The sequence below is a fragment of the Anabaena sp. UHCC 0187 genome (assembly GCF_009712035.1).
In the GTDB taxonomy this organism is placed as follows: Bacteria; Cyanobacteriota; Cyanobacteriia; order Cyanobacteriales; family Nostocaceae; genus Dolichospermum.
The window spans coordinates 1-54,067 of record NZ_VILB01000020.1 but is presented as its reverse complement, the minus strand read 5'-3'; the positions used below and the strand labels follow the sequence as shown (position 1 = coordinate 54,067).

Annotated in this window: 72 protein-coding genes and 1 CRISPR repeat array (1 of these 73 cut by a window edge); of the genes, 41 read left to right on the top strand and 31 right to left on the bottom strand. The window is 37.3% G+C overall.

From position 1 onward, the window contains the following. From FJR11_RS19650 to FJR11_RS19630, 5 genes are all read left to right on the top strand, one after another. Nucleotides 1-469: the 3' portion of a hypothetical protein gene (locus FJR11_RS19650; RefSeq protein WP_168506760.1), read on the top strand. Its footprint begins 38 nt before the window's first position; only the last 469 of its 507 coding nucleotides appear in the window; the start codon falls outside the window, past its left edge; it ends in the stop codon at nt 467-469. 97 nt (nt 470-566) lie between these two features. Then, nucleotides 567-776, top strand: a complete 210-nt coding sequence (locus FJR11_RS19645) for a hypothetical protein (protein ID WP_168506758.1) — start codon at nt 567-569, stop codon at nt 774-776. Beyond that, nucleotides 776-1,225 carry a hypothetical protein gene (locus FJR11_RS19640; RefSeq protein WP_168506756.1) on the top strand — a complete coding sequence of 150 codons (450 nt, stop codon included), beginning with the start codon at nt 776-778 and terminating at the stop codon, nt 1,223-1,225. Before FJR11_RS19645 ends, FJR11_RS19640 begins: the two co-directional genes overlap by 1 nt. 51 nt (nt 1,226-1,276) lie before the next feature. Then, complete coding sequence (locus FJR11_RS19635) at nt 1,277-1,648, top strand: hypothetical protein (protein ID WP_168506754.1); 372 nt, start codon at nt 1,277-1,279, stop codon at nt 1,646-1,648. A gap of 59 nt (nt 1,649-1,707) precedes the next feature. After that, on the top strand, nt 1,708-2,052 hold the full coding sequence (locus FJR11_RS19630; protein ID WP_168506752.1) for a hypothetical protein: 345 nt from the start codon (nt 1,708-1,710) through the stop codon (nt 2,050-2,052). A gap of 66 nt (nt 2,053-2,118) precedes the next feature. On the opposite strand, the gene FJR11_RS19625 is transcribed toward FJR11_RS19630, so the two are convergent. Next, nucleotides 2,119-2,280, bottom strand: a complete 162-nt coding sequence (locus FJR11_RS19625; protein WP_168506750.1) for a hypothetical protein — start codon at nt 2,278-2,280, stop codon at nt 2,119-2,121. 42 nt (nt 2,281-2,322) lie between these two features. Here FJR11_RS19625 and FJR11_RS19620 point away from each other — a divergent pair, with 42 nt between their 5' ends. The 11 genes from FJR11_RS19620 to FJR11_RS19570 all read left to right on the top strand — a co-directional run bounded on the left by FJR11_RS19620 (nt 2,323) and on the right by FJR11_RS19570 (nt 8,204). After that, nucleotides 2,323-2,700: a hypothetical protein gene (locus tag FJR11_RS19620; RefSeq protein WP_254444798.1), complete on the top strand. Its 378-nt coding sequence runs from the start codon at nt 2,323-2,325 to the stop codon at nt 2,698-2,700. A gap of 354 nt (nt 2,701-3,054) precedes the next feature. Continuing rightward, complete coding sequence (locus FJR11_RS19615; protein WP_168506748.1) at nt 3,055-3,429, top strand: hypothetical protein; 375 nt, start codon at nt 3,055-3,057, stop codon at nt 3,427-3,429. A 126-nt stretch (nt 3,430-3,555) separates the two neighbouring features. Continuing rightward, nucleotides 3,556-3,834: a hypothetical protein gene (locus tag FJR11_RS19610; protein WP_174763139.1), complete on the top strand. Its 279-nt coding sequence runs from the start codon at nt 3,556-3,558 to the stop codon at nt 3,832-3,834. A gap of 71 nt (nt 3,835-3,905) precedes the next feature. Further along, nucleotides 3,906-4,271 carry a hypothetical protein gene (locus FJR11_RS19605; RefSeq protein ID WP_254444797.1) on the top strand — a complete coding sequence of 122 codons (366 nt, stop codon included), beginning with the start codon at nt 3,906-3,908 and terminating at the stop codon, nt 4,269-4,271. 75 nt (nt 4,272-4,346) lie between these two features. Beyond that, nucleotides 4,347-4,796 (top strand): hypothetical protein, encoded by a 450-nt coding sequence (locus FJR11_RS19600; protein WP_168506745.1) that lies wholly within the window; start codon nt 4,347-4,349, stop codon nt 4,794-4,796. A gap of 72 nt (nt 4,797-4,868) precedes the next feature. Then, complete coding sequence (locus tag FJR11_RS19595; RefSeq protein ID WP_168506743.1) at nt 4,869-5,174, top strand: hypothetical protein; 306 nt, start codon at nt 4,869-4,871, stop codon at nt 5,172-5,174. A 57-nt stretch (nt 5,175-5,231) separates the two neighbouring features. Continuing rightward, the gene (locus FJR11_RS19590; RefSeq protein WP_254444796.1) at nt 5,232-5,444 is read left to right on the top strand and encodes a hypothetical protein; all 213 of its coding nucleotides are present in this window, start codon (nt 5,232-5,234) and stop codon (nt 5,442-5,444) included. 95 nt (nt 5,445-5,539) lie between these two features. Beyond that, entirely contained in the window at nt 5,540-5,815 is a 276-nt protein-coding gene (locus FJR11_RS19585; protein WP_168506739.1) for a hypothetical protein, read from the top strand. 85 nt (nt 5,816-5,900) lie between these two features. Continuing rightward, the gene (locus FJR11_RS19580; RefSeq protein WP_168506737.1) at nt 5,901-6,110 is read left to right on the top strand and encodes a hypothetical protein; all 210 of its coding nucleotides are present in this window, start codon (nt 5,901-5,903) and stop codon (nt 6,108-6,110) included. A 2-nt stretch (nt 6,111-6,112) separates the two neighbouring features. Then, nucleotides 6,113-7,156, top strand: coding sequence for a DUF5131 family protein (locus FJR11_RS19575; RefSeq protein ID WP_168506736.1), 1,044 nt, complete (start codon nt 6,113-6,115; stop codon nt 7,154-7,156). Between the two features lie 85 nt (nt 7,157-7,241). Continuing rightward, the gene (locus tag FJR11_RS19570; protein WP_168506734.1) at nt 7,242-8,204 is read left to right on the top strand and encodes a hypothetical protein; all 963 of its coding nucleotides are present in this window, start codon (nt 7,242-7,244) and stop codon (nt 8,202-8,204) included. A gap of 11 nt (nt 8,205-8,215) precedes the next feature. Here FJR11_RS19570 and FJR11_RS19565 read toward each other — a convergent pair whose 3' ends face one another. Then, complete coding sequence (locus tag FJR11_RS19565; protein ID WP_168506732.1) at nt 8,216-8,656, bottom strand: thermonuclease family protein; 441 nt, start codon at nt 8,654-8,656, stop codon at nt 8,216-8,218. A 20-nt stretch (nt 8,657-8,676) separates the two neighbouring features. Between FJR11_RS19565 and FJR11_RS19560 the strand changes: the two genes are divergently transcribed. Continuing rightward, the gene (locus tag FJR11_RS19560; RefSeq protein WP_254444795.1) at nt 8,677-9,180 is read left to right on the top strand and encodes a thermonuclease family protein; all 504 of its coding nucleotides are present in this window, start codon (nt 8,677-8,679) and stop codon (nt 9,178-9,180) included. Between the two features lies 1 nt (nt 9,181). Here FJR11_RS19560 and FJR11_RS19555 read toward each other — a convergent pair whose 3' ends face one another. The 3 genes from FJR11_RS19555 to ade all read right to left on the bottom strand — a co-directional run bounded on the left by FJR11_RS19555 (nt 9,182) and on the right by ade (nt 11,982). Continuing rightward, on the bottom strand, nt 9,182-9,922 hold the full coding sequence (locus tag FJR11_RS19555; RefSeq protein WP_254444794.1) for a hypothetical protein: 741 nt from the start codon (nt 9,920-9,922) through the stop codon (nt 9,182-9,184). Nucleotides 9,923-10,013: 91 nt separating this feature from the next. Then, complete coding sequence (locus FJR11_RS19550; protein WP_168506730.1) at nt 10,014-10,250, bottom strand: hypothetical protein; 237 nt, start codon at nt 10,248-10,250, stop codon at nt 10,014-10,016. 100 nt (nt 10,251-10,350) lie between these two features. After that, entirely contained in the window at nt 10,351-11,982 is a 1,632-nt protein-coding gene (ade, locus tag FJR11_RS19545; protein WP_168506728.1) for an adenine deaminase, read from the bottom strand. A 150-nt stretch (nt 11,983-12,132) separates the two neighbouring features. On the opposite strand from ade, the gene FJR11_RS19540 reads away from it, so the two are divergent. The 6 genes from FJR11_RS19540 to FJR11_RS19515 all read left to right on the top strand — a co-directional run bounded on the left by FJR11_RS19540 (nt 12,133) and on the right by FJR11_RS19515 (nt 16,119). Further along, nucleotides 12,133-12,882: a ParA family protein gene (locus FJR11_RS19540; RefSeq protein WP_168506725.1), complete on the top strand. Its 750-nt coding sequence runs from the start codon at nt 12,133-12,135 to the stop codon at nt 12,880-12,882. Beyond that, nucleotides 12,882-13,784: a ParB/RepB/Spo0J family partition protein gene (locus FJR11_RS19535; protein WP_168506723.1), complete on the top strand. Its 903-nt coding sequence runs from the start codon at nt 12,882-12,884 to the stop codon at nt 13,782-13,784. The genes FJR11_RS19540 and FJR11_RS19535 overlap by 1 nt, the downstream gene beginning before the upstream one ends. Before the next feature lie 35 nt (nt 13,785-13,819). Next, nucleotides 13,820-14,530, top strand: coding sequence for a DUF928 domain-containing protein (locus FJR11_RS19530; RefSeq protein WP_168506721.1), 711 nt, complete (start codon nt 13,820-13,822; stop codon nt 14,528-14,530). Nucleotides 14,531-14,757: 227 nt separating this feature from the next. Continuing rightward, nucleotides 14,758-15,519: a class I SAM-dependent methyltransferase gene (locus FJR11_RS19525; protein WP_168506719.1), complete on the top strand. Its 762-nt coding sequence runs from the start codon at nt 14,758-14,760 to the stop codon at nt 15,517-15,519. A gap of 37 nt (nt 15,520-15,556) precedes the next feature. Then, a complete protein-coding gene (locus FJR11_RS19520) occupies nt 15,557-15,694 on the top strand; it encodes a hypothetical protein (RefSeq protein WP_168506717.1) in 138 nt (45 codons plus the stop codon). Between the two features lie 164 nt (nt 15,695-15,858). Next, nucleotides 15,859-16,119: a hypothetical protein gene (locus tag FJR11_RS19515; RefSeq protein WP_168506715.1), complete on the top strand. Its 261-nt coding sequence runs from the start codon at nt 15,859-15,861 to the stop codon at nt 16,117-16,119. On the opposite strand, the gene FJR11_RS19510 is transcribed toward FJR11_RS19515, so the two are convergent. The 14 genes from FJR11_RS19510 to FJR11_RS19445 all read right to left on the bottom strand — a co-directional run bounded on the left by FJR11_RS19510 (nt 16,120) and on the right by FJR11_RS19445 (nt 22,916). After that, a complete protein-coding gene (locus tag FJR11_RS19510; RefSeq protein ID WP_168506713.1) occupies nt 16,120-16,605 on the bottom strand; it encodes a hypothetical protein in 486 nt (161 codons plus the stop codon). A gap of 65 nt (nt 16,606-16,670) precedes the next feature. Then, on the bottom strand, nt 16,671-17,165 hold the full coding sequence (locus tag FJR11_RS19505) for a hypothetical protein (RefSeq protein ID WP_168506711.1): 495 nt from the start codon (nt 17,163-17,165) through the stop codon (nt 16,671-16,673). Beyond that, complete coding sequence (locus FJR11_RS19500) at nt 17,158-17,478, bottom strand: hypothetical protein (RefSeq protein WP_168506709.1); 321 nt, start codon at nt 17,476-17,478, stop codon at nt 17,158-17,160. The genes FJR11_RS19505 and FJR11_RS19500 overlap by 8 nt, the downstream gene beginning before the upstream one ends. A gap of 24 nt (nt 17,479-17,502) precedes the next feature. After that, nucleotides 17,503-17,718, bottom strand: a complete 216-nt coding sequence (locus FJR11_RS19495; RefSeq protein WP_168506707.1) for a hypothetical protein — start codon at nt 17,716-17,718, stop codon at nt 17,503-17,505. 1 nt (nt 17,719) lies between these two features. Further along, entirely contained in the window at nt 17,720-17,980 is a 261-nt protein-coding gene (locus FJR11_RS19490) for a hypothetical protein (RefSeq protein WP_168506705.1), read from the bottom strand. Between the two features lie 70 nt (nt 17,981-18,050). Continuing rightward, nucleotides 18,051-18,530, bottom strand: a complete 480-nt coding sequence (locus FJR11_RS19485) for a hypothetical protein (RefSeq protein ID WP_217358248.1) — start codon at nt 18,528-18,530, stop codon at nt 18,051-18,053. Then, the gene (locus FJR11_RS19480; protein ID WP_217358247.1) at nt 18,518-18,997 is read right to left on the bottom strand and encodes an HD domain-containing protein; all 480 of its coding nucleotides are present in this window, start codon (nt 18,995-18,997) and stop codon (nt 18,518-18,520) included. The genes FJR11_RS19485 and FJR11_RS19480 overlap by 13 nt, the downstream gene beginning before the upstream one ends. Then, nucleotides 18,997-19,359 carry a hypothetical protein gene (locus tag FJR11_RS19475; RefSeq protein WP_168506701.1) on the bottom strand — a complete coding sequence of 121 codons (363 nt, stop codon included), beginning with the start codon at nt 19,357-19,359 and terminating at the stop codon, nt 18,997-18,999. The genes FJR11_RS19480 and FJR11_RS19475 overlap by 1 nt, the downstream gene beginning before the upstream one ends. A 73-nt stretch (nt 19,360-19,432) precedes the next feature. Continuing rightward, nucleotides 19,433-19,915: a DUF262 domain-containing protein gene (locus tag FJR11_RS19470; RefSeq protein ID WP_174763138.1), complete on the bottom strand. Its 483-nt coding sequence runs from the start codon at nt 19,913-19,915 to the stop codon at nt 19,433-19,435. Between the two features lie 124 nt (nt 19,916-20,039). Further along, nucleotides 20,040-20,345, bottom strand: coding sequence for a hypothetical protein (locus FJR11_RS19465; RefSeq protein WP_168506699.1), 306 nt, complete (start codon nt 20,343-20,345; stop codon nt 20,040-20,042). Nucleotides 20,346-20,356: 11 nt separating this feature from the next. Then, nucleotides 20,357-20,842, bottom strand: a complete 486-nt coding sequence (locus FJR11_RS19460; protein WP_168506697.1) for a DUF262 domain-containing protein — start codon at nt 20,840-20,842, stop codon at nt 20,357-20,359. Continuing rightward, nucleotides 20,832-21,065, bottom strand: coding sequence for a hypothetical protein (locus FJR11_RS19455; protein ID WP_217358246.1), 234 nt, complete (start codon nt 21,063-21,065; stop codon nt 20,832-20,834). The genes FJR11_RS19460 and FJR11_RS19455 overlap by 11 nt, the downstream gene beginning before the upstream one ends. 49 nt (nt 21,066-21,114) lie before the next feature. Then, nucleotides 21,115-21,972 carry a hypothetical protein gene (locus FJR11_RS19450; protein WP_174763137.1) on the bottom strand — a complete coding sequence of 286 codons (858 nt, stop codon included), beginning with the start codon at nt 21,970-21,972 and terminating at the stop codon, nt 21,115-21,117. After that, nucleotides 21,969-22,916, bottom strand: coding sequence for an HNH endonuclease (locus FJR11_RS19445; RefSeq protein ID WP_168506693.1), 948 nt, complete (start codon nt 22,914-22,916; stop codon nt 21,969-21,971). The genes FJR11_RS19450 and FJR11_RS19445 overlap by 4 nt, the downstream gene beginning before the upstream one ends. Here FJR11_RS19445 and FJR11_RS19440 point away from each other — a divergent pair. Genes FJR11_RS19440 through FJR11_RS19430 form a run of 3 tightly spaced genes read left to right on the top strand, consistent with a single transcriptional unit; the run spans nt 22,915 to nt 24,759 of the window. Then, entirely contained in the window at nt 22,915-23,172 is a 258-nt protein-coding gene (locus FJR11_RS19440) for a hypothetical protein (RefSeq protein WP_168506691.1), read from the top strand. The two genes, FJR11_RS19445 and FJR11_RS19440, sit on opposite strands and share 2 nt — an antisense overlap. After that, nucleotides 23,150-23,608 (top strand): hypothetical protein, encoded by a 459-nt coding sequence (locus FJR11_RS19435; RefSeq protein WP_168506689.1) that lies wholly within the window; start codon nt 23,150-23,152, stop codon nt 23,606-23,608. Before FJR11_RS19440 ends, FJR11_RS19435 begins: the two co-directional genes overlap by 23 nt. A 2-nt stretch (nt 23,609-23,610) precedes the next feature. After that, nucleotides 23,611-24,759 (top strand): HNH endonuclease domain-containing protein, encoded by a 1,149-nt coding sequence (locus tag FJR11_RS19430; protein WP_168506687.1) that lies wholly within the window; start codon nt 23,611-23,613, stop codon nt 24,757-24,759. Here FJR11_RS19430 and FJR11_RS19425 read toward each other — a convergent pair. Continuing rightward, the gene (locus tag FJR11_RS19425) at nt 24,745-25,182 is read right to left on the bottom strand and encodes a hypothetical protein (protein WP_168506685.1); all 438 of its coding nucleotides are present in this window, start codon (nt 25,180-25,182) and stop codon (nt 24,745-24,747) included. The genes FJR11_RS19430 and FJR11_RS19425 overlap by 15 nt on opposite strands. A gap of 130 nt (nt 25,183-25,312) precedes the next feature. After that, nucleotides 25,313-25,750 carry a hypothetical protein gene (locus tag FJR11_RS19420; protein WP_168506683.1) on the bottom strand — a complete coding sequence of 146 codons (438 nt, stop codon included), beginning with the start codon at nt 25,748-25,750 and terminating at the stop codon, nt 25,313-25,315. Nucleotides 25,751-25,774: 24 nt separating this feature from the next. Here FJR11_RS19420 and FJR11_RS19415 point away from each other — a divergent pair, with 24 nt between their 5' ends. Both FJR11_RS19415 and FJR11_RS19410 read left to right on the top strand, forming a co-directional pair. Further along, complete coding sequence (locus tag FJR11_RS19415) at nt 25,775-26,071, top strand: hypothetical protein (protein WP_168506681.1); 297 nt, start codon at nt 25,775-25,777, stop codon at nt 26,069-26,071. A gap of 4 nt (nt 26,072-26,075) precedes the next feature. Then, nucleotides 26,076-26,450 carry a hypothetical protein gene (locus FJR11_RS19410; RefSeq protein ID WP_168506679.1) on the top strand — a complete coding sequence of 125 codons (375 nt, stop codon included), beginning with the start codon at nt 26,076-26,078 and terminating at the stop codon, nt 26,448-26,450. Here the strand turns inward: FJR11_RS19410 and FJR11_RS19405 are convergent. Continuing rightward, a complete protein-coding gene (locus tag FJR11_RS19405) occupies nt 26,401-26,697 on the bottom strand; it encodes a hypothetical protein (protein WP_168506677.1) in 297 nt (98 codons plus the stop codon). The genes FJR11_RS19410 and FJR11_RS19405 overlap by 50 nt on opposite strands. Before the next feature lie 42 nt (nt 26,698-26,739). On the opposite strand from FJR11_RS19405, the gene FJR11_RS19400 reads away from it, so the two are divergent. Then, a complete protein-coding gene (locus FJR11_RS19400) occupies nt 26,740-27,021 on the top strand; it encodes an HNH endonuclease signature motif containing protein (protein ID WP_168506675.1) in 282 nt (93 codons plus the stop codon). A 180-nt stretch (nt 27,022-27,201) separates the two neighbouring features. On the opposite strand, the gene FJR11_RS19395 is transcribed toward FJR11_RS19400, so the two are convergent. Then, nucleotides 27,202-27,864, bottom strand: coding sequence for an ester cyclase (locus FJR11_RS19395; RefSeq protein ID WP_168506673.1), 663 nt, complete (start codon nt 27,862-27,864; stop codon nt 27,202-27,204). 319 nt (nt 27,865-28,183) lie between these two features. Here FJR11_RS19395 and FJR11_RS19390 point away from each other — a divergent pair, with 319 nt between their 5' ends. After that, complete coding sequence (locus FJR11_RS19390; protein ID WP_168506671.1) at nt 28,184-29,146, top strand: tyrosine-type recombinase/integrase; 963 nt, start codon at nt 28,184-28,186, stop codon at nt 29,144-29,146. A gap of 2 nt (nt 29,147-29,148) precedes the next feature. On the opposite strand, the gene FJR11_RS19385 is transcribed toward FJR11_RS19390, so the two are convergent. Then, nucleotides 29,149-29,709, bottom strand: coding sequence for a hypothetical protein (locus FJR11_RS19385; protein ID WP_168506669.1), 561 nt, complete (start codon nt 29,707-29,709; stop codon nt 29,149-29,151). A gap of 182 nt (nt 29,710-29,891) precedes the next feature. Here FJR11_RS19385 and FJR11_RS19380 point away from each other — a divergent pair, with 182 nt between their 5' ends. Further along, the gene (locus FJR11_RS19380) at nt 29,892-30,707 is read left to right on the top strand and encodes a DNA/RNA non-specific endonuclease (protein WP_168506667.1); all 816 of its coding nucleotides are present in this window, start codon (nt 29,892-29,894) and stop codon (nt 30,705-30,707) included. Here the strand turns inward: FJR11_RS19380 and FJR11_RS19375 are convergent. The 4 genes from FJR11_RS19375 to FJR11_RS19360 form a co-directional block, all read right to left on the bottom strand. Beyond that, nucleotides 30,704-31,090: a nuclease A inhibitor family protein gene (locus tag FJR11_RS19375; protein WP_168506665.1), complete on the bottom strand. Its 387-nt coding sequence runs from the start codon at nt 31,088-31,090 to the stop codon at nt 30,704-30,706. The two genes, FJR11_RS19380 and FJR11_RS19375, sit on opposite strands and share 4 nt — an antisense overlap. A 111-nt stretch (nt 31,091-31,201) precedes the next feature. Beyond that, on the bottom strand, nt 31,202-32,155 hold the full coding sequence (locus FJR11_RS19370; RefSeq protein WP_168506663.1) for a DUF4351 domain-containing protein: 954 nt from the start codon (nt 32,153-32,155) through the stop codon (nt 31,202-31,204). Between the two features lie 168 nt (nt 32,156-32,323). Next, nucleotides 32,324-32,665, bottom strand: coding sequence for a hypothetical protein (locus FJR11_RS19365; protein ID WP_168506661.1), 342 nt, complete (start codon nt 32,663-32,665; stop codon nt 32,324-32,326). A 14-nt stretch (nt 32,666-32,679) separates the two neighbouring features. Continuing rightward, on the bottom strand, nt 32,680-33,300 hold the full coding sequence (locus FJR11_RS19360; protein WP_168506659.1) for a GNAT family N-acetyltransferase: 621 nt from the start codon (nt 33,298-33,300) through the stop codon (nt 32,680-32,682). 174 nt (nt 33,301-33,474) lie between these two features. Here FJR11_RS19360 and FJR11_RS19355 point away from each other — a divergent pair, with 174 nt between their 5' ends. Continuing rightward, nucleotides 33,475-33,660 (top strand): hypothetical protein, encoded by a 186-nt coding sequence (locus FJR11_RS19355; RefSeq protein ID WP_168506882.1) that lies wholly within the window; start codon nt 33,475-33,477, stop codon nt 33,658-33,660. A gap of 35 nt (nt 33,661-33,695) precedes the next feature. Here the strand turns inward: FJR11_RS19355 and FJR11_RS19350 are convergent, their stop codons facing one another. From FJR11_RS19350 to FJR11_RS19340, 3 genes are all read right to left on the bottom strand, one after another. Beyond that, on the bottom strand, nt 33,696-34,364 hold the full coding sequence (locus tag FJR11_RS19350) for a dienelactone hydrolase family protein (RefSeq protein WP_168506657.1): 669 nt from the start codon (nt 34,362-34,364) through the stop codon (nt 33,696-33,698). Between the two features lie 199 nt (nt 34,365-34,563). Continuing rightward, nucleotides 34,564-35,043: a hypothetical protein gene (locus FJR11_RS19345; protein WP_168506656.1), complete on the bottom strand. Its 480-nt coding sequence runs from the start codon at nt 35,041-35,043 to the stop codon at nt 34,564-34,566. A gap of 82 nt (nt 35,044-35,125) precedes the next feature. After that, nucleotides 35,126-36,313 carry a YafY family protein gene (locus FJR11_RS19340; RefSeq protein ID WP_168506654.1) on the bottom strand — a complete coding sequence of 396 codons (1,188 nt, stop codon included), beginning with the start codon at nt 36,311-36,313 and terminating at the stop codon, nt 35,126-35,128. 215 nt (nt 36,314-36,528) lie between these two features. Here FJR11_RS19340 and csx18 point away from each other — a divergent pair, with 215 nt between their 5' ends. From csx18 to FJR11_RS19295, 9 genes are all read left to right on the top strand, one after another. Beyond that, on the top strand, nt 36,529-36,804 hold the full coding sequence (gene csx18, locus FJR11_RS19335; RefSeq protein WP_168506652.1) for a CRISPR-associated protein Csx18: 276 nt from the start codon (nt 36,529-36,531) through the stop codon (nt 36,802-36,804). A 14-nt stretch (nt 36,805-36,818) separates the two neighbouring features. After that, on the top strand, nt 36,819-37,811 hold the full coding sequence (gene cas1 / locus FJR11_RS19330) for a CRISPR-associated endonuclease Cas1 (protein WP_168506650.1): 993 nt from the start codon (nt 36,819-36,821) through the stop codon (nt 37,809-37,811). Nucleotides 37,812-37,820: 9 nt separating this feature from the next. Beyond that, a complete protein-coding gene (gene cas2, locus FJR11_RS19325; protein ID WP_039203883.1) occupies nt 37,821-38,102 on the top strand; it encodes a CRISPR-associated endonuclease Cas2 in 282 nt (93 codons plus the stop codon). Nucleotides 38,103-38,286: 184 nt separating this feature from the next. Next, nucleotides 38,287-44,886: a CRISPR direct-repeat array (repeat unit 36 nt; unit sequence ATTCCCACTCGCTGGGGATATTAATTGAATGGAAAC). A gap of 280 nt (nt 44,887-45,166) precedes the next feature. After that, nucleotides 45,167-48,112: a type III-B CRISPR-associated protein Cas10/Cmr2 gene (gene cas10 / locus FJR11_RS19320; RefSeq protein ID WP_168506648.1), complete on the top strand. Its 2,946-nt coding sequence runs from the start codon at nt 45,167-45,169 to the stop codon at nt 48,110-48,112. Next, nucleotides 48,112-49,233, top strand: a complete 1,122-nt coding sequence (locus FJR11_RS19315; protein ID WP_168506646.1) for a type III-B CRISPR module-associated Cmr3 family protein — start codon at nt 48,112-48,114, stop codon at nt 49,231-49,233. Before cas10 ends, FJR11_RS19315 begins: the two co-directional genes overlap by 1 nt. Before the next feature lie 11 nt (nt 49,234-49,244). Then, nucleotides 49,245-50,018, top strand: a complete 774-nt coding sequence (cmr4, locus tag FJR11_RS19310) for a type III-B CRISPR module RAMP protein Cmr4 (RefSeq protein ID WP_168506644.1) — start codon at nt 49,245-49,247, stop codon at nt 50,016-50,018. Between the two features lie 27 nt (nt 50,019-50,045). After that, nucleotides 50,046-50,441, top strand: coding sequence for a hypothetical protein (locus FJR11_RS19305; protein ID WP_168506642.1), 396 nt, complete (start codon nt 50,046-50,048; stop codon nt 50,439-50,441). Between the two features lie 4 nt (nt 50,442-50,445). After that, nucleotides 50,446-52,362, top strand: a complete 1,917-nt coding sequence (gene cmr6, locus FJR11_RS19300; protein ID WP_168506640.1) for a type III-B CRISPR module RAMP protein Cmr6 — start codon at nt 50,446-50,448, stop codon at nt 52,360-52,362. Continuing rightward, a complete protein-coding gene (locus FJR11_RS19295; RefSeq protein ID WP_168506638.1) occupies nt 52,359-53,894 on the top strand; it encodes a hypothetical protein in 1,536 nt (511 codons plus the stop codon). Before cmr6 ends, FJR11_RS19295 begins: the two co-directional genes overlap by 4 nt. The last annotated feature ends 173 nt before the right edge of the window (nt 53,895-54,067 follow it).

Below are 54,067 nucleotides of genomic sequence, written 5' to 3'. Positions count from 1 at the left end.
TGATATGATTTCTGAGGAACAAGCAGCATCCAATGAATACTTTGTGACCAGCGCACAAGATAATTTACGACTTAAAAGATTGCTGGAAATTATAGATAATCTGCAAGGTAATTACAGCAAAGAAGTGGCAGAGAAAATAGGGGAAATTTTATCTACTTGTCAAAGAGTGAGGAACTTGCAGAAAATTATGTTTATGAATCAGGAAAGATTTCAAAGGAAGAAAGAAACTGATTTGAGCAGAGACACAGGTTATTACCGTGTGCAATTAATAGATGGAGATGTAAAAGTTTTGTATTTCACTCAAGAAGCAAGAGAAGAGGATTTTTATTGTCTGAAGGAGAAAATAGCAACGCTTTATTATCATTGGAGTTGCCCAAACCCCTATTTTCAAGGTACTAGTCATACAGTTCATGGATGCGATGAAAGCATCAAAAGAGTGTTGAGTTTTGTGAAAAAACAAGAAATTTAAGTAACAGAGAATACTTGGCCAGGCAAATAACAGTTTGCTGATGCCAGTATTTTTTTATTGCTATCGCTTCAGGGTTTTGGTGTTTTTAAAGGTAATTATGAACCCGGATATCCTGAACGAATTGGAAACCAAAATCAATGCTGGTATTGCTTCTTTTGACGAATTAGATAATGTTTGTTCTGAGTTAATTAATATCATTCATCAACAAAATGAGTTGGCAGTTAAAGCTAATGAATTGTTTGAAAAGTTAAGACCCGATTGGTCAAGTGTTGCTTTTCAGGCTTGGATGATTGGGGAGATTTTGTAATGTTGAAATCTAAGAAAACAGTGAAAGAGAGAGATGAGCAATTCTTTCAATATTTGAGTGGGATTTTGGAAAATCATGGATATGAACTTATCAAAATTATTTCCGAAGATGATAATGAGCTTGGAAAAGTTTATGAACTTCTTTACAAAACTAAGACATTAGTTATTGAGGAATTTCAAGATGAGAAAGGTGAGAACAAAACTAGGGAGGTGCTTCGAGAAGTTACCGACACAGATATTATTGTTCAGCATTTTTCAAGTTCAGGGATTCATTGGGTATGGCTTTCTCAATTCGAGGATTATAAAGCTGAACGTCGTGCAATCAGTTTGATAATTCAGGAGTTAATGAAACTACCCAAGGAAGAAAAGATTAAACAGTCGGCATCTTTTGCAGAAAGACTTGCTGAATTTAATCCTAGTTTAGTTAGTCAAATGCTTAACGCTTATTAAGTTTACCACGAGTCAGGAGTAATTCTGGCTCTTTTTTTTTGGAGAACTAACATGACCAATAAATCTTTGACTGAAATGTATTTTATGTTTCATGAGTCTCTTGATTCAATTAAACATAAATCTATTGACCAATTCCCTATTGAGTATCAAGGTTATGCAGCTATACACCAGAAGTTTATGTTAGTCCTAGAAGCTGAGGCACAAGCTCTTGGTATTAGCTGGGAGGTTGCTAAGGAGGCTTATGTAATACAGATTTTGAAACATAATTTTGGGGAAATCAATCAATCTGAATATGATGAGTTAATGAATCTCATTGCCAATAAATACCGAGAAGATAATCAAGTATCAACTTCTGCTACTAATGATGATTTTATCAGGGTTCTTAATGAGTTGATGATTAGATACGGAAAATTAGTGAACTAACAAACAATGCTGAGTTTGGGAAACCCCGACTCGGCTTTTTTTATGAACCGGAGGACACCATGACATATCAAGTTGAATTAAACACGGAAGCATTATCTCAAAGATTGGCAGACATTGGTACAACCTTATATCAAATATCCAAAATAATTGCCGAAATCAAAGGTTCTGGGAAACCGATGAATTACCATACTACAACATCTAAAGCAATTGAAGAACCCTTGAAAAGTAAGTTGTCTACGATTCTGGACATTATTGAAGCAATGGGTGGCAAAGCATACATTGAATGGGATGATGTGGAATCTTTGAATCAGGAGGAATACTTTGTTGACCAACGCATAGATAGGTTAGAGAAATCTATGGAGGAAATGAAGTCTCTGCTTCAACAATTGGTTAATAAACAGTAATTAATTAGTCGGGGTTTATTATAGCGATCGCTTCTTTTTGAGGTGATCGCTACATTTTTTTAGTTTTTACTTTTTCTTAGTTGTTAATTTTTTCTCCAATTCTTTGCCGAGTTCTTGATAATTTATTTTTACATTGGCAAAATCAGGGAATAATTCATTAACTAATGTAAGGTTGGGTTCAGGTGGTTTAATTCTTCTTGGTTCTGTTGGAGATAAGATAACTTCCATAATTTCGTTTAACTTTAGACTATGTTTTTATTATAAACGAAAATGAGTTTTTTGTGCCATCGCTTCTATACTTTAGTGTTTTACCAGGATTGTAATGCAATAGATATCTCCAAAAAAGAATTAGATGACGTTACCCCAATGTTATCTGTGGGTGCGCTGTCGCTGAAAGGTGGTGCTGTTAATATCACAAACATCATGAATAACGAACTCATGGAATTAGAAGCTAGAATCAACAATGGTATCAGTACACTTATTGAATTAGAAGATATCTGTCTTAAACTAATTAAGTTTTGCGAGGATCATAAAGGAGAAGAAGAATTAGTAAGACAAGCTGATGATTTGATGGAAATATTACGACCTCAATGGAGTAGTGAGGATTTTCATGATTGGCTTAATCGTGAAATTGATGTTGAATATTGATTTTTAATAGCTGGGAGAAATCCCGGCTTTTTTAATACTCTGACAATGTTGGAAACCAAGTTAACAAAGATAACGTTACTGAAAGGTTATCGGTGGGGGCGCTATCCAGGGGAAACGCATCTTATCAATAAGGGCGATTCAATCTCAATAATGACCAAAATATTCGCATTAACGACCACTTATTGACAATACTTTAGTCCATCACTATGATCCTAAAAAAATCAATCAAACGATCAATAGGGATTTTTTGGTTCATACATTAAAACGGTATTTTGTCAATAAGATTTAGATGCGTTTCCCCTGGGGCGCTATCGCTAAGAGGTGTTGGTTTTTTGGAATTTATTGGAGACAATCATGTTTACTGCATCCGAATATCAGACTTATCTTTCTAGACTCAACAGAAGACAAACTTGTCATGCTATTAACATTGAACACGATATGTTATTAGCTGTCGAAGTTTACGCTGTTCAGTTTGGTTCATTCAATCGTGCTGAACCCTGGAATGGTGAAGAACTAACTTTCCAATTTTATCTCTATCAACATGATTCTAAAAGATATTTAGGACTCAAAGTTGATGATTCACATTTTGGTATTGTTGGTGAAGCTTTCAGACATCCCCGTATACCTTGTCAACCTTGGCAGGGTAAAGTATATTCTTCCAGTTTTAAAGATGACATTACCACCGGGGTATTCATCGTTAATTCTGATGTTGCTCACTTGTTTATCTAATCTTTTATCACCCTATAGCTTACGTCATGTTTAGCTATCGGGGTGATTTTTTATAGAGTTACACCCCGGTTATCAGTGGGGTTGCTATCGCATAGAGGTTGTGGTTATTTATTAATTAGGACACCCATGAATAACATGATAGTTCATTACGAAGGATTCCAAATCAAAATTTATGAAAATCATCCTACATGGATTGACCAACGATATGCTTCCGAAGTTAGTCTTTCCTCGCATCCTGATTTCTATATATTTGATGGTAACGCTTGTACTCCAGATTTTAGCAGTTGTTTGATTCAATCTCTCAGAAACTGTGATGACCTTGTTAGAGATTATGGAGCAAATGTTATTTTTGAACCAACTTTGGTATTGAATCCTCCTGGTTGGAATGACCCAGATAATTTATAACAATTAGTTGGCAATACATAAGGGTATTGCTGACTTTTTTAAAGCTATCGCTTATTGGGGCTGTTGACTATATGGAGAAATTAGAAATGTACGCAGAACTGTTTGATATTAATCAAATGGAAAAAAGAACCTGGATTTCACAGGATAAAAAGTTTATAGACTTTTTAGAAAGTTCCATGTTTATATGTAAAGACTCTCGCTATGATGATGGATTATATGGACATTATGAAATTCAAGTTACCAGATGGGCTAAGAACACTAAGGTAGCATTGGTTCATATCTTGTTTGACCCCGGACTGATGGGAGATGGTGATAAACCAGATTTAGATGAAACGTTTATACAAGTTCGTAAAGCTCCAAATGATGATATGGAAACTTTATGTAAATTTGTAGATGAATTAATTGAACTTGCTAATAAGAAAACATCTTTTATCTAGTTATTTGACTCAGGTTTATTTCTGGGTCTTTTTTAATGCTATCGCTTGATGATTGTGTTGATTTTGGAATCCCCAATGACTGAATTTAGCTGTTTAGACTGCAAACATCATACACATTATTATCAATCTGTTGGTATGGGAGAAACAGAACCAGAATTAGACTTTTATTGCAATCATGAATTAGTTGCAGAATTCGAAATAAAACATGATTTGGAACTTGTTAATATCGCCGAAAAATGTGATTATTTTCAGTATAACATAACAGTTGAACAAATTTACTTGGCTTCAATAAATGAACAGGAAATCCGTAGATTAGGTAATCTAATCAAGAAAGAATATTTGTTAGAATCTCATACAGAAAGCTCGTTAAAAATAGCGTTTTATCTGATTACCAAATCTGCAATTAATCTGTATGCCAAAAACTACGCTAATGAGAATTGGTGTTTGGAAACTTTGAAGAACCGGGAGCTATTAACTGAATTGTTCCAGAAACTTCAACACTACTTTTTAGAAGTTCATCAGTAATTAATCGGGTTGGGGTTTCCCAGCCTATTAATGTTATCTCTTTTAGAGTATAATTGATTAGGAGTCTATCAAATGAAACTATTAACAGGATTCACCCCGAAAGCATTGTTACCTGCTAAATGTTATCATCCAAAACCACCAAAGCAACGGTTATTAGAGGTGATTGAATCATTGGATAATCATGGGGTATTGACAGATTATAATTCAAGGTTGTTGGAAGCAATTGCAACTGCACCAATATGGGATGAAGAAGCCTATGCAAAGTTTGAAACCTTGGGGTTATTAATAGCTAAAGAACAGTTTGATTTAGCATTCATTAACTCAGAATATGAGGAAACCCTGGCATCCCCTGAAAACCCCGACAACTGGAGAAAGTGATTGATGCTATCGCTTGGTGATGTTGGTAATCATTAATGCTACATAATGGAGAAAAATATGTCTGAATCTACTTGTAATAATCCCGAAACTAATGAATCTCGGTTTGCTAACTTCGATGATGATGAAATAAATTTACTTTATAACTTACTCAGATATGGTTATAAATATTCAAGTAATCTACCTGATGATTGCATTAGTGCATACGATATGTACCAAGAAATTAATGCTGAGATTGCCCAAAGGAAAGTAAATGAACCTGACAATAGCTAATTAATTGTAATTATGGGCTGGGAGAAATCCCGGCTTTTTTTTAATGCTATCGCTTCATGATTGTGGTTACTTTTGAATAAAAAATAGAGGTCAAAATGTTCATCAAAACCATCGCAGTTAGCTACGAAAGAAAGTTTAATTTAGGCGACTTTAATAGTGCCACATTAGGCTGTTCAATTTGGGCATCAATATCAGAAGGAGAAAACGAGGATATGTGTACTCAACTTCTCCAAGATAAATGTCGGGAAGCTGTCAGGGAAGAATACAGAAAACTTATTAATAAAGCTCAATCAGTAGAGACTTTCACTGTTAATGGTAATTCCCCTGTTGATGATGAGTTCATCCCAGAAGGTGATATCTATGGCAATTAAATAACAAATAAGCTGGGTTTATCCCGGCTTTTTTTAATGCTATCGCTTAATGATTGTGGTTACTTTTAAATAGTTTGGAGTAAGTATGCAAATAGATGATTTTGATATCAAGACATCCAGTGATGATGAGGAAAATGTTGATTACATTACTGGTGAGAAATGCGAAATGACAATTGGATTTTTCTATGCTGCCCCGGATACCTACAGTGCGCGTTACCTTTACCTGAGTGAACAAACATTGAGGAAAATGCTGGAGTTACTTGAACAAGCTAAAAATCTCAACTTGGAAGGTTAAAAATGAGCAAAGATTCTAATATTGAATGGACTGGGAATACATGGCCAATAGTAACGGGCTGTGACCCTGATTCTGAGGGGTGCGCGAATTGCTATGCAATTTTAGAAAGTTGGATTCATTCACATCACCCCAACCCCAAAATCTCTGATGTTTTTGCAGGAACAGTCCGAAAATCAACCAATGGTAAACTGCAATGGACAGGACAAATTAATCTACAACCTCAACGCTTAAAATGGATTTTGGAATGGGGAAACTGGGAAAAACCAGAACTCGTATTTGTCGCTAATTTGGGGGATTTATTTCATCATGATGTACCCTTCGATTTCATAGATGAAGCTGTGGCATACATGATCATCGCCCGGTGGAACATTTACCAAATTCTCACCAAACGCCCGGAAATCATGTATCGGTATTTCACCAGTCCTGACCGTCTTCAAAAGATTAAGTCTGCATTGGTGAAAGCTAAATCTGACATCCTGGAAACCAAGTTAACAAAACGGGTACGCAAATTAGTAGAGGAAAGTTGCAGATTCTTAGAGGAAACGGCACTCAAGTTACCATTGGATCATCTGTGGTTGGGGTATTCGGTATGCACACAGAAAGACGCTGAAGATGTTTATTATTTGCTAAAAACACCTGCCAAGATTCGGTTTCTCAGTTGTGAACCATTGCTTGAAGAACTTGATTTATCAGAGTATTTAAGCGAGTTTATTGGTGCGGGTATCTGTGACGGTTGCGGTGAACAACGGGATATTCTCTATGCTGTTGACGCTGCACCCGTAGCTGGATTAGCAATTTGTACTCAGTGTAAACCTCAATTAAGTTGGGTAATTATTGGTGGGGAGTCTGGACACAATGCCCGTGTTTGTCATATTGAGAATCTGCGATCGCTAGTTCACCAATGCCAAAAATCCCAAATCCCAGTATTCATCAAACAACTCGGAGCAAAACCCATGTTAAATAACGCACCCTACAAAATCAGTGATAAAAAGGGTGGGATTTTAATGGAGTTCCCGCAGGATTTACAGATACGTCAATTTCCTTAATATCATAAGACTCAGGGTTATTCCTGGGTTTTTTTAATGCTATCGCTGACTGGTAGCGGTGAATTATCAATTGAAATATTTAATCATGAAAACCATTGTATTAGACCCCAACAAAATGAACAGAACCAACAGCCTTAAAATCTTTAATAAAATCAATAAAAAACTGTTGAAACAAATCCGTGCTGATAGGAATTATCAGACTCCCCAAGGTTATATTTCCTGGGAAGAATTAAGCGGTATTGTCGGGGTGGGGTTATCAACCTGTGATGTCGAATTTGCTAATGCTGACTTTTCGGCGTTTGTCCATAGTCATCGAATGTCATTATGGTTCATTCAGGATGCCCCCCTTTATTGCATCACAGACGAGTTATTTCAGGCTTTTGATAATACCGATGTACTAAATAAACCAGGGGTATTAACAGGCTGGCAACCATCATTGCCGACATTTTTGATAGCGTTGCCCAAAGTATTAAAATCACCCAGTGGGGATATAGATTATTTGGTGGTTCATTGTAATAATAACCAACATCCAGAATGGGGAACAGGGAAGTGGAGAGATATTGAAATTCCAGAGATTCAGACTCAAGATTTGCACTTTGATTGGTCTACAACCAGCAGTAAAGAAACTGTGTGGATGTCTAGTTGTCAGGTTACAGATAACGGTGATTTGAGTTACAACGATGACAATAATCTTGGTAGGAATACCATTGACGAAGCTGACAGAGAGTTTTTAGACAGGGTAAGAAACTTTGTTGTTAATATCCTGTTGTCTTTGGAATATTCCCCAACTCTCAATACCGAGGTTTCCGATGGTGAAATTATTACTAAATCCCAGGGTTTCGGTGTGATTAAGAACCCCAATATCCGTCGGGCTAGATGGTTAGGTAAAGGATACCAAACTAAATCTGATATTACTAAATCTGGTACTCATTCATCACCCCATACTCATTGGAGACGGGGACATTGGCGGGTTCTTGAACCATCTAGTGATAATAAATGGAAACAATCAAAACGGATTTGGATTGAACCTGTTTTGGTTAATTCGTAATAGTTATGGGGTTATTTCCAGACCCCAATTTTATTTTGTTTAGCGATATTTTCCGCAGTTTCTAAACTAGATTGATTGGGGCAATTATCCTGTTGTAGTTTGGCTAATCCTTGCACTAATAATTCCTCAGATAACATTTTTTCTGGAGAACTATCAGTTAAAAACACCTCGGCTTTATCACCAATGAATGTAACCAATACTATATTATCAACAGTTTGTAGTTCTTTGGATATCAAAGTTTTCGCTGTTGATTGTTGACTTTTGGGGATATCCACCCCACAAAGTTTAATTTGATGTTGCTCTTTGGCATTGCTAATATTCAAACTTAAATTATCCTCAATATTTAACACCGTGTAAGTTTCACCGTTGGGGGGATTTTTACCAGATGTTAATATGAAAATGATACCCAATACCCCAAATAAACCGAGTCCCCAAATAATTTTGTGATTCATGTTATAATGTTTAGAAAAAGATGATGATAATACCAAATAAAAGAATCAAACCCACCTTGAAATTTATTGCTGATGGGGATACGCTAAAACTCAATTATGATGGACAAGATTTTCATAGTCGTGCCAGGTGGATTGATGCCCCAGAAATGCAGAAACCCGGACAATATAGTGATAACCCTCAAATATTAAAACATTGGCAATGGGCAATAAAGTCTCAAGAGTTTCTGGGAAGTTTAATCACTAGAAAACCCTTGATTATTATTCCTTATGAATTAGACCAATATAATCGGTGGTTATGTGATTGGTATGTTGGCACGGTTTCCGCAACTAATAATATTCAACTACAAATGTGTTTAGCGGGAATGTGTGCTTATTATTTACCGTTCCAACATTATGATTTTACCACCAGGGAACTAAGTTTATATACAGGAATCATCAAGAATTGTGCAAAAGCCTATAAACTAAAGTCTGGGTTTTGGGGGGATAATATTCTATTGCCTCATGAGGTCAAGAAATTGGTGTGAGTTATTTTTTTCTTTCCAGGGGGACAACAGACTCCAAATTAAATACCCGGATGCCCACATCAATAAAGAAAATACCAACCATTTGGAAGATAATAAAGATGATAAACCAGGATTTTAACCCACCGGGGATGTTGGTAACAATAGTGGAAATTCTGGATAAGTTCTCTATTTTATCTTTGTTTTCTGCAAATTCCTGCCAGTTTTCATTATCGCTGCGTTGATGTATTTCCAGTTCTTTGACTCTATTCATTAATGAAGACCCATCCAAAAATAGCACTTTTTCAATTTGCTGCATTCTGGCAGAATTTCCCCTGACTTGTACTTCTAATTCTACTAAAGTTTCTAACGATTGTCTTTGGTCAACAATGGGATTTTCAGTTAAAGATTTCACAAGAAACTCTAACTCATCGGTCGAGCGTCTTCCTGCTACTGATTTGATAGCTTCAGGAATAGCTTTTAGTAATATCCCATTTCTTTTATTTAAGCCTTTGAGTTTTTCCTCTAGGTTTTTTCTATCACTAATGTCAAGTGCTTGATTGATAATAAAGTATTCTTCTCTTTTAGAAGACACCAATAAACAAATATCATGATAATAATACTCCCAGTTTATCTCTGTGCCGATGGGAGCATCTATCAACTTCTGGATTCCTTGTCTTTGTTCATGACATCTACTACCTACAGACATTCCCTTAAACGATTCTCTATCTAAGTTCATTAACTCAGCTAGTTTTTTATTAACCATAAGATATCTCAGGTTTAAGTCAATAATTGAAATAAACCCCGGCATGGCATCTATAAAGTTAAGTTCAATCATCTTTTTGCAGAGGGTCAATTTATTTGATAGCAGCCAAATCATTTTTGTTTTTTGCTTTCACTGCATCTATTTGAGCTTTATGAGCAGCTTTCATCTTCACCACGTCATTGGCAAGAGTGGTTTTGATATCCATTATCTGCTTTTGTCTTGCGATTTTCAGATAATCTAAATCATTCTTGAGTTTCTTTTTTAGGGCTGTCAATGCTATATTTTGGGAAACTTTTAGAGCCGCTTTTCTTTCCGCAATAGTTGGCATTTGTTGAGTTCCATAAATTAGTCCGATTCTAACATTATTTTAGCTAAAATAAATCAATATTAAACATTGACAATCCCCACAAAAACACCACAAACATCGTTTATTTTGTATCACTCCACAACGACACAAACCGGAACTCTTGACCACTAAATAACCCCCGGTCACTGAGTTTTAAGTTTGGTATCACCAACAATGCCATAAATGAAAGTGTCATGAATGGTGCAGTCAGTTTTGACCCTAATCGTTTTGCCCCAGCATCAAGTTCTGCATACTGTTTTGCTACCTCATAACCATCAGTATCACTCATCAACCCAGCCACAGGTAAAGGTAATACATGAACTACATTGTCTTCTACTACTGCAATACCACCTTGATGTTGAATGATGGCATTTATCGCTGCACAGATTTCCGTGTCGGTTGTCCCCACTGCCACAATATTATGGGAATCATGCGCCACACTCGAAGCTATCGCCCCCCGTTTCAATCCAAAGTTCTGCACTAATGCCAATGCTGGGGGTTTGTCTTGATACCGATTAACAACCGTAATTTTTAGGATATCTTGCTCTAAGTCAGCTATAACCTCACCGTTTTCAATATGTGCTGGTACACACTTTTCCCCTGTGATTAATTGTCCATCGGTAACGGTGATGACTCTGGCTGTTGCACCCCTGGCGGTAATTGCAAAGTCCCCCGGTGTTTTTGGAGTAGTGATAAATTTATTGATGGGTATAATAGGAACTGATGGTAACAAAGTTGACCCTGTTTTTGCTGTTAATATTCCCTGACAATAGGTAGCCAACACCTGAAAATCTTGTAAATTATTGACAACAATCAAATCTGCAATATCACCAATCTGCAATAGTCCCACATCAAGATTGTAATGTTTGACGGGGTTCACACAGGCAATTTGCAGCACATTCATCACATCGTGACCTAATGCCACAGCCCGTTTCACCAGTAGATTAATGTGTCCAGTAACTAAATCATCAGGGTGTTTATCATCGCTACAAAACATACAATGTTCAGGGTAAGAGTCAATCAAACTGTGCAGGGCATCAAAGTTTTTAGTTGCTGAACCCTCCCGGATCTGTATCTTCATTCCCAATGCTAATTTCTCTACAGCTTCATTTAGTGTGGAACATTCATGATCAGTGGTAATTTGAGCAGTATATTTACGTAATCCTGTACCAGATAACCCCGGTGCGTGACCATCAATGGGTAGTCCCAGACTTTGCGCTAGGTGAATTTTGTCCATCATTTCTACATCATCTGCCAAAACACCAGGAACATTCATCACCTCACTCAGATAAGAAATCCCCTGGGAAACCAGTTGACGGAAATCGTTTACCGTCAGTTTTGCCCCAGCAGTTTCAAACTCGGTGGCAGGGACACAAGCAGGAAAACCAAAGGCTATTGTAAAAGGAGTCTGGGCGGCATTGTCTATCATAAATTCCACACCTGCCAAACCCAACACATTGGCGATTTCGTGGGGGTCAGAGACAGAGGACACCGTACCATGCACCGTCGCTAATCGGGCAAATTCACTAGGCACAAGCATCGAGCTTTCGATATGAACATGAGCATCAACAAAACCGGGAAGAATGTACTGTGAATATTGCCCCTGGTCTTGGACTATGGTTTGAATGCGTCCATCCTGAATGTAGATAGTACCGGGGAAAATGCGACGGTGGAGAACATCAACAATGTTGCCAGAGAGTGTAAAGTTATTCATAATTTTATCGTTAAATAATAACTAAAGGTAGAGTTTTTATGACAAAAAAATGCAATAATAAAGTAAGGATTTTACTGATGAATAACCCCTGATTTTTCCTGACTCTCAAGTATTAGCATAAACCGTAGAACCAAGAATTTAAAGAAAATTGTGACTAAAATTATTGCTATTTTCAATCAAGCCGGTGGGGTGATGAAAACCAGTCTAACGATGAATTTGGGTTATCATCTTTCCCTCAAACATAAAGTTTTATTGGTGGATACTGACCCCCAGGCATCCCTAACAACTTTTATGGGACTTGAACCCCATGAACTCGAAGAAATCGTGGCTGACTCCCTGCTCACACCAGAGACTAAATTACCAATTCACCACAATTTACACGGTATGGATTTAGCCCCGGCTAATATTACCCTCAGTGCTGTAGAATTACAACTCTCTGCGGTTATGGCCAGGGAACTACGTCTCAAACAAGCTTTAGAACCCATTTTAAATAACTACGATTTCATTTTGATTGACTGTCCTCCTTCTCTGGGTATTCTCAGTATTCTCGGACTCTGTGCTGCTACTCATGTTTTAGTCCCAGTCCAGACTCATTACAAAGCATTCAAGGGAACGGAGTTATTATTGGATAGCATCAAACAGGTGAAGAAACATATCAATTCTAAATTAGCGATCGCCGGATTTGTGCCAACCTTGTATGTGAACGCCAACCAAGACAAAGTGATTTTGGAGGCTTTGGAACAGCAGTTATCCCCACTAGCTAAAGTTTATCCCAAGATACCCCGTGCCACAGCCTTTGCGGATGCAGTGATGAATAGTCAACCGTTGGCTGTGTATGACCCCAAACATCCAGCGATCGCAGTGTTGAAAAAGATAGCATTGGGGATGGAGAAACTGTGATGGTCAAGAAATTAGAACTCCCGAAAATGCGTGGTGTGGAAGATTTACTGAGTATGGATGTAGAATCACCAACTGCCACCGTTAATATTGATAAAATTCGTTTACCTGCTCAACAACCCCGACGGTATTTTGACCCGGAAAAACTCAGTCAATTGGTGCAGTCAGTTAAAGAACACGGGATTTTACAACCTTTGTTGGTGCGTGCTGTTAATGGTGAATTTGAGTTAGTCGCTGGTGAACGCCGACTCCGGGCGGCCAAAGCAGCGGGGTTGACGGAAGTACCGATTATCAGTAAAGAATTATCAGATCATCAAACCCTGCAAATCGCTTTATTGGAAAACCTGCAACGGGAAGACCTCAACCCCATTGAAGAAACCGAGGGGATTCTAGAATTACTCTGTATTGAACTTGATGTAAATTCTGGTGAGGTTATATCAATTCTCAATCAAGTCGCCAACGCTAAAAGACGTAACTTAGAACTTACGGAAAACGTTTCCCGTCAACTGGAAATTGTGGAATCGGTGTTACAGGGTGTGGGGAGATTCACCGCTGAAAGTTTTCGGACTAGTCGTTTACCATTGTTGAATTTACCCGATGATGTCCTGGAAAGCTTGCGTCAGGGTCAACTAGAATACACCAAAGCTAGGGCTGTTGCTAAAGTTAAAGATGAGGGTGAACGTAGGGGATTACTGGATAAAGTTATCAATGAAAATCTGTCATTAAGTGAGATTAAGCAGTTAGTCAAGGAATTAACCCCAGGGAAACCCACAGTCAAAGAAACATTGAATGCTAAATATTCTGAGATTGGTAAAAGATTGAAGAATGCCCAGGTGTGGGAAGATGCCAAGAAAACCAAGAAGCTAGAGAAACTGTTGGGGGATTTAGAACAATTGTTGGAATAGAAACCAGGAAACTTTCAGTAATCCCATAATACAGTATGCAAAAATATATTGGTTTGATTTTGTTGGCAATGCCGTTAATGGCCACACCAGTCCAGGCACAGATACAGTTTCAGAAACCAGAGCAAGTAACTGTAGATGAAAACTACCGATGGCGACGACAAGAACCAGGATATCATGGCTGTCACTGTGGATGTCGTAAGTCAAAAATGCTGGGGATTGTACCGAATAATAGTCCGTCCTTAACTATGTCTGCTCGTCCTGGGTTTTTTGTTAATGTGCCAAAGATAGAATCAAAGTTTATTGAGTCACCAGATGGAAAACTTGAGGGTGAGTTTCGTTTGATAGTCCCGGCAAATGATGAGGAAATTTACCAAACAAAAATACCAATATCAGATGAGGGAATCATAGAGATTAATTTGCCAGAAAATATGGCTTTAGAAGTAGGTAAAGATTATCTATGGAGATTTGACATATATTGTGATGCTGATGACCCCTCTACAGGGATTAATGTTAGGGGACTGGTGCGACGGGTTGAACCATCGGCAAAACTGATATCGGAACTCAAACAGGCAAATCCTCTCCAAAAAGCTGTTATCTATGCCAAAAATGGAATCTGGGTAGAGGCAATTTCCACCTTGGTTCAGTTACGTCGGGAATCCCCCCAAAACTTGAGGCTCATGGCATATTGGCGTTCCCTACTCAAGTCTGTTGATTTGCAGGATATTTCCCAGCAACCGTTTAAGTAATGCAGTAATTAAATAAGATTGAATGAGTACCAATTTAAAACAGGAGATGCACTATGGCCAGGAAATCCAAAGATTTTAGGGATTCTTTACCCCATCGCACCTTGGGACGAAGGCTAAAAATTATGATTTGACTCCTATATCTGCCAATTCTTTGAAATTTAGTATATGGTATAACTTTTTAAAATTCTAAAAAATAGTTGTCCAACCCTAATAAAAAGTAAAAAACAATGCAAGACCTTGATTTTGAAATCCGAATCCCAGAAGAAACTAGCAAATTAGTCATCCAGGAAGAGTTTTTTTGGCTAAAGAGAGATGGTAAAGAAGTTAAGCTGAAATTACACGATTATGCCCAAGTGTACCGAGTTCCACATCTGTATGAAAATTTAATGGAAAAGTTACAAGCTAAATCTCATACAGTGCTGTCTTCTTTACTAAGAGATCAAGTCAACAAAACTGGTGGTACTATTGAAGACCTGGTAGTGCTAGAAGTTGGTGCAGGAAGTGGAATGGCAGGAAAAGCTTTAAAGGATATCGGAGTCAAATCAATCACTGGAATTGATATTCTGCCAGAAGCCGCCGAAGCTGCACAACGGGAACATCCAGGAATTTACGAAAATTACTATGTTGAAGACCTAACAAATTTAAGCGACACAGTAGATAAAGCCCTCAGAAGTCGAGGTTTTAATTGTATTGTTTGTGGTTCTGCTCTTGGGTTTAATCATATTCCTGTCGGTGCTTGGTCTACAGCATTTAATACTATTACACCTAATAGCTGGGTTGTCTTCAATGTTCAGAAAGAACGCTGGGAAGACAAAAGTGAAACTTCTTTTTTGGCATGGCATCCTTGGGTACGGTCAATGGACATTTTTCAGATTACTCAGACCCATGACTACCAGCACCGATTTTATATGGATGGAAGGTCTCTAGAATATGTAGCTATTATTGGTACAAAGCAAGCCAATATATCTGAACTCCCACCAAACTGTTAGAAACTGAAAAGACTTTACAAAAACTACAGTTACACAAATGATTGCTGAACTAATTGCTAGAAAACATCAGTATTTCTCGCACATTAAACGGTTAATCATGGACTTTGATGTGAAACAATCTGGACAAAGATACGATATTTCTGTGGCTTCAACTTTGTTGGAACATCCTCGATGAATTATGACTGTAGCACCCACAGCACACAATTTTCTTAGAGGAAACTTGGCGGTGCAGCTTCTTTGTAGAAAATTCTTAGAGGAAAGGTCAATGGGCGATTGGTTATACTAGTGCCACAGGCGTTAGCGTAGCTTACTGTTTAGTAAAAATTCTTAGAGGATAAAATGAAAAAGGATAATATGGATTTTATGGAGTTCAAAACCAAGTTCAATAAACTATTAGACGAAAATGCAAAAGTTAACAGATTAAATAAATTAGCCCGAAAGTTTTATAAAGTTATGGGCTACGAAGTCAGGGAAGGTTATGATTTTTCTGCTTCCAAGGATACCAGGGCATTAATGTGTTACAGAATGGCAGAAATCGCTTATGAGGAGTTTGTCGGGTATATCCCTGAAGATTTAGAATTAGAATTAGAAGATGAGTAATCACCCCTTGAATGTTTTGAGAGCATGGGGCGGGAAACCCTGACGTTGGTATTCAATCATGTAATCGCTGTCTAGTATTCCATAAGAACGAGTTTTATCTGCGATTTCTAAGACAAAATCTTCAGTGAAGACTGTACCAAAGTAAGAACTATTTTGAAATCTCTCACCAATCCATGTGGGGTCAATTACTTCCAGGTTATCATTAACTAACCAAGCATGGATTATAGGAATACCAAGATTACTTATTGCAAACCCTTCACAGTAACTTAATTTTGGGAAATCATATAATGCTTCATAACAGTTTTTAAAACAAAATTTGGGTTGACCCTTGAATGGTGATTTTATCTGCTTGATAAAGGGTTGACCGTAAGCTAGAACTAAACTATCTACACTTTTATAAAGCAAATCAGGATTTTTGTTAACTTTAGTAAACAGTTCTGCTTTTTGTTGAAGGGTTGTAATTAGATACCCTATATTATTGTTCATGATGCAAATACTTTTGTGCTAATTCTTTGTTTAATTGGGGATTCCGGTGTTCAACAAAGTGAAAACTACCCCTTTAATGTTTTGAGGGCATGGGGCGGGAAACCCCCTTGTTTGAGTTGGTGTTCAATCATGTAATCGCTGTCTAATATTCCGTAGGAACGAGTTTTGAACGAAATTTCTTTAACAAAATCTTTATGGAACACCACACCAAAGTAAGCACTATTCTGAAATCTCTCACCAATCCACGTTGGATCAATTACTTCTAGATTATCATTAACTAACCAAGCATGGGATATTGCAAAATCCAGGTCATCATCAATTGCAAATCCTTCACAGTAACTTAGATCGGGAAATCTTACTAATCCCTTGACACAGTTTTCAAAGCAAGATTTAGGTTGACCCTTGAATGGTGATTTTATCTGCTTCTTAAAGGGTTGACCATAAGCCAATACCAAACTTTCTATACTTTTATGAAGAAAATCAGAATGTTTGTTAATGATGTCAATACCGTTTGCTCTTTGTTGAATGTTTGTGAATAGACGCTCCGAATTACTATTCATGATGCAAATACTTTTGTGCTAGTTCTTTGTTTAACTGGGGATTCCGGTGTTCGATAATTTTGATAATATTAAATAATCGGTCATACCAATAACCACGAATTGCATCAATTTCTGAGCAAGAATAATCTATTGCTCTTTCTTCATCTATGTTAGCTGTTTTATTTCCAGATACTGCTGCTGTATTCGCTCTTTTCATTTCTCCACAACACAGGGCATACTCAGTTTCTATCATCTGCTCAAATTCATTGACGATAGTTAATTGCTCTGGAGTCATGTAATCCCGACTTTTAAATACGGTTTCTACATTTAACATTTTGGTTTTCCTTAAATATATAATTTATTCTATAGGTTTAAACCACCCAAGACATTTTTCATAATGAAATTCCTCATCTTCACAGTCAGCAATTCTTACAGTCCCTTCTTCATGATAAGGAACAGGAAAAGAACCGAAATATCCTTGTTTTATAGAATCATCTTTGAACAAAAATAAATAAGTTCCGTGGTCTTCTGGGAGTCCTTCAATTAATTCAAATTTTAATGTTTTCTTAGACACATTAACCACTTACTTCATCATGAGTTGCAAAAATCACATTGCCTCTAATTGGTTGTTGAGCTAATGCAGAGGCTTTGTCATTCAGTGGTAGATTTTTGGCGATAGCTCCGCTCGCCGAAGGCATCGCATCTTCATTTATCATCAGCAGTCCCCCATCAACATTAATTTGTTCAATATAACCATCAATCAGTGTTTGAATTTGTTGGAGACTTTCTAGGACAATTTGTTCTTCTGTTCCGGTGGTTTTAATTAGTGTAGCCATTTGTTACTCCTAAATTTCAATTAAATTCCATCTAAATATTATTTAATTATACATAAATTTACTTCCAAAATTAATATCCCTGTTGTTCCAATTTCATCAATTTTGCTAACTTCCGATTCAGCAGTGCGACATCAGTTTCTAGTTTACCGTTATCTATATAGCGTTCTTCTTCTAACCATTCTAATATTTCCGATTGGGGACGGAATGACAAAACAGGACGTTTTTGATTATATTTCTCCTGTGACTGGGAAACTTTATCACGATTGGCCTCATTCCACCGTTGTTGATTAGATTTAGCGGCAGACTTTGGTTCAGTAAACTCTGGCATTACTTCTACTTTTAAGTAACCACCCTGACTCTTAAACTGCCACCGACTGTTATAATCATCAAAATGTTTTGCTGCACCCCTTTGAGTTTTCCAACGTTTACATAACTCAAAATCTCGATTAATGTGGGCATATTCACGACCACAATCAAATGTATATAACCAACCTAAAGGTTCATGGTTTTTACTATAACAGCGATAACCGTAGTACATTATCCTTGACACAATTTTATAAGTCTTTCCCACATTGGTAAATTATCCTGATAAAGAAGTTCATGAAATAGGGTAAACTCTTTAACATACATTTGATAAAGCTTGGGATTATTTGCTAAACTAGCTTCGGTGTTGGCTATCCTATCAGCTAATTTAACAACTAAAGCTTTTTTGTTAGATATGATTTTCGGTGCTGTATTCCTAAATTTTGCTGGTCTATTTTCGCCTGGTTCACTGGAAACCGCCCAAACAATATCAGCTATTTCTTTACCAAATTCCAATACCAACACTGTATGAGTAGTATCAGTATCTTCTATGGTGTCATGTAACCAACCTGCGGATACAATTGCGTCGTCTTCTGCATAACCATATTCTGTTAAAATATTAACTACATAATTCAGATGATATGAGTAAGGATGTTCACCATATTTTTGATTACCGTGCTTGGAGATGGCAAATTGTTGGGCTTGTTTAGACATTAACATTGACTTGCTTTCCAGGTTTCAAGGGTTTCAATTCTGGCGTTGATTCTATCTAATTTTTCTTCAGCCTCTTCCTTATCACCCCTCAAAGTCAGTAATTCCTCATTTACTGATTGCTCTAAAGTCCACCCTGGATTCTTATATTCATTCCAGGTATTTTCAAGGATGGTGACAACTGTATGGATATCATTCATATTTCTGCAAACATAATCCACAGAATCTTTAGACCAAATAAATAAAGAACCTTCAACTCGCCATTCATCTATTCCTGCTCTTTTCGCTAATGTGGGAAAACTCCAAGTGTGCGGCTTTGCCCATTTAGGTAATGTTAAAGCATAGATATCTAATGTTGTGGACATATTAATTTACTCTCTCTATACGTAGTTAGTTGACTTTATTCTATTCTTTCAAATCCATTGATATATCCTCTATTTATCTGTAACGTTCTGCAATAACTTCTATAAATTTAATCATTTCTTCAGGGTTAACATTACCATCAGACATAACATTGATGATATTTAGATTACAACGATCTAATACTCGCTGAATTTTTATTGGTAAATTCTTATAAGTACAACCATTGAATTGTGTGGCGACTTCTAACCCAGTCAACGCAAATTTATTATTAAAATAATCCACTATGGTTTTTATTCTTTGTCTTCCATCAACAACTTTGTATTTATGATATGTTGTTTCATAGAGGATAAGTGGTGGCACAGGAAAATTAATAATCCAGGATTCAATTAACTTGGATTTTTTGATATTATCCCAATCGTTATGAGTATCATCCATCCTAATATAATTAGGGTTATTCTTCATCTTTTCCACAAATTCTGGTAATTTAAGACGGTCATGTTCTTGAAGTAATCTCTCTTCACCAGAGGCATATTTAGCGGTAATTTCTAAGTCTGACATAATTATGATTGCTCTTTTTTAAGTAAATCTTGAACTCGTTTTATTTCATCATCACAATGAACAATACCACCAGTGTTTAAATCTAAGTACCATATTAATTTATTATCCATACAAGTAGTCGTTTTTATTCGATTATTTCAATTTCATGAATGTATGCCTTTTGATAATTTGTTAATTTCTGTGGCATACTTCCATCTCGTTTTGGAGGAACAAGGCAGTATCTGTAATCACTATCTTCTGAATTTCCTGGAACTATTTTGGCTATATAATATTTGGGTTGAACATCTCTTCTCAAAAAATGTTCACAGGTGGGACAGTATTTGACGATATCACCAATTTTAAACGGTGATAATGAAATATATTCCTCTTCTAATTTTTGTATCTGCTGTTCAAGGTCTTTAAGTTTCCTGTTGTATTCTTTTAAATCCATTGATATATCCTCTATGGGTAACTTTCGGCAACAATCTCTAATAATTTTGCAATTTGTTCAGGACTCACATCATTTTGAAATAAAATATTTATAAACTTTAGAGGATAACGATTTAATACTTCCCTAATCTTGACTGGGAGATGAGCATAAGTGCAACCGTTTAATTCAGTAGTAACTTTTAATCCAGTCAAGGGGAACTTGTTATTATAATAATCTACAATTGCTTTTATTCTTTGTTTACCATCAATAATTTTATAATTATAAATTGATGTCTCATAAACAATAATGGGTAGCACCGGAAAATTAATAATAAAAGATTCAATCAACCTGGATTTTTGGATATTACTCCAATCATTATGAGTATCATCCATCATCATGTAATTAGGATTAGACCCCATCTTTTCAACCAATTCTGGTAATTGAATGCGGTTATATTCTTGAATAACTTTGCCACGTTGAGCATTATATTTAGCGATAATTTCCTGATCACTTATCATAATTTTCAGTAATTAAACTAATTTCAGTAACGGTTTTCCCAATGGGATTATAGTCTGGGGGTAAACTAAAAAACTCCGATGCCCAATAACTTTGCTGGGTTTCTCGTTCGTATTTGGTGACTTCATCATAAGAACCAATACAAACTTTATCTTCAGTGAAATATAGTCTGACTTTTCCCTCAGCGTTGGTTTCAAACATAAATTGTCTTAATTTAACTGCCATATTTACATCGTAAACTATGTAGCGGCATTTTGATGCAAAAACATTTTGTCTATGATTCTTGACCACCCATAACTAACACCGGCTCAATCCAAACCAGTTTATGCTGTTGTCTGCCTTGTCCATAGGCTTGATTCCGCAAGAACCCCCTGCGCCAATGCACACTTTTAGCACTGCCAGTACCGCTACCTTCTTTGACACTTTCCCTTTTAAAAGAGTAGTTTCTGCCAATCCACAATGGTTGATAAAAGTCCTGTGCCTGTGCCTTACTAAATCCCTTGTTGACCGTGATCATCTCGCTGGTCGTATCTACCAGTTCAGGACGACATTCCATGATCAACAGCAATCTGAGAAATATTGATTGTAAATATTCATTAAAATCTACAACTGCCTGGGGGTCAAAATCTTGAGTATCAGTATATCTAAACTGTTTTAAATTATCGAATATCTTTAATTTCCGACAGAAGTAATTAGCTTTATCCATTGCCGTCCAATAAAGCATATCTTCATCAGTATCATAATGCCAGAAAATAGCATCAATACTGTGGTTTTCGGGTGATATAATTACATTCTGGGGCAGCATAAAAAACCCTGTTTTCATTGCCCAATTGAGATTCTCAGGTTCAATACTTAAGTCAGACTGCATCAGGGCTGCTAGTAAATCTTTACCTACCCAATAAGCCGGACACTTAACTTGTCCTACTTTAAAGAGAGTATAGAAACTAATACCTGACGAATTTTTATAATTCTTTCTTATTAATTCTTTTAGTGTTGGTTCATCTACTGAGAAATAAACATCAGCGATATAACCACACATTTTCTCATAGTTTTCGTAACCGTCTACAGACAGAGTAGGACGAATCACAATTTGTTGATACCAACCCTTTGGTTTTTTGTTAATTTTGTTCATGCCGTGCGCCTTAAAAACTCCTGACGATGCCACTCAAGAGCATCCAGTCTAGGATAATACTGTTGTTGACTCGGTAAGATTATACTTTCTCCCCTAAATTCCCGAATCGGTTTAGCGTTGGGTGATTGTTCCTTGAGTTTATCATCAACAATTACCCTGTAATCATCGTCAAGGGTGAACCAAAATCTATCAAATGCCCAATGATGGTTTTTACATAGGGAAATCCCGTTATTGATGCGGTCATCGTAAAACTGGGAAAATGGTTTAATGTGTGATCCATCTACAATATTTTGACCCACTGTATCCAATACTTTCATCCCACACAAAGCACAGGTTTGATTATAGGTGGTGACAACAATCTTCCGAAAAGCCGTATCCCTGACGATAGATATTTGCTCATCCTCTAATTCTGCGGGGTCATAAACTTTGCCACCCTGCGATCGCAATTCTTCCTCCAATTCACCAAAGACATTGACTTGTAATAATTCTTGTATCTGCTGAGATTTATTAGGAAACCACTTATCAATTAATACGTGAGTCAAAACATTACGGGTTTCAGCATTTTGCAGTAATGACCACAGTTCCGGGTCCAGGTAAGCATAATCCACCGTTTGCCGAATGGTGTGGGGAGTCCTAATTTTGACTTTGGTAGTCAGTAACGATTCAAAGCCTGATTTCATTCTATAGTGCCAGAGCCCATCACTGATGAGGTGATAGAATGGTAGCCCAATATCCGGGTTACGGATGGGTTCTAAATGACTCCAAAGATTGAGAAACGTGGCGATTAACTCACCCGACAAGGGAATTTCATTATTTCGCAGTAATCCCAGCCCCATCATCTCAATCACAGACAACAATAATATCGGTTTATTGGGGGCTATGCCATGAGAACGCGATACCCTAAGATTAATAAACTTATTGATGTAGAAGTTAATATTACTCATGAAAGAATACAGATGTACTCGTAATGAACCTTATACACATGATTGTCTTGGTAAATATGATTTAACAGTACGACAAGGACATTATATATCGGCAATCAACGAAGAGGCAGCTTGGCAACAAATGGCACAACGGTATCCAAAAGAAACCACAGTAGGGTTTACAGTGCAGGAATGGGAACGTTTTGATGTCAAAATAGTAGAAGTTAAACGTGATGAAAATGGGAATATTATAGATGGAAACCCTGAATTGGATTGATAAATCTGCATGGGCAGACGGTGAATGGCAACAAGAACCTGACCGCATTGAATGGGTTTTTCTGGGTTTCCCTTGTTTAATTGTTAGACAAGATGCAGGTTGGTTCTGTGGGTATGTGGGGATTCCCCCAACACATCCTTATTATGGTAAGGATGTGTTTGATAATGAATTAAGGAAAATTTATACTGATAAAAGTATTACATTTTCTGAAGTATCCCATCACAGTGATGACCCCAGAGCCGTTAATCATCAATTGTTACCGAAAACTGATGATTATTGGTGGATAGGGTTTGATTGTAGTCATAGTGATGATGTTTTTCCCGCGATTATCAATTTTTATAATTTCTCTAGTGAAGCATCCTATAAAAACATCGAATATATGAAAACCCAAGTGGAATTTTTAGCCCGGCAATTAAATCAATTACAATTACAATAATTATGTTATCAGGCAATATAATTCTTAGTACAATCCTCAAACATGATACCAAAGTAACCAGTTATAAAATCGCCTTACTTCGTGCTATTAATGATATTGTCCTGAGTTTTCCTGATTTACGTAATTTTCAAACAGATGTAGCCATACCATTAAAATTACTAGCACAGTTTTGGGTGGCTTATTATTGGCCTTTTGTCAAACCAGATTCCCCCATCTATCAAGGACAACGGGCTACTTTAAATGGTCAACTTAGAAATGATATGTCGTTCCGTCCTGAACTCACTAAATTAAGGCATGAATGGGAAACAATAGTTAGTAGTTACAATCCTAGCGATGGGTTCTATTTGATTAATGAACTCAGAATCCCCCGCAAACATCAAAGTTACCCTAAATCTTTACATCAATGTTATAGTGCTGCTGTGACTGCAATTAGCAACGCTCTAGAAATGCCAATTAAATATGCTGGTATAGGTCATTGGACAGTATTTAATAAACCCCTAAAATATACAGAAATTGATGATACAGTTATAGCAATTCCTGGCACTAAATCCCAGGATAAATGTTTAATAATTAACGCTGATTTATGGCAAACTTTTCAGGAAATGTCCCTATGGATTGAGGCATTATCTATTCATGAATGGTGTTTATTTAGTGAACAAGTAAAACAGGAAACCCCAGTAGACAGAGGATTAATTTATCAGTTATTGACCTATAGACCGGATAACCGTAGACCATTGACCTGGGAACGTAATAATATTGATATCCTGTTAATGGAAGGCACAGAATTTATATGTCCCTGGACTGAAAAACCCATATATCAGGGGATTAACTACGATTTAGACCATCTGTTACCAGTGTCACTTTATCCCATTAATGAACTGTGGAATTTAGTACCTGCTGATCCAGATTTTAATTCCCACAAAAAACGCGATAAATTACCTTCCCAAACCCGATTACAGAAAGCCCGACCACATTTTGAATTAGCCTACAGAAACTATGGTATATCAACATCATTGTCCAAAGCATTGCAAGAAGATGTAGCCGTGAGATTTTCCACAGTGTTTGGTGATAATTTACCGATGATATTATCAACTGCGGTTATTAATTTGATTGATAGCTTTGGGGAATATCGTAATTTAGCTAGATTTTGAAGCCGTTTCATGATCTTCTTGTGGCCACCATTCAGGGCTAATCACTCTTATTTCTGATACCTGATAACCCCGACAAGTTTGTAAATCTACTTTAAGTCCGTGAATTTTCCGTACAACACTACTTGATATACAATAAATACCAAGGTCTGGTTGATTAGAATTTGATAGTATAGTTAATGCCTCTAATGGTTCTAAATTAGCTGGTAAAGCCACAACAAAGGGTTTTAAGTTCACCCAGTGCATAACGACACTCGCGTTCCAATCTCCTTTTTTGCGTTCATATTTTTCTTTATAGTTTAACTCAAAGAGATCACGGGCTTCTTGTTCTGTTGTAAATGCTTTCAAGCCATCTTTTATATCATAAAGAATAAAAGCACCTTCTGAAGTATCGAAGATAATGAAAAAATATTGCTGTGTTTCCATAAGTTTTCCAGTCAGTAATCATCTTTATACTATCACTAACCAACTGTGATATCGTCACCTAGCTAGATTTTAAACCGTAGTTTTGGAATTTAACTAATACTTTTGATTTGATAGTTACTAAAGAACCCTTTTAATTTGGCATAACATTTACTGAAGAAACTTTTTTATACCATTCAGGGTCAATCAATTTTATTTCTGATACTTGATAACCCCGACAGGTTTCCAAATCTACTTTAATACCTTGAGTATGACGGACAGCATTACTATGTAAAAAATAACTCTTGATATCTGGGAGATCACAATTCGCCAGGGTGGTGATTACTTCCACTGGGGTTATATTATTTGGTAAACTGATAACAAAAGGTTGTAGGTTCATCCAATGGATTGCGGCACTACCAGACCAAGTTGCGGACTCTTTTTCATGATTTTCTTTGTAACCAATCTCAAAGGCATCATGGGCTTCTTGTTCGGTTTTATAGGTGACTAAACTGTTTTTCTCGGCATCATAGGCAAGAAAAGCCCCCTTGATGGTGTCAAAGATAATAAAATAGTTCTGTTGTGTTTCCATAAGTTTGTTAGTCAAAAAATACTGATGAAGGAAAAATTAGAAATTAGAGTTCCCTTTGATTACCCACCACTATTGATGGAAGCATTAGCTGAGGTTAGGGCTACCTCATTATGTAATATGTTCAATTATGCCTGTGTTATCCTCACTTTTCAAGACATTGGGTATGGCTTACAGGCGGATTGGTTAGAGCAAAACATTGATAGATACGTTGAAATATTAGCAGATTTTTCTCAATGGTTAAAAGCAAATCCCCGTCCTTTTAGAGAATCGTTAGCTCAACGGGTGGCTAGAGAAACTGGATTGGAGTTAATTGCAGAATAATTTAATGTTGACACAAAAAATTAAACAACTTCTAGATCCCTATGATAGTTCACAGACTGAATGCGACGGCATGACCCGCATTTGTCATACGGTGTTAACTCAACATAACATTGAGCATCAGCCGATGATTGGTGTTTTGATTCTACATAACCAAGAAATTCAACCACATTTTTGGATTGATTTACCTAATGGTGAACGCATTGACTACCGAGCTAAAATGTGGCTAATTGGAGAAAATCTACCTCATGGAGTTTTTCAACCTCAAGATTTTCCAGATGTTATCTATACTGGTGAACCAATAGAGTTAGATATTCTGATACCAGAACTGTTTAGTATGCTGACTCTAAGGATTGATAGGACAAAGTTCCGGCAAGATTAAGCGACATATTGGGATTTTGGTTGGGTTCTACAGTAATAATGTATTGACCACAGGGACGACCATTTTCCCATTCATAAGCATTAACAAAATAATAGGTATTATTATATCTAAAAACTGCGATAGCTTGGCATCTTTTAGTTGCTATTTGTCCAGCAATACCAACAACTTTGGCAAATTCTTCAGGTTTCATTAAATAGCCCCATAGTAAATTACTGACACATTCACAAAGTAAATCATTTATATTCATATCTATTTAGTATAATATTAATATCAAGTTTCAATAGTTATCATGGGATATCCAAAACACTGGAAAGAACTAGCCAAAGCCATCAAGGAAAAAGCTAATTGGTGTTGTCAGAAATGTAATCGCCTTTTACCTCCAGATCAACCAAAGGAATCCCGTGCATATTTACAAGTTCACCACTGGAATCGTGATCCGTCAGACAACAGACCCGAAAATCTAGTAGCTTTATGCCCAAAATGTCATCTTAGTTATCATCGCGGTGGTAAGGGTAATATTTCTGTGGGGCAGTTGTCGTTGTTTGATTTGTCAGGGTTTGAGAATCGCTAAATTTTCTTGGGGGAAAATAATCAGACTGGGGAAAACCAGGATTGAAAACCACTGCTAAATTTTCTTGGGGGAAATCTCAAATAAGCGACTTTTCCGTAGCAATGCCTATGGTGTACCCCTCCAGAAAAGCAAGCGCGGGTGTATTAACTTACTAATACACCCTATAAAACTGGACTCTATCTAAGAATGAAAGGGACAACCACCTGCGGTTAACTTTTGCAAAAAGGCATTATTATCAAAATAATGCTCTAAAGATTCAATCTTTAAGTCTTCAGTTACACGAGCAATACTCATACCCGTGATTTCTATTGTTTCTCCTGTGGGTACATATTCTTTGTAAGTACCTGTAAATGTTCCCCAATGTCGCCATTTGAAGCTAACATTAGGGGGACCAGAAAGCACTTCTGTTAATTCCCATAAAAAACCGTTGGGAAAAGCATTATGAAATAGTTCATAGGAAGATTCAAAAGTTTCTGCGGCTGGACAATAATGCTCATTTTCAACTATAAACAAGTTGTAAGTTCCTTGTTTAACAACTTCTTCAGCAGTATATTGTTGTCCCCCATTACTACTCATTCTAAACTTATCAACAACAATAGAAAGCCACTGTTGAGGATTCAGTTTATAAGAAGCTTCCATCTCAAATGTCCGCACTAGGTTTTGAGCAATAGCTTCTAATGAACCTTCTGGATGATTGAATTTTCTTTCTTTATGCAGAAATTCATTGGTGTAGGAATAATCTGGCTTATTCCCTTCTCTCCATGCTACCCCTTGATCATGAGTAAGGACTTTTTCTCTATCTTGCACCCAAAGAGGTAATTCCGTAGTTTTATCGCCAGTCATAGAAGGTTACGTGCTAAAAACAACCTTAATTAGCATAAAGGATTATGTAATCATATTCGTATCAAAATGATAAAAATATTAGCATTTATCCGAGAACTACTATCATTGCTTTGCACTGCGACAAACACCGCACCCTTCAACACCAAATTTTCTGAGCGGAAAAGATCAAGCAATTATATAAAAGCAGTGGAGCGATGAGACGGGGGAAACACTGAAAAATTCTTAGAGGAAAACCCACAAGCTAGAGAAAACCTGAGAGAATAGATAAGGAATTACTTATGAAAATATAAGTGACTAGAATGCCTCTTCCGATAAGTAAATGAATGAATCTACAGAAATCGGTGAAATAACTGCTGTCAGTTCCCTAGCTTTGACTGCGCCCACCCCCCTAACTGAACACCCCGCTGCTGTCTATCTCTCTGGCCTATCCCCTGGTTCTCAGCCCACTATGAGACAATCACTGGATGCGATCGCCAAAATCATCACGGGTAATATTTGTGATGCGTTTACTCTCAATTGGGCTGAACTGCGTTATAAACACACCGCTGCTGTCAGGGTAATTTTGATGGAACGGTATGCACCAGCCACAGCCAACAGAATGCTCAGTGCTTTACGTCGGGTACTCAAGGAAGCATTACGTCTGGAATTAATGGACGCTAGGGATTTCGCACGGGCGGTAGACATCGCTAATATTAAGGTATCTCAGGAACTCAAGGGGCGTTTTTTATCTGAAACTGAAATTAACGCCCTGATGCAAGTATGTTTTCAAGACCCCACTCCCATTGGTTATAGGGATGCAGCATTGATAGCAATTTTGCGGGGTGCAGGTTTACGCCGGGGGGAAGCTGTGAATTTAATGTTGAGTGATTTGCATTCTGGCAGTGTGAAAGTCCGCAGTGGCAAGGGTGGCAAAGACCGCACTGTTTATTTACCAGATGGGGCATTGCCAATTATCGAAGATTGGTTAGAAATTAGAGGGCGGGAAGCTGGGGCTTTAATCTGTCACATTAATAAAGCCGGGGCGGTGACTTTGCGACAACTCACACCCCAAGCCGTATTATTTATTTTAGAAAAACGGGGTGCAGAAGCTGGGGTTACTAACTTTTCTGCCCATGATTTTCGGAGAACTTTTATTTCTGAGTTGTTAGATTCCACTGATATCGTTACCGTCCAAAAATTAGCTGGTCATGCCTCACCAGAGTTAACATCAAGATATGACCGCCGGGGTGAGGAAGTTAAACAACGGGCTGTACAGGCAATTAGTGTTCCCAAGCGTCGTTAATTCTACTGCTTAACCGGATAATACAATCCATCACTAACCTGAAATTTCCACCCTAAACTACTAGGATCTCGATTCCTGGACCAACTGATAAATTCTTTCTCACTCTTGGTTTCCCGTTCCGTAATCAAACTCTGCTGTGTCACCCCCAATCGTTGCGCTAAGTTCTCAGGAGCAAAAGATGTGATTTCTACTGGTTGTTGTTGATACTGGTAGGGATACCCTGACCGCCGGGGTCTAGAATTACCACCACCGTATCTACCAGAAACTATTGCTTTTTCAATCTTCTCTAACTGTTTACCAAGCACTTCCAATTTAGTGGCCACCTGTTGATCTTGCTGACAAAGGTGCGTTTCCAGTTCTCCCAGTTTCTCCTCCACCTGCTGTAATTCGCTGGTTGCTTCTAGTTTTACACTGCTATCGAACTGCGCTATCAATTCCTGTAATCCTTGCATTAACGCTGTTGTGTGTCCGTCGCGGTGGATTTTGGCTAGGTGACGTACTACCGTAATTAGTACAGTAGGCACGCGGATCATTTCACTGGGTGGGGTCTTGTTGGCAGTCATGATATCTGTAGTTGATATCGAATATTGTAACCTGAAAGTTTCCCTCAAGAATTTTAGATAGTTGTTTATTGCTCAAAAAGCACTACCCAACTGCATAAATGACATTTAACTTGCATATATATTATTATGTAAAATTATAATAGAATCTTGTTTAAGTGTTTCAATAGCAACAGAGGACATTGATGATAAAATCCATCAGAATCATATTTTTAGTTAGTTTAATTGGGTTGTTAATTGGCTGTTCCCCAGCACAAACAAAACCACCCGTCAAAATTATACCATCAATTCATTTATCATTAGGAAATCCCAGTCAAGCCACAACCAACATTAATAACCCTGATAATTACTTGATGATAAAACCCCAGTATGTTTTATCTTATAATCGTAGCAAGGGTACTGCTAATTGGGTAAGTTGGCAGTTAAATAAATCATGGTTTGGGGATGCCCCACGTCAAGATAACTTTAGACCAGATAACACATTACCTGAAGGTTGGGAACGCATAAAGCCGACTGCTTATAATGGTTCAGGATATGATCGGGGTCATGTTACACCATCGGCTGATAGAACCCGCACTATTGAAGATAATACTGCCACTTTCTTGATGACGAATATGATGCCTCAAACGCCCGATAATAATAGGAATACTTGGGGGAATCTGGAGGATTATTCTAGAGAATTAGTAGCACAAGGTAAGGAACTTTATATTATTGCTGGACCCTATGGCAATAAAGGTAAATTGAAAAGCCTAGTCACAATTCCCCAATCCACCTGGAAAATTGTTGTCGTCTTGGATAACTCCGGTACTGGACTCAAAGGTATTACTGCAAATACCCGTGTGATTGCTGTAAATATCCCCAATAATGAACAACTTGATAATAATTGGCAGGTTTATCGAACCAGTGTAGATAACTTAGAAAAAATGACAGGATATGATTTTATGTCTAATGTTTCTCCCAATATTCAACGGGTGATTGAAAGCAAAGTTGATAATCTTTAGGTTTCGATAACTTTGGTAGAAATCCCGGCAATACCATCAGTGGTAGTACCGATAATGTAAACATCAATTTCTTTACTACCTATTTTATAAACCTGTAAATCAGTTAAATTAGTTTTCAAGACATTCACAAGATTCTGAAACTTTTTCACAGTGGCTTTTTCCTCGTCTTCGTGCCAATCTTCCTCACTTACAGAGTTTCTAAAGAAATCATCAATTTCCACAACTTTAACGGGTATACTATGAGAATGACCCGTTTTTTCTAATACTGTAGTTACATTCAATGGTGCGGATTCCCATGTAAAAACTGCAAATGGGTATTCTGATTCACTCATCATCAGTAGCCCGTCTGTGGCTTGTTTTAATATGTTTGTGATGTTGGTCATATAGCGTTCACGAAGTGAAGTGTAACTATCGCTAATAATTTAATTTTCTCTAATCTCAGTTTCTAAGTTTTCAGTGTTCCCCACAGTTAATGAAAAGTGGGGTTGTTATTTCTAGGACTCTGGTTTATTTTGTAACCATTGTTCTAAGTCAGTGATAGAGGAGAAATCTAAGAGTGCTTCACCGAGTAATTCTAACTGTTCAATTGTCAATGCCCGAATTGTGTCAATTAATGATGATTCAATTCCACCAATTCGCCGATTTAGTTGCCGAATAATTAGTTGTTGTTCTCCTTTTAATTCACCCCGTTCCATTGCTAATTCTTCTGTTGGACTAATAAAAGGCATTTGATTTTCCTCCTCTAAATGTTTAATTTTAGCCACTAATCCTGCTTGTAACTGCTTCGGTAGGGTCATCATTTTATCAATGATTTTAAAAAGTTTAACAATTTGTTCTTTTGTTAAGCCTCGTTCGTAAAGTCCCCTAATTAATGTCCATTTCCATTGTTCCCGTTCTGCTAAATTCCCTGTGGTGGCTTTGGTTTTCAAATGCGCCATTACTATGATAGCAAAGGGATTAGGATTAGATTCTAATTCAGTCCACCGTGATTCATAATCTAGGAGTTTAGCAATGGGGAATTTTAAACTTAATTCACAATCTAACATTGCCTGATGATAACTGTTAGGTCGCCAGGTGGAACTGGTATCACCTAAAATCGCTAGACCTACAACAAATTTATGATACAGGTCAAAGGCTCGGTAATTATAAGTGTACATCCGTTCTTGGAAGTCAACATCATATTGACTCTGGACTTCAATATGAATTAAAATCCATACTTGTGTTTTATCCAATAACCAAACTTTGTACAGTTTATCTGCAATCCGTTTTTCAGTTGATGATGAAGCTGTAATTTGTTGCAGTTCTTTGTCTAGTGATTCCGGTGGTTTTGTCCAATCAATTGCTTCGTAAGCCACAGGAAAGAAAAAGGATAAGAAACTATCAAAATATTCGTTTAATGCTTCTTTCCAGGATTCGTCATAATTTGCAGTAATTTCATTTTTGGTCATAAAACGCTATGCTAAAAATAGTTATTGCACCCTCAGTTTCTTTACTTTGATTTGTTGTATCTACCTAGTATCTTAGCCTAAAATAGTTAATTTGTACTAAAATTAGTATGTATTAAACTATGTTTTATTTTCTAATTCATTAACAATGGGCATTCGCTATTTATTCAATCAAATACTGTCATCCATCCAGCCGCATTCAGCACAATCCCAGTGAACCCGCGAGACATAATCACGGTCAAACTTAAAATTGCATTGGGGACATTTACCCGTAAATATGGGATGCCATTCAAGCAACTCTAACTGCCGTTCTGGTGTTATCGGTCGTGGTTGTAAAATCAGTTGGCCATTGTAATAACTCGCGCCTTCTGGTTGCCATAGTTCTTCTACGTTAGGGTCTTCCCGGAAATCTATGCAATTATCACCATCAACACCACTAGGATGAACAGCACAAACAAGGTGGGGGTTATGGGCATAGAGAAGACAGCGATCGCAATCTAAAATTTTAGGCATTTTATCAGTTTCCCTCAATCATAGTGGGAAGTGTAGTTTTCACTGAGGAAAGCATGATATTTTTGCAAGTCATCTTCAGAAAAATTGGGATTGAACCAGACTAAAGTTACTTCGGGTTCAAAGTTTTTTTCAGGGGTTCTAATTTTTTGTTCAGCTAGACTTTCTTGCATAAATCCATGTCTTTTGTAAAATTGTATAGCTTTTTGATTACTTTGGTGGGGTAACAGTTCAAATCTGAGAATATGAGACATATTTACGCTAATTTCTTGGAGATAAGCGTTGATCAATTTACTGCCATAATCTCTGCCTTGCCACTCAGGATGTATCATCATTGTGGCATTGGTCAAAACATGGGCAAGAGTCCTAAATTCTGAGGTAAAGGCTTTTAAGTAACCCACAATTTGACCATCATTTTCAATGACAAGAATTAGTCCCCTTGCCAGTCCTTTTCTCACAGTGTCGCTTACATATTCCAAGGTAATTTCATCTTCTTGTTGTGTTAAACTACCCAAATTAACTATTGCTACTGTTTTGTATAAATTGTATATCTGCCAGATATCGTTAATAGTGGCTCTTCTGATGATGGTAGCAACATTGACTTCTTCTGTCTGTGGAGATATGCCAAAAGATTTCATTTTTCTTTCCTCTCCAAACTCTTTCTGTATCTATTATATCTCTATAAATATAATTACAAAACTGCTAATTCAGGACTTATACAGGTATAGTATTCTAAGATTTTAGGCATTTTATCAGTTTTCCTCAAGAATCAAAGGAAATATGTTTTGATGAAGATGGGTACTAAAACCACTATGTTCACTAAAGTTGATTCAGTTACCATTATTAATAATGTTACCTTATTGGTATTTTACACAGAATCGGACTGTTGGCAGTTCCGGTTAATTAGTGCTGGTGGTGAAGTGTTTGGTGAACGCAAACTTTACTACACCCCAGAAGCAGCGGAAAAAGCAGGAAGGGAATGGATTTATCAGGGATAACCAATCTACTCAAAGATAAATTAGTAGTTCTATACTTACTTGAGGTACTGCGTAAACCATTCACTTGCCAGTTGTGCTACTGCTGTTAATTTACCTGGTTCTTCAAATAAATGGGTCGCTTTAGGGATAATGTCCAGCCGTTTTACTGAGTGCAACTGTGCTAGTGCATCCTCATTCATTTTTATCACTGGTGTATCGTAACCGCCTACAATTAACAATGTTGGTGCTTTGACATGAGGCAATGCTGAACCTGCTAAATCAGGTCGTCCACCACGGGAAACAATAGCTTGTACTGCCTCTGGACGTTCTGCGGCGGCAACCAGGGCTGCACCTGCTCCGGTACTAGCTCCAAAATAACCTAGTTTCAGATGTCGAGTATCTGGGTTTTGTACCAGCCAATCTGTAGCCCCAACTAACCGGGATGCCAATAAACCAATATCAAAGCGTAAATGTCTGGTTCGCAGATCAATTTCTTCTTCTTCAGCAGTGAGTAAATCAATTAATAAAGTTGCTAGTCCCGCCTGTTGTAAGACTTCAGCAACATAGCGATTGCGGGGACTATGACGGCTGCTACCACTACCATGAGCAAATAAGACTATGCCCGTAGCACCATTGGGAATCACTAAATTACCCTCTAAGTTAACGCCATCTGCCGTCACTGATACCAGATGTTCATGGGGGTTTTGTGCTAATGTTCTATCCATGATCAATAAATTAGGAATTATCTTGTGCTATGAAACCGATAATTCACTTTTTAATGATTCCAATATCCCTATACATCCATCTTTAAATCCATTTTCAACTCAGTCTCAAGATATAATCTCACTGTTGTTCTTGTTGTTGGCGACGTGACTGTTCATGCAGAGTGCCGTAAGTATAATTATTGCTACAAGTAATGTGAATTTAATTGAGATTGAGTGTTTGTAGTTCCTGAAGAATTGCGTTATGTATTTGTTGGGTTTCTTCGCTAGATTTTTCCTGAACTTTAAAAAACTGATTTACGTTATCTTGAATTTCCTGGGGTAAAGATTGAAATTTTTCAGCATTACCAATGATCAACCGACGACCAGGATAAGGGCTAAAATCTTCAAATAGTTCCATACCACAACTAATTAATAACCCCGATAATTCGCCGATGGGGTGGGATTTTTGGTTGTCTTGGGTACAGTTGATTTCAGAAGCTAAATAACCACAGAACCAAGCAATAGTATCAATATCTAAAACAGCGATAAGCTTTGCACAAATTTGATGATTGATTTCTGGGGACTGATAATCAAAAATACTATCTAGCTTCTCAGGACTGCGTTCTTCACAATATTTAATAGCTGACTCTGCTAATATATCAAGTTTTGATTTACCAGGGTTGCCAAATCCTTGACCCATAACATTACCTCTGTCTGTATGGGTATTTTAGCAGATTGGGGAGTTGGGGGGCGATCGCTATCGTGAAATTCAAATAAGAGATTTACATATCTTTATAAAGATAGCGGTCAAATAAAGCTTGTGCAGATTGGCGGTGTTGTTCCACTAATTGAGGAGGGGATAACACTTCTGCTTTGTCCATGTAACGATAAACCCATAAACTAAACTCATTTAAAGACCGAGGTGGTAAATCTACAGAATATTCTATACAAGTATGTTGCCCAGTTTTATCAATTAATCCAGTGGTAATTTTTTGGCGAAGATGACGACGTTCCCCTTCTAAAATAAATGCTGATATTGGTGGAAAAAACCGCACTTTTACTTGAATAAATTTGAGATTTCCTTCTAGTTCGGATTTTTGAGGTTCTGGTTCACCTAAATTTAAACCCCAGCCATTTTCTAGTAACTTATATGCTTTAGCTAAATTTTCTCTCTGTTTTTCTAAACCCCTTGGTAGCATTTTAATAAAAATACAATAGTTATTAAAACGGTTTAATCTCCCTATTGCTAGATGTCCATTCTCGCAATATTCATACAGTAAATACCAAGCGATATCATGATAAATTAATTGTAGGGGAAAAATCTGTATACGTCCAGTTCTATTAAAACCATAAAAGTCATTATTACGAGAGATTTCAATGGCTTCCCCCTTACTAATAGCCTTTTCTACTAATGGTAATTGATGAAATAATGTATCGCGGGTTTCTCCCTGAGTTACCATTTCCTCCGGGTCAGTATGAATAATAGCCCGGTTAAGATGTTGACGAGTAGGATAAAAAAATTCACCATTGAGTTCCATATCTAACCCACGTAATCTTTTACTAAGAGTTTCATAAATGCGTCTAGCTTGGGCATCACCTTGATATTGAGCTTGAGAAGCTAAAGCGTTGAATGCTACTTTTAATTCTGTGATAGAAAGCGCACCAGTACCTAAATAATATCCCCAACGATACATCCGCCGATCAAGGATAGCGTAACGTCTGAGGGTTTCTAAATCTTTGCGTAGTGTAGGAATTGCTGGATATTCTGCGGGTAATTCTATATCCAATTCTGCTGCTAATTTTTGCAGATATACTTTCACAGAACTAATTGCATCATGATTTTCATTGTTACTGGAGTCCAGAAAATCAGGACTACCTATACCTGGATATTTTAACAGTGTAGCAATTAACAGCAGCAAACGTTCAAACGCTAAACGTTCTGTATAGGGATGAGCAGATTTTTTAGGCATGGTAAAGGAATCACTGGCAGGAATTTATAGTAAATTAATCTAAGTGCAAAAAGAAAATATTCAGGATGCTAATAAAAATTGGCTGTAAGCATTGTCAATATTGCTTTAGGCAAGATAACTATAATAATTTAGTTTATAACCTTTTTCTGGCTTTTGGCTAATTCTGCGGTTATTGTAGTCAATATCATCACTTTAAAGTCAGCCTTTTTAGCACTATGTATATTTCTCGACGTTCTGCTACTGTCAGAAATGTTTCTATATCTACTGTTAATGGTGGTATTACTCTGGTAATTTTGTTGATCGCACCTTTAGGTTTAGCAGCAGTAATTATTAATACTACGTTAGTCACGGTTGCTACTTATATAGTTGCCAGTGCGGCCGATAGAGTTGTTTTGTGGTTAGAACCGGAACAGAATGCAGAATTAACCTCTTCTGGAGATGGTGAACATCGTTCTTCAAAGAAATCTAATTTACAACGTTGGTGGCGTTAATAATTCATAATTTCATGCAAACTCTTTATGTTTCTGAGCAAAATTGCTATGTGTGTTTACAAAAAGAAACTTTGCTAGTTAAGCAAGGGGAAACTATATATGCTGAAGTGCAGTTACCTCTGTTAGAGCAAATTCTGATCTTTGGAAAATCGCAATTAACTACCCAAGTTATTCGTGCTTGTTTATGGCGAGATATTCCCATTGCCTACTTATCACGCATGGGTTATTGCTATGGCAGAATTTTACCGATTTCTAGGGGATATCGGCAGTTATCACGTTATCAACAACAATTATCTCCTGTAGAAAAGTTGATTACTGCTAGGGCTATGATCAAAGGTAAGTTGAAAAATAGTAGGGTGTTGTTACGAAGACAAAAGAAAAAAAAGGAATCGGAGCTTTTAGAACGGGTTTTACAGAGTTTAGATTACCTAGCTGACCAAGTAGCACAGGCTGATAATTTAGAACGGTTAATGGGGTTTGAAGGTGCTGGTGCAGCTCAATATTTTTCAGCTTTTAGTGAATGTTTAACAAACCCTGATTTTGTGTTTTCCGGTCGGAGTCGTCGTCCTCCAGGAAACCCAGTGAATGCCATGCTAAGTTTTGGTTATCAAGTTCTTTGGAATCACTTATTAGCGTTAATTGAAATTCAAGGACTTGATCCTTATTATGCCTGTTTACATCAAGCCCATGATGGTCATGCAGCGTTGGCTTCTGATTTAATTGAGGAGTTTCGCGCCCCATTTATAGATTCTTTAGTGATGTGGTTAATTAATCGCAAAATTGTTAATGCTGAAGCTGATTTTGAGTTTAAAAATGGTGGTTGTTATTTGAATGATGCGGGAAGGAAGAAATTTCTACGGGCGTTTTTACAACGGATGTCTGAAGAAATACAAACTGATGAGGGAATTAAACAACCAAAATGGGATTTATTAACTAAACAGGTGAGGGCTTTTAAGCAGTTTGTTTATAATCCTAGTCATCATTATCAACCCTATCGAATTGACTAAAATTATGTTATGTTTTTGTATGTGATTGCTTATGATATTCCCTGTAATAAACGGCGCAAAAAAGTAGCTGATTTATTGGAAGGTTATGGACAGCGTGTACAGTATTCTGTGTTTGAATGTCAGTTGAGTACAGAAAAATATCAGGATTTACGTCGTCAGTTGAGGAAAAAACTGAAGTTAGAAGAAGATAATGTTAGGTTTTATCCTTTGTCTCGACATACTCTATCTCAAGTGGAAACTTGGGGTGTGGGAATACCTGTGATTGAACCACCTAGTTCAATTATCATTTAGTTGTTGCCGATGTTTGGGGAAAATAGCTGAAGTGTTGATTTTATGGTTGTGAACTTCGGTTGCTTATTGGATAAGGGTTACGCGGTTTTTAATGGTAGTTTTGTAGACTGGTTGGCAGTGATTTTTGCTGACCTTCGGAAAGTGGGTCTAGACTCCTTACCCAGTAAGGGGTTAAAATGAAGGGATTCCCACTCGCTGGGGATATTAATTGAATGGAAACAAAAAGCCTAATTTGGATGCGTTTATTATTTTAGAAAATTCCCACTCGCTGGGGATATTAATTGAATGGAAACTACAGTAATAAATTGTTTTATATAAAAGACATTAAATTCCCACTCGCTGGGGATATTAATTGAATGGAAACATAAGAATAAGCTAACTTAGGAAATTGTGTTAGTAATTCCCACTCGCTGGGGATATTAATTGAATGGAAACAACAAATAGTAAAGTTACTGTAAGTTGTTAATATGAGATTCCCACTCGCTGGGGATATTAATTGAATGGAAACTTTTACTGACTTAGGCTCTTTAGGTAAAAGTTTCTTTAGTATTCCCACTCGCTGGGGATATTAATTGAATGGAAACTGTTAACAAACTCTTGTCTTATCTCTTCATTGTTTGGATTCCCACTCGCTGGGGATATTAATTGAATGGAAACAGCCCATTGCATACCGTTCTATAATTTCGGTATCAGTTTATTCCCACTCGCTGGGGATATTAATTGAATGGAAACCTGACCCCATAGATTCCATAACCACCTAATCCCGAACCAATTCCCACTCGCTGGGGATATTAATTGAATGGAAACACTGACAAAAGCTTTTTTCCAAACGTCACCTGACTCATCACCATTCCCACTCGCTGGGGATATTAATTGAATGGAAACTGAAAATCACGGTCATTATTTCGGACTTCAAACATTCCCACTCGCTGGGGATATTAATTGAATGGAAACACTCCGTGACTATATTGTGTTAATACTTGCTTTGTGGTAATTCCCACTCGCTGGGGATATTAATTGAATGGAAACTCAAAGCAGAAGTGCAGATTGTTTTAGTAGCCATTTGTCATTCCCACTCGCTGGGGATATTAATTGAATGGAAACATAGGGGGGTTTAATCTTCCATGCGATCGCGTTAAAAGAATTCCCACTCGCTGGGGATATTAATTGAATGGAAACGACTGAACAAAGAACGGGCAGGTTTTGCATTGCATTTTATTCCCACTCGCTGGGGATATTAATTGAATGGAAACCATAGGTTTAGAGGTAGGTTAACTTGAAAGGCTTACTCATTCCCACTCGCTGGGGATATTAATTGAATGGAAACAGTAAGGATAAAGTTAAACGGGCTAAACGTGATATTCCCACTCGCTGGGGATATTAATTGAATGGAAACGCTATCTCTAATATCAATAATGTCATCTAATTTAGCAGCGGATTCCCACTCGCTGGGGATATTAATTGAATGGAAACAAATTACCCTTAAATAATCCACTAAAGATTGTAGAATTCCCACTCGCTGGGGATATTAATTGAATGGAAACTTTGAAGCTTCTTCAGTAGCAATCTTATCTAGTCTTTCTTGCATTCCCACTCGCTGGGGATATTAATTGAATGGAAACAAGTTAGCTATTACTTGTGCTGGGGTTACAATGATATATTCCCACTCGCTGGGGATATTAATTGAATGGAAACGCTCCCACAATAGTAATACTTGCAGCAGTATCAGATTCCCACTCGCTGGGGATATTAATTGAATGGAAACTTCCAACATAACAAGTGCCAGCAATAATATCATCATTCCCACTCGCTGGGGATATTAATTGAATGGAAACATTTGAAGCTTTCTCAGACATAGCTTCAAATAGTGCAATTCCCACTCGCTGGGGATATTAATTGAATGGAAACGGCGTTTTAGGGATTGCTCCCTGAGAAGTTACAACGTTTTGGGATTCCCACTCGCTGGGGATATTAATTGAATGGAAACTGCTGTGTGAGTCTTTACTTTATATCTCTGTCTTAGATAGTTATTCCCACTCGCTGGGGATATTAATTGAATGGAAACCAGATAGCTTGTCATAGATATCAAACTAGCTTCTAATTCCCACTCGCTGGGGATATTAATTGAATGGAAACCCTCCTCCTTCAAACTCTTCAAGCTTAGAAAGAGTTTGAAATTCCCACTCGCTGGGGATATTAATTGAATGGAAACATCAATAGTAAGTCTACTGGTAATTTAGCTTTTTATTCCCACTCGCTGGGGATATTAATTGAATGGAAACTAACCACTTCAAGTCAACTGGGCTTAGTCTGCTGTCATTAATTCCCACTCGCTGGGGATATTAATTGAATGGAAACTACAATCAAGTCAATTTCTAAGCTCTCATCATCTAATTCCCACTCGCTGGGGATATTAATTGAATGGAAACACGTTGACAAGCATGAAGCAACTCATGGTGTAGCATATTCCCACTCGCTGGGGATATTAATTGAATGGAAACATCCTCAATACTGTCTACTGAAGAGTTTAGTACATTCCCACTCGCTGGGGATATTAATTGAATGGAAACTGGTACTACCAGGTTTGTTTGCCCCAGCACAAACACATTCCCACTCGCTGGGGATATTAATTGAATGGAAACAATACCGCTACTAGATAACCTTTATCTACTGGATATTCCCACTCGCTGGGGATATTAATTGAATGGAAACTTGAAAAATCTTTAAATCAAGCTCGTTAAAATCAGAGACTTATTCCCACTCGCTGGGGATATTAATTGAATGGAAACAATAGTGTTATTACTTAATACGATATTACCTCCCACAAATTCCCACTCGCTGGGGATATTAATTGAATGGAAACAAAGAACGTACAGTTAGCACTATTTTCACTAATGAAATTCCCACTCGCTGGGGATATTAATTGAATGGAAACACTAAAGCTAATAGAGCGTTTAGATGACAAAGATGAAGTAAAATTCCCACTCGCTGGGGATATTAATTGAATGGAAACGTTTCTAGGTTAAGGCTTCTATCAGAAATACCTCTGTATATTCCCACTCGCTGGGGATATTAATTGAATGGAAACGTGCACTCTCTATTTATCCTCTAACTTGAGGAGAGTGTAAGTAATTCCCACTCGCTGGGGATATTAATTGAATGGAAACAGGTGATACACAAACGCTTCAAACTTACGATACAATTCCCACTCGCTGGGGATATTAATTGAATGGAAACAATTTAATCAAGCTTTCGGTATCAAGGTATTCGTAGGATTCCCACTCGCTGGGGATATTAATTGAATGGAAACTTTCAGTTACCCAGAATTGAAACTTCATAGGGTTACATTCCCACTCGCTGGGGATATTAATTGAATGGAAACGCTCCTTTTGTTTGTTATTAAATACAAAGGAGTCTAATTCCCACTCGCTGGGGATATTAATTGAATGGAAACGATATAGGTTACTTACAATAACTACTTTACTAATAGCTATTCCCACTCGCTGGGGATATTAATTGAATGGAAACAATTTACACCCCTCATGTTATAGTGACCCTACATGATTCCCACTCGCTGGGGATATTAATTGAATGGAAACAGAATATTGAGATTTGATGTAAGCAAACTGAGTAATCATTCCCACTCGCTGGGGATATTAATTGAATGGAAACAACAGTTTTGCAGATTCTCCTATGATTCCACTATAAGATTCCCACTCGCTGGGGATATTAATTGAATGGAAACAGTTTCTTGCCTCCAAGTTTTATGGAGATAATTCCGATAATTTGTTATTCCCACTCGCTGGGGATATTAATTGAATGGAAACTACCAGTTTTATTGTTCCGGTGTTTGACATCCCAAAACATTCCCACTCGCTGGGGATATTAATTGAATGGAAACTATTTCTCATTAACATGACATTCACCTTCAATTATGATTCCCACTCGCTGGGGATATTAATTGAATGGAAACTACCGCGTCAATACGTCTCATGTACACAGCGTTATATATTCCCACTCGCTGGGGATATTAATTGAATGGAAACGTAAATGCACTATATCCGTGGGACATCATTGAACGAGATTCCCACTCGCTGGGGATATTAATTGAATGGAAACTTGAGATGCTTTGTATTGATGCCGAACAAACTAAATCAAATTCCCACTCGCTGGGGATATTAATTGAATGGAAACTTCCTAGAAATTCTGCCTAATACTAAGGGTCTATATTCCCACTCGCTGGGGATATTAATTGAATGGAAACGTGAAGATAGCATATCAACAGCATTGTCAGTGATATTATTCCCACTCGCTGGGGATATTAATTGAATGGAAACCTGGCTATTCCAAGGAGATATACAAGTAAGTTTATTGACTAAAATTCCCACTCGCTGGGGATATTAATTGAATGGAAACATCTACTTCTTGTTGGTAAATACACATGACAAGTAATCTCCAATTCCCACTCGCTGGGGATATTAATTGAATGGAAACCTTTTTTAGTCGGGTATGTAGTTCTAGATAATATATTCCCACTCGCTGGGGATATTAATTGAATGGAAACCTCAACCACTCGCTGACTCGACAGAATACTAGGAGATTCCCACTCGCTGGGGATATTAATTGAATGGAAACGTCTAAGTGCCTAAACTTTTATCAAGACGCGATCAATTCCCACTCGCTGGGGATATTAATTGAATGGAAACTCCGACAATGTACCGTAACCGAGTGTTTTAAGCACAATTCCCACTCGCTGGGGATATTAATTGAATGGAAACCTTACTAATTGCAGTTGTAGCGCAATTAGTTAACCGTGTATTCCCACTCGCTGGGGATATTAATTGAATGGAAACAAGTTATGAAGCTATTAATCATGAAGTTATCCTTTATTATTCCCACTCGCTGGGGATATTAATTGAATGGAAACCAAAACAAGAGAAATATGCAAACTTCACTCTTGCCTAATTCCCACTCGCTGGGGATATTAATTGAATGGAAACTCCTATTTTGATATTCAAAAGACTTCACTAGCTAAATTCCCACTCGCTGGGGATATTAATTGAATGGAAACAATATCTGTTACTACCTGTAAACAAGCCAGCATTATTCCCACTCGCTGGGGATATTAATTGAATGGAAACCCACCATTTCTAACGGCTTGATAGAGTTCTGTATCTGTTATTCCCACTCGCTGGGGATATTAATTGAATGGAAACGTAACCGTATCCCCACCACCGAGAAGGCAGTTCACATTCCCACTCGCTGGGGATATTAATTGAATGGAAACACTACACCTCTTCTTGATTACATTGAGACACAAAACATTCCCACTCGCTGGGGATATTAATTGAATGGAAACTTGATGTCGTCATCCCAAAGAATTTCGCAGCAATCACCATTCCCACTCGCTGGGGATATTAATTGAATGGAAACTAACCCGTCTGAAGATGCCAAGGTGATTCCTTGGCATTCCCACTCGCTGGGGATATTAATTGAATGGAAACTACTAAATCGAAGTATGTCATTGTCTTTGTTTGTTTCCGTTTCAAATTCCCACTCGCTGGGGATATTAATTGAATGGAAACTTGTTAATCTCATCAGCCTTGAGTGACTGAACTTTCATTCCCACTCGCTGGGGATATTAATTGAATGGAAACTCGCGCTGATGCTGTGCCACTATTCTTGATGGCTTCATTCCCACTCGCTGGGGATATTAATTGAATGGAAACAGTGTTGTCTCATAAGTTGTCGGGTTATCTAGTTGCTGGTTATTCCCACTCGCTGGGGATATTAATTGAATGGAAACCAGATTATTCCACTGGTGATATCTAAGATATTTCCCTCTAATTCCCACTCGCTGGGGATATTAATTGAATGGAAACTCGACACGTTGATGTTGGTAAGTGTTCCGTTTGAACTGCTTCCGTATTCCCACTCGCTGGGGATATTAATTGAATGGAAACGAGCCTGTGATCTCACAAATTACTGTAACTGTGTAAGCTATTCCCACTCGCTGGGGATATTAATTGAATGGAAACTTTATTAAATAACTCAAGTTGTTCTAACTCAAGTTCGTTATTCCCACTCGCTGGGGATATTAATTGAATGGAAACCTACATTACGTTCAATTAGAGATGAGTTATTTGAGAATATTCCCACTCGCTGGGGATATTAATTGAATGGAAACATAGAGTAAATCCTCCAACACTACTTTGTTACCGGGGATTCCCACTCGCTGGGGATATTAATTGAATGGAAACCTAAACGGTCTTAAAATATCCGTCAAGCGATCAACTAATTCCCACTCGCTGGGGATATTAATTGAATGGAAACGGTTATTGACACTAAGGTCTTTTGGTAGACCTTGTTGTTATTCCCACTCGCTGGGGATATTAATTGAATGGAAACGAATAATAATTTACTATTCCAATGCTCACCTTTTTTAATCTTGAAGATTCCCACTCGCTGGGGATATTAATTGAATGGAAACCTCCTGAAGTAGCTCACTCTGATTTTGAAAGAAGAAGCACATTCCCACTCGCTGGGGATATTAATTGAATGGAAACTCAGTTTGCGCCAATCTAAGACCTTTCTTCATTCTAGATTCCCACTCGCTGGGGATATTAATTGAATGGAAACGACACGGACTAAAGCAGCCTCTAAAGCGGTTTTCTCAATTCCCACTCGCTGGGGATATTAATTGAATGGAAACCCTACCTTGGTATTCACACTCACAGATATTTGGCAAATTCCCACTCGCTGGGGATATTAATTGAATGGAAACTGGTTTAACCTTAAAAAAAATGATACCAACAACAGTTAATACAATACATTTGAACTAATAAGTGGAGTCAACGAAAAACTAAAGTGTAGTACCTGCATAAATAAAAACTGATGTCAAAAACAAGAAAATATTTGTAATGAAATTCTTATAGGCAGGAAAACCCTAACAAACAGGGCATTATAGGAATTATCTAGAGAAATGTTGCAATATTTTATATTTATAGACAAATACTGAATCAAGGCTATACAATGCGTATATAAGCTACATAAGGAAACTACTAGTGTCTGAAGAATATTGGCGGGCTAAAATCTGGGGGTTACTACATGACCCCGTACTAAAGGCATTGCATAACAATAGTGGTCGGGGTAAAAATAGCTTCTATGAACAGTTAGAAGTGATGAAACCTTGGGTTGATGCAGGTAAAATCCCTGGTAAATCCGGTGGTAAAGTATTAGAAAATATATTGTTAGCTGACTATATCGCCTCAGCTAGTGACAGATCCGCCATAGGTAGTGTTACAGCCAGTATAAATTATGCGCCAGGTAATAACCGTGACAAGGGATTAGAGATTACACATCTATTATCAGGTGCAAAGCAAGACTTTAAAATCAAACTGCATACCGAACTTATAGAATCTAAACGTCAAGAATTTTTAGAAAAAAAAGAAGAAGAAATATTACAAGAAATAGCCACTCATTTAAGAACCGACATTAAGAATATCAAACCTTTATTTTGGTGGTTATGGCGTTGTTTACCACAAGCAACCTGTGATTTATTTGAAGATAGTTCATTAATGTTAATGCCAGCAGAAACTCGCATTCCCGATGCTTCCATTTGGAGTCATGTGAGTATGACATCCGCATTAGCCGGTGCATTAGCAGGATATGATTTAACAGCAGAACAAGTACAGCGTTGGACAGGTGAAGAACTATCTCATCCTTACTTAGCAGTATTTAGTTTTACACCAGTACAAGAATTAATTAAATCCAGTCGTAAAATGCGCGACTTTTGGGCTGGTTCTTGGCTACTGCATTATCTCTCAGCTAAAGTTTGTTGGGTTTTAGCTAACCAATATGGACCAGATACATTACTTTATCCTAGTCTTTATCAACAACCATTAATTGACCATTGGTTATTACAAAAATATCCAGAATTTAAGGATTGGATAAAAACACCATCACCAGAATCATTATTAACCGCCGGATTCCCTAATGTTTTAGTATTGGTTTTACCTAAAGACAAAGTTCAAGCTGCTATGCAAACAGCCCAACAAACGCTGTTAGAAGAATGGTTAAAAATTGGGAATTTAGTATTTAATGAATTGCATGATCAGCGCCATTGGATGCAACAGCTAAAATCCACTCATACTACTTGGAAAGGTTGGTTAAAATCCCAATGGCAATTTTACTGGACAGCATTACCCATTGGTAAATATGGAGAAGAGTTTAAATGTTCTGCTGATAAAAATAAACATTCAGAATTTGAAAAATGGTCAGATTCTCAAAACGAAGCATATAATATAATAAATAACCAGAATAGGCTTTTTAAAGAAAAAGAGTTAGAGTTATTACGAGAAGCTCATCAACAACGTTGGGAAAGACAAAGCCGAGGTTTTAGTGCCAATATTGGTTCATGGTGGGGTTATATATTTGATGCTACCCGTAATAGTTTAGCATCAGTTAAAAACGCTAGAAACTGGGAAATGCCTACAGCATTTGGACCACGTTCTACAATTTCTGGTATTGGATCTGTGGTTAATCCTGGTAAAGATGGAAAAGACTGGATAACAGAAGGTGAAACTCAGAATTATTGGAAACACCAAGCTGGTTTATTTGATGGTACAGAACAACTAAATGCCACCGAAGTCGTCAAGCGTGGTTTAGCTAAAATTCTACCCAAATTATTGGAAGTTCCTGGTTTAGAAATATCGTATCCAGATTTAACCTCTGGTGTTGGTGGGTATTTAAAAAATCATGATTTTAGTCATTTACAAACATTTCAGTCAGCTTGTCGAGAATTACAAAATTGGGTTTTAAAAACTCAAACCAAAATTCCTGATGCAATTACAGAGAACTGGGGTATTCCTTGGATAGATAAAGAAAACCCTAACATGGGTAAATATCATCCACGACTATTAAATACAGGATGGTTATTAGAAGAACTGGATAATATTGATAATTACAAAAATCAATATACCAAAGACATTAATGATATCATTAGTAAATATTATCCCAAAAATAACCCATCAAATTGGTATGTATTAGCAGCCGGTGATGGTGACGGAATGAGTGAATGGTTAAAGGGAACAAAAATGAAAACATATCGTGATTATATTCCCGATGGTTTTGCAGATAAAGTAACCCTCACAAACTTCCCAGAGTTCCTAAAACTTACCAAAAGAATGGGACCGAGTACCCACAGTGCATTAAGTCGGGCATTACTAGACTTCTCTAATCAATTAGTACCTTACCTCACTCAAACCCGTTACGCTGGTAAACTAATTTACGGTGGTGGTGATGACGTTTTAGCCTATACGAACCTCTGGGAATGGGATAAATGGTTGTGGGATATCCGCCAATGTTTTAAAGGTGCTGAAGACCCTCATGGAGAGTTTAGTAACAGTGGGGATTATTGGAAATGGACAGATTGTTCTAAATTACCCAAAGGTATCCATGACCGCCCCCTATTCACAATGGGAAGTGAAGCCACCATTAGCTTTGGTATCGTAATTGCCCATCACTCAGTACCGTTGGCGATCGCCCTCGAAAGTCTCTGGGAAGCAGAAGCAAAAGCCAAAGACCATGTTTATACAGATGACAAAGGTGAAAAAGAGCAAAAAGACGCTGTACAAGTGCGGGTACTCTACGGAAACGGCAACACCCTGAAATCTACGGCTAAGTTTGATGTTTTCTATCAGTGGCAACAATTAATCACAGGTGAATTAGACAGTGCCATCTTTGAACAAGCAGCGAGTCTGTGGAGTCAACACCCAGCACCGAGTCTGGAGTCCATAGAACCCTGGACTAGATTGTTTTGCGATCGCCGTGACCAATTCCAAACTGATGAACCCGCGAAAACAAAGCTCCGGGAACACCTAGCAAAATTTCTCAAAGCATTGTTTACCACTACCCAAACCAAAGACCTAGACACTGAAATTCAAAATTGGCTGAAACTTGCGGCTTTTGTTAAACGCAACCGTGATATCACATTAGGAGGTGCTAATTAATGTACTGGTACAAACTTACACCATTGGACATATTAATGTTACGAGATGCCAAACCATTTTCACCACAAGAAAGGGCATGGGCAGGTAGTGTGTTTCCTCCCAATGGTCATACTATTGCTGGGGCATTTAAGGGGTTATTAGGGGAAAAGAAAGACTTTAATATAGTTGGTCCATTCCTTTGTTATGAAAGCACAGAAAACACCTTGTATCTTCCGCGTCCGTTGGGGTTTGTGAAATCTACAGCCCTTGTACCTTTGAAATGGGAAACCAAATCTCATATAAATAATGCCTTATGGGATGAAACCCAACCTTGTCCATTGGTGAAACCTCATAATGCTAAAGATGAAGATGAGGAAGAGGAAGACAACGATATATCATCAAAATGTGTAGGGAGTTCCGAAGCAAAGTTTAGACAATATTTACCTTATGATGTTGTCAAAAAATACTTAGAATCTGGTAGAATTGACAAGGAGAATTGGCAAGCCATTGAAGGTAGACACGAAGATAAACCCTGGACAATAGAAACCCGTTCTCATAATAGTATTGAACCCGGAACAAAGCAAGTCAAAGATGCTGATGGTTATTTTGTAGAAAATGCTATTAGACTACATCAAAATTGGAGTTTCGCTATAGGAATTGACACACCAATTACAACACCTGCTACAATCAGATTGGGAGGAGAAGGACACAGAGTAATTGTAGAATCTTGTCCAGAATTGGAAGAACAATGGCAAGAATTACAAAAGATTTCCGGTGATAATTTTAATCATCATGATAAATCAATTGCTTATTTAGTTACCCCTGGTGTTTTTGAAAGACCACATACAGATAAGCACCAACAGAGAATGAACTTATGTCGTCCTTATCCCTGGGAATGGAAACTCAAGGATGGTAATTTTGTGAGTATGTCCACAGAAAAAGCCGTACCCATTAGTTGTAGAATCAGGGATGAAGATAAAAATAGCATTCCCGCACCCCAAGTATTTGCAGCACCACCGGGGAGTTTGTACTATTTGAATAAACCTCAAGGGTTGTTTCAGGATAATAAAGAATCCCGTGTAAATAACTGGCGAAAACTCGGTTATTCAGAAATGTTGTGGATTAAGTATCAAGGAAATTAGGAAAAATAACGATGGAATACATTTATTTATATCTGCTTTCACCATTACATACAGGTGGTACAACTCAAGAAGGTAACTTGCTAGGAATTGCCCGTGAATCACATACTAATTTACCTTACATTCCGTCCAGTACAGTTCGTGGTAAAGTTCGGTCAACTGTCACAGACAAAGATACACAATATCAACTATTTGGCAATGACTTAAAAGATGGCAAATTAGAACAAGGTAATATTTGGATTGGTGATGCTTCTATATTATGGTTGCCAGTACCTTCATTAAGTCATAGTGTAGTTTGGGTTAGTTGTCCTCTCTTACTACAACGTTGGCAACGTTTGCAAAGTGGAAAATTACCCATACCTCCAGAGTACAGTTGTAACTTTAATAATAGTGCTGCGGTTTATCTCAAAGATGCAATCATCAAAGCAGAACAATTACAATCAGGAAATAATGTAGAACAATTTGTACCCAAATCTAATACTACCAGTTCTATAAATCGGTTATTAGTTTTACCAGATAAACATTGTGCCACATTAATTCAGATGAGTTTATGGAGACAAGTAAAAATTAAACTCGATGAACATAAATCAGTAGATGGTGGTTTCCGTTATGAAGAAGCAATTCCACCGGATACATTAATGTACTTACCTTGGGGAATTACATCACAAGCTAATGGGACATCACAAAAGTCTTACGATGATTTCAAAAGTTTATTAGCTACTAATGAAATCTTGCAGATTGGTGGACAAGAAAGTTTAGGACGTGGATTTGTCCAACAATGGATGTAATTATTAATAGTACAGGAATGAATCAATATGAGCTTTGACCCTAGAACAATTGCCACACCAATTTATGAAGCTTTACATAATTTGCGTTCACTACCCAATCAAGATGACACTCGTTTAAAACAACAAAAAAGTCAAGCAGTAGAACTATATACTTATCTTTCTACGTGGGGAATGATGCGATTAAAAGCTGAAGAAATGGCATTACCTAATGGGATGTTGGGTAAAAAACAAGTGGTGGAAAAATTCTTTGAATGTTTACAAGCAGTATCAGGAATACCAAACTTATCAGGTCAACAAGGTTTAACAACGCTAAAAAATCTTGGTACAGATGAATATTTAGGTATCACAGGTTTAGGACTAGCTTTAGCACAAGAGTTTAGTTTTTGGGCTACTGCAATTTACGCAGGTATTGAAGGAGAATAAAATTATGGTATTTGAAAAACCCAAAAAGCCCAATAAACAAGATATCAGTAAACCCAAAAAAGTAATTACTGTTGGTAATGGTGGTAGTGGCGGTGGTAGTTCCAGTAGTCATGGGGGACATAGCGGTGGTCATCAATCTCCTATGCCATCTCCCTGGTTGAATGCAAACAATGAACCAAAACCCCATCCAGAGGCAAGCTTTGTAGAATATCTGCGTTGGATGCGATCGCCAGATACCGATAATAAATACAAAGACCCCACTAAAGTCCAAATTTTGCAAATGGCAGAACAAGGTGCAAACTATTCCAAGCGATTACAAGAACTTACAAGACGCACCGAATTAATCGCCCAAAATAGTTTCAAAGTTCAATGTCCTTGGCGTATTAGAGTAGGAGGACATAGAGGACCAGAAAGTATTTTATTACCCGCTTTTGATGCTTTGGGTATTCCTTATATTCCCTCTAGCACCCTGCGCGGAGTGGCCAGAACCCAAGCTATCAGGGAAATAATGGCACAGCAAAATATTAATTGGAAAAATGCCGAGAAACAGGTTGCACCTTGGTTTGGTTCAGTAGAAACTAATAATAAAAAAGATCAAGCAGGTAAAGTAGTATTTCTAGACGCTTATCCTTTAGGTGATCAAAATATACTAGCTGTAGACATGGCTAATAATATCTGGCAGTGGGATAATAATTCACCCAAATATAGCCCCAATCCTAACCCGTTTCTCAGTTTAGAAAAACCCATGTTTATGATTGGGTTACGGTTAGCTAGTAACTGTCAAGATAAAGAGATATTAGAACAAGTAAAACAGTGGTTAATCAAGGGTTTACAAGCTGGTGTGGGTTCTCAGGTTAACACAGGTTATGGTCAACTAAATCCCGCAGGAAAACTTGAGAATAACAGTGAATTTTTCCGGGTTGAATTTATTATAGAAGGTCAATTAATTCACGGGCAGCAGAAGTTTAGAAATATTAATCAACCTTATAGAATAGCTAATAATGGAAACATAAGAACGGAAACAATTAATCATCCAGAAGTCCGCCCGGTTGCTTTTAAATCAATGTTACGTTATTGGTTTAGAACTTTTGCACTGGGAATTTTAGAGGCTGGACAAGTTCAAGAATGGGAAAATAAAATCTTTGGTGGGATTAATCCTAGTAAACAATATGGTTGGTTAATGGTTAGAGTTTTAGAAGGAAAAATTACTCAAAAAGAAGCCCAGCGTAACAATGATAACTGTGGTGAACAGGAAGGAATTTTAACATTAAATTACTCACCAGAAATAACCAAAGATAAACAAGATAATTTGCAGAAATTAATCAAAAATCTCACTTGGTTAATGTTTCATTTAGGTGGTATTGGTCAAGGTGCAAGAAGACCTTGTTATTCTCGCCAAAATAACCAATATGCCCCCTGGTGGCGTGGTTCAACTTTAATACCTGATAGTAAAGATTCATTTTGGGAATTACCAGAAACTGCACAACAATTTCAGAAATTATTCCGACAAAGAATGGAAGCGTTTTATCAAGCATTACAAGGGTTAGGTATTAATTTCAATTATCGGCAGCTAAGGAATTGTGGAACTGTTAACTCTTTTGTATGGATTGAAGCACTAGATATTAATGCCAAAATTGTAGTTGTCAGCAATCAAGATGATAGCACTAAAGGCTATGCTTTAAAAAGCTTACATCAATATTTTCATCAATTAGAAACACAAAATTATACCGATTCTAAAAATTTATGTGGGGGTGTTAAAAAGGATTTCCCCAACGGGATAAAACGTGAAGTTATTCCTTCCCCTATATGGATTGCAAATTTAGGTGATTACCAAGTAGTAACCGTATTTGGTGCTAATGCTAATCCCCGTCAACAATATTTAGAAAATTTACAGAATAAACTGCCAATTTTTCCACTATGAAAACAACAAATAACACAAATCAAGTTAGCACCCTAATCATCACTGTAGGAACTCGACAAATAGGATGGCGTTGTAAAGATGGTATCATTCGTTCCTTTGGTGCAGATGGGAATATTGGTTATCCTAAACATATCAACGAGTTATATCAAGAATTAGACATAGAACGTGGTAAACATCAGGATGCAGATGGTAAAACCTATCCTTGGAGTGGTAGAGATTTAGGTCAGCGTTATTATGAATACTGCAAAGAATGGTTAGGTGGCGATTTTAGTAAGATTGAATTACTTTTAGATAAAACCGTCATTGAAGCAGGAATTAAACAAGGTTTAAAACATATTATACTTTGGGGAACTGACCAACCAGAAACCGTTTCTTGGGCTTATCGTCGTCTTGATACCCTGTGGATAGCAGGACTAATGGCGGCTAAAATTAAAAGTCTGTTTCCTGATATCCGAGTTGATATTCATGCACCAAAAATCAATGCTAATGATAGTGAAGCAATTCGCCAAGAATTAGAACAATTAGTTTTAAAAGAAGCCATAAGTGCTTTTACTCCTATCAGAAACCAAGAATTTATTCTATGGATTCAAACTAAAGGATGTACCCCTGTCATTGCTTCTAACGTGGAAATTTGTGCAGCCGCTTTAGTACGTCAATATCAAGTATTTAATGCTAGTCCTAATGAACCAAACGAATTTTTTACTACTTTAGAAAATGGTTTAGTTACTGCTAATCATTCCCAAACTTTCAGTTTAATTTCTATGGCAGAATATTTCTGGTCACTGGAAAAAGTAAAAATTCAGTCTGCTTGGGAAAGAGGCGATTTTTCAGAAGCACAGATTTGGTTAGCGGTTCATCAACATCGCCATCCAGTATTATATAAACTAGCTGGGTTTTTAGCACAGTATAGTAATTGGGAATCCAATAAAGAATTTTACCAAAAACTCAAAGATTGGATAGGTTCTAATGATGTATCTGAATTGGTTACTTCAGAACAAGTTGCAACTTGGAAAACCCAACTCCAAAAAATGCAAGCTGACAAAATTACTAATTTATGGGAGTCTACCTTAATACTAGAATTAGCGTTGAAACGAGAAAATTACACCACAGCATTTATTCAGTTTGTACAAATTCTGGAACAATTATTATACCTGCAATCTATCAATCAAAAATGGCATATCAAAGGTTGGATAGTTAATAATCAAGATGAAGCTACTCTACAACAATTAATGCAAGGTTGGTGTATTTACAAGAAATTCAAGGAAGATACTAAATGGTCAAAGTTAATGACTGATATGAGAAAAAAACGCAACCAAATTATTCATGAAGGTGAATCCGTAAATTCTAAACAAGTTGGTGATATTTGGGCTAATAATGGATTTGATGGAGTTAAAATACCAACAACACCAACAATCATTAAAAACCTGATGATAGATCTACTCAAAGAAATTAGCACTGCTCCTAATTTGAATAATTTATTGATGCGATCGCTTTACCAATGGGGACTAAATTATCTTCAAGACGCTGGTTAATCACTTGCCACATTCTTAGAGAATTAGTACAAATTCATTCTGAATACCCCACTCAGTCTTCTCTAAGAATAGTGAAACAAATGTCTTCTAACAATCATTGATTTACTAAATTAGTATTACTTAAAATAATGAAATTGCATTTTATTTGTCCAAAAAGCTTATTAGTATTTTTG

What these genes read in the sequence shown, in the direction of transcription:
- FJR11_RS19460 (WP_168506697.1), bottom strand. Translation starts at nt 20,842, where the DNA reads ATGATAAGTGATCAGGAAATTATCGCTAAATATAATGCTCAACGTGGC.
- FJR11_RS19420 (WP_168506683.1), bottom strand. Translation starts at nt 25,750, where the DNA reads ATGGAAACACAACAGAACTATTTTATTATCTTTGACACCATCAAGGGG.
- FJR11_RS19640 (WP_168506756.1), top strand. Translation starts at nt 776, where the DNA reads ATGTTGAAATCTAAGAAAACAGTGAAAGAGAGAGATGAGCAATTCTTT.
- FJR11_RS19295 (WP_168506638.1), top strand. Translation starts at nt 52,359, where the DNA reads ATGAAAACAACAAATAACACAAATCAAGTTAGCACCCTAATCATCACT.
- FJR11_RS19510 (WP_168506713.1), bottom strand. Translation starts at nt 16,605, where the DNA reads ATGAACAATAATATAGGGTATCTAATTACAACCCTTCAACAAAAAGCA.
- FJR11_RS19345 (WP_168506656.1), bottom strand. Translation starts at nt 35,043, where the DNA reads ATGGGTCAAGGATTTGGCAACCCTGGTAAATCAAAACTTGATATATTA.
- cmr4 (WP_168506644.1), top strand. Translation starts at nt 49,245, where the DNA reads ATGGAATACATTTATTTATATCTGCTTTCACCATTACATACAGGTGGT.
- FJR11_RS19430 (WP_168506687.1), top strand. Translation starts at nt 23,611, where the DNA reads ATGTTATCAGGCAATATAATTCTTAGTACAATCCTCAAACATGATACC.
- FJR11_RS19625 (WP_168506750.1), bottom strand. Translation starts at nt 2,280, where the DNA reads ATGGAAGTTATCTTATCTCCAACAGAACCAAGAAGAATTAAACCACCT.
- cas2 (WP_039203883.1), top strand. Translation starts at nt 37,821, where the DNA reads ATGTTTTTGTATGTGATTGCTTATGATATTCCCTGTAATAAACGGCGC.
- FJR11_RS19530 (WP_168506721.1), top strand. Translation starts at nt 13,820, where the DNA reads ATGCAAAAATATATTGGTTTGATTTTGTTGGCAATGCCGTTAATGGCC.
- FJR11_RS19480 (WP_217358247.1), bottom strand. Translation starts at nt 18,997, where the DNA reads ATGTCTAAACAAGCCCAACAATTTGCCATCTCCAAGCACGGTAATCAA.
- FJR11_RS19635 (WP_168506754.1), top strand. Translation starts at nt 1,277, where the DNA reads ATGACCAATAAATCTTTGACTGAAATGTATTTTATGTTTCATGAGTCT.
- cas1 (WP_168506650.1), top strand. Translation starts at nt 36,819, where the DNA reads ATGCAAACTCTTTATGTTTCTGAGCAAAATTGCTATGTGTGTTTACAA.
- FJR11_RS19365 (WP_168506661.1), bottom strand. Translation starts at nt 32,665, where the DNA reads ATGCCTAAAATTTTAGATTGCGATCGCTGTCTTCTCTATGCCCATAAC.
- FJR11_RS19500 (WP_168506709.1), bottom strand. Translation starts at nt 17,478, where the DNA reads ATGTTAAATGTAGAAACCGTATTTAAAAGTCGGGATTACATGACTCCA.
- FJR11_RS19425 (WP_168506685.1), bottom strand. Translation starts at nt 25,182, where the DNA reads ATGGAAACACAGCAATATTTTTTCATTATCTTCGATACTTCAGAAGGT.
- FJR11_RS19455 (WP_217358246.1), bottom strand. Translation starts at nt 21,065, where the DNA reads ATGGCAGTTAAATTAAGACAATTTATGTTTGAAACCAACGCTGAGGGA.
- FJR11_RS19590 (WP_254444796.1), top strand. Translation starts at nt 5,232, where the DNA reads ATGTCTGAATCTACTTGTAATAATCCCGAAACTAATGAATCTCGGTTT.
- FJR11_RS19340 (WP_168506654.1), bottom strand. Translation starts at nt 36,313, where the DNA reads ATGCCTAAAAAATCTGCTCATCCCTATACAGAACGTTTAGCGTTTGAA.
- FJR11_RS19445 (WP_168506693.1), bottom strand. Translation starts at nt 22,916, where the DNA reads ATGAGTAATATTAACTTCTACATCAATAAGTTTATTAATCTTAGGGTA.
- FJR11_RS19645 (WP_168506758.1), top strand. Translation starts at nt 567, where the DNA reads ATGAACCCGGATATCCTGAACGAATTGGAAACCAAAATCAATGCTGGT.
- FJR11_RS19585 (WP_168506739.1), top strand. Translation starts at nt 5,540, where the DNA reads ATGTTCATCAAAACCATCGCAGTTAGCTACGAAAGAAAGTTTAATTTA.
- FJR11_RS19315 (WP_168506646.1), top strand. Translation starts at nt 48,112, where the DNA reads ATGTACTGGTACAAACTTACACCATTGGACATATTAATGTTACGAGAT.
- FJR11_RS19595 (WP_168506743.1), top strand. Translation starts at nt 4,869, where the DNA reads ATGAAACTATTAACAGGATTCACCCCGAAAGCATTGTTACCTGCTAAA.
- FJR11_RS19565 (WP_168506732.1), bottom strand. Translation starts at nt 8,656, where the DNA reads ATGAATCACAAAATTATTTGGGGACTCGGTTTATTTGGGGTATTGGGT.
- csx18 (WP_168506652.1), top strand. Translation starts at nt 36,529, where the DNA reads ATGTATATTTCTCGACGTTCTGCTACTGTCAGAAATGTTTCTATATCT.
- FJR11_RS19580 (WP_168506737.1), top strand. Translation starts at nt 5,901, where the DNA reads ATGCAAATAGATGATTTTGATATCAAGACATCCAGTGATGATGAGGAA.
- FJR11_RS19470 (WP_174763138.1), bottom strand. Translation starts at nt 19,915, where the DNA reads ATGTCAGACTTAGAAATTACCGCTAAATATGCCTCTGGTGAAGAGAGA.
- FJR11_RS19615 (WP_168506748.1), top strand. Translation starts at nt 3,055, where the DNA reads ATGTTTACTGCATCCGAATATCAGACTTATCTTTCTAGACTCAACAGA.
- FJR11_RS19535 (WP_168506723.1), top strand. Translation starts at nt 12,882, where the DNA reads ATGGTCAAGAAATTAGAACTCCCGAAAATGCGTGGTGTGGAAGATTTA.
- FJR11_RS19440 (WP_168506691.1), top strand. Translation starts at nt 22,915, where the DNA reads ATGAAAGAATACAGATGTACTCGTAATGAACCTTATACACATGATTGT.
- FJR11_RS19415 (WP_168506681.1), top strand. Translation starts at nt 25,775, where the DNA reads ATGAAGGAAAAATTAGAAATTAGAGTTCCCTTTGATTACCCACCACTA.
- FJR11_RS19395 (WP_168506673.1), bottom strand. Translation starts at nt 27,864, where the DNA reads ATGACTGGCGATAAAACTACGGAATTACCTCTTTGGGTGCAAGATAGA.
- FJR11_RS19355 (WP_168506882.1), top strand. Translation starts at nt 33,475, where the DNA reads ATGTTCACTAAAGTTGATTCAGTTACCATTATTAATAATGTTACCTTA.
- FJR11_RS19450 (WP_174763137.1), bottom strand. Translation starts at nt 21,972, where the DNA reads ATGAACAAAATTAACAAAAAACCAAAGGGTTGGTATCAACAAATTGTG.
- FJR11_RS19375 (WP_168506665.1), bottom strand. Translation starts at nt 31,090, where the DNA reads ATGACCAACATCACAAACATATTAAAACAAGCCACAGACGGGCTACTG.
- FJR11_RS19435 (WP_168506689.1), top strand. Translation starts at nt 23,150, where the DNA reads ATGGAAACCCTGAATTGGATTGATAAATCTGCATGGGCAGACGGTGAA.
- FJR11_RS19350 (WP_168506657.1), bottom strand. Translation starts at nt 34,364, where the DNA reads ATGGATAGAACATTAGCACAAAACCCCCATGAACATCTGGTATCAGTG.
- FJR11_RS19370 (WP_168506663.1), bottom strand. Translation starts at nt 32,155, where the DNA reads ATGACCAAAAATGAAATTACTGCAAATTATGACGAATCCTGGAAAGAA.
- FJR11_RS19305 (WP_168506642.1), top strand. Translation starts at nt 50,046, where the DNA reads ATGAGCTTTGACCCTAGAACAATTGCCACACCAATTTATGAAGCTTTA.
- FJR11_RS19520 (WP_168506717.1), top strand. Translation starts at nt 15,557, where the DNA reads ATGATTGCTGAACTAATTGCTAGAAAACATCAGTATTTCTCGCACATT.
- FJR11_RS19575 (WP_168506736.1), top strand. Translation starts at nt 6,113, where the DNA reads ATGAGCAAAGATTCTAATATTGAATGGACTGGGAATACATGGCCAATA.
- ade (WP_168506728.1), bottom strand. Translation starts at nt 11,982, where the DNA reads ATGAATAACTTTACACTCTCTGGCAACATTGTTGATGTTCTCCACCGT.
- FJR11_RS19490 (WP_168506705.1), bottom strand. Translation starts at nt 17,980, where the DNA reads ATGGCTACACTAATTAAAACCACCGGAACAGAAGAACAAATTGTCCTA.
- FJR11_RS19620 (WP_254444798.1), top strand. Translation starts at nt 2,323, where the DNA reads ATGAGTTTTTTGTGCCATCGCTTCTATACTTTAGTGTTTTACCAGGAT.
- FJR11_RS19360 (WP_168506659.1), bottom strand. Translation starts at nt 33,300, where the DNA reads ATGAAATCTTTTGGCATATCTCCACAGACAGAAGAAGTCAATGTTGCT.
- FJR11_RS19550 (WP_168506730.1), bottom strand. Translation starts at nt 10,250, where the DNA reads ATGCCAACTATTGCGGAAAGAAAAGCGGCTCTAAAAGTTTCCCAAAAT.
- FJR11_RS19400 (WP_168506675.1), top strand. Translation starts at nt 26,740, where the DNA reads ATGGGATATCCAAAACACTGGAAAGAACTAGCCAAAGCCATCAAGGAA.
- FJR11_RS19385 (WP_168506669.1), bottom strand. Translation starts at nt 29,709, where the DNA reads ATGACTGCCAACAAGACCCCACCCAGTGAAATGATCCGCGTGCCTACT.
- FJR11_RS19380 (WP_168506667.1), top strand. Translation starts at nt 29,892, where the DNA reads ATGATAAAATCCATCAGAATCATATTTTTAGTTAGTTTAATTGGGTTG.
- FJR11_RS19605 (WP_254444797.1), top strand. Translation starts at nt 3,906, where the DNA reads ATGGAGAAATTAGAAATGTACGCAGAACTGTTTGATATTAATCAAATG.
- FJR11_RS19630 (WP_168506752.1), top strand. Translation starts at nt 1,708, where the DNA reads ATGACATATCAAGTTGAATTAAACACGGAAGCATTATCTCAAAGATTG.
- FJR11_RS19390 (WP_168506671.1), top strand. Translation starts at nt 28,184, where the DNA reads ATGAATGAATCTACAGAAATCGGTGAAATAACTGCTGTCAGTTCCCTA.
- FJR11_RS19610 (WP_174763139.1), top strand. Translation starts at nt 3,556, where the DNA reads ATGAATAACATGATAGTTCATTACGAAGGATTCCAAATCAAAATTTAT.
- FJR11_RS19465 (WP_168506699.1), bottom strand. Translation starts at nt 20,345, where the DNA reads ATGGATTTAAAAGAATACAACAGGAAACTTAAAGACCTTGAACAGCAG.
- FJR11_RS19525 (WP_168506719.1), top strand. Translation starts at nt 14,758, where the DNA reads ATGCAAGACCTTGATTTTGAAATCCGAATCCCAGAAGAAACTAGCAAA.
- FJR11_RS19405 (WP_168506677.1), bottom strand. Translation starts at nt 26,697, where the DNA reads ATGAATATAAATGATTTACTTTGTGAATGTGTCAGTAATTTACTATGG.
- FJR11_RS19515 (WP_168506715.1), top strand. Translation starts at nt 15,859, where the DNA reads ATGAAAAAGGATAATATGGATTTTATGGAGTTCAAAACCAAGTTCAAT.
- FJR11_RS19475 (WP_168506701.1), bottom strand. Translation starts at nt 19,359, where the DNA reads ATGTCCACAACATTAGATATCTATGCTTTAACATTACCTAAATGGGCA.
- FJR11_RS19570 (WP_168506734.1), top strand. Translation starts at nt 7,242, where the DNA reads ATGAAAACCATTGTATTAGACCCCAACAAAATGAACAGAACCAACAGC.
- FJR11_RS19410 (WP_168506679.1), top strand. Translation starts at nt 26,076, where the DNA reads ATGTTGACACAAAAAATTAAACAACTTCTAGATCCCTATGATAGTTCA.
- FJR11_RS19505 (WP_168506711.1), bottom strand. Translation starts at nt 17,165, where the DNA reads ATGAATAGTAATTCGGAGCGTCTATTCACAAACATTCAACAAAGAGCA.
- FJR11_RS19555 (WP_254444794.1), bottom strand. Translation starts at nt 9,922, where the DNA reads ATGGTTAATAAAAAACTAGCTGAGTTAATGAACTTAGATAGAGAATCG.
- FJR11_RS19600 (WP_168506745.1), top strand. Translation starts at nt 4,347, where the DNA reads ATGACTGAATTTAGCTGTTTAGACTGCAAACATCATACACATTATTAT.
- cmr6 (WP_168506640.1), top strand. Translation starts at nt 50,446, where the DNA reads ATGGTATTTGAAAAACCCAAAAAGCCCAATAAACAAGATATCAGTAAA.
- FJR11_RS19560 (WP_254444795.1), top strand. Translation starts at nt 8,677, where the DNA reads ATGATGATAATACCAAATAAAAGAATCAAACCCACCTTGAAATTTATT.